This is a genomic window from Acinetobacter sp. V89_4 (genome assembly GCF_029967875.1).
Lineage (GTDB): Bacteria > Pseudomonadota > Gammaproteobacteria > Pseudomonadales > Moraxellaceae > Acinetobacter > Acinetobacter oleivorans.
Window position 1 is genome coordinate 57672 of the sequence record NZ_JASCAI010000022.1, and the last position, 51916, is coordinate 109587.

Genomic DNA, 51916 nt, shown 5'->3' on the forward strand with positions numbered 1-51916 from the left:
TGGTAAGCTAATTCAGAAATATAGCGTGTACCATGAACAACAATTACTTTTTCAAAACGTTCGTAAGTTTCAGGGTCACGAATAATTGATAAGAATGGTGCAAGGCCAGTACCAGAAGATAAAAGGTACAAGTTTTTACCCGGTAAAAGGTCATCATGAACCAAAGTACCTGTCGGTTTTTTAGAAATTAAGATTTCATCGCCAACTTGTACTTTTTGCAAAATTGAAGTTAAAGGACCGTCTTGTACTTTAATTGAGAAAAATTCTAACTCTTCTTCGTAGTTTGCACTTGCAATCGAATACGCACGCATTAACGGTTTGCCATTCACTTCTAGTCCGATCATTACGAACTGACCATTTTTAAAACGTAAGCTAGTATCGCGTGTAGTTTTAAAACTGAAAAGTGTGTCATTCCAGTGGTGAACATGAGTAATGCGTTCGACGTTAAAAGCAGCCATTAAAGGTCTCGATCACGATTAAAAGAAAACAGATAGCTATTCTAATCTAATTTCATTCCCGATAAACTGAATATATTTAATTGTGTTTATAAGAAAAAGTGATGAACAATTCTGTCACCTTCCCAATAATTGGCCACATGTGTTCCCCATATCGCGAAAAATTTGGTATTCCACGCCAGCCTAATTTGGTAAATATCGAGTCTTATATCGATATGGTAGAACCTTATAATGACTTATTGGCATTTGAGGGAATTGAGCAGTTCAGTCATCTCTGGCTAGTTTGGCAGTTTCATGACAACAAAAATCAGGGGAGTGCCGATAAATTCCGTCCACAGGTTCGTCCACCACGTTTAGGTGGTAATGAGAAAATTGGGGTGTTTGCTACACGTAGCATGTATCGACCATCTCCAATCGGGCTTTCAGTTGTAAAACTGAATAAAGTGGAAAAAGTCGGTAAGTCTGTTCGGGTCTATATCACAGGAAGTGATTTATTAAATGGCACTCCAATTTTAGATATCAAACCTTATATTCAATATTCTGATGCAATTATTGATGCAGAAAGTGGTTATGCACATGCAGAACCTGAACGGAAGTCAGTCGTTTGGTCAGAAGCTGCGTTAACAGCGCAAAAATATTTTCTGCAAAATAATGAAATGAATTCACAGCACATTGATGAGCTTGAGCAAGTCTTATCTTTAGATCCTCGGCCTGCCTATCAAGAAGACGCTGAACGAATCTATAAAATGAAATTTTCAGATTTTGATATTCATTTTAAAGTTGATCAATTTGTAGTTACGGTCATTGATGTGGTGAAGACTTCTTAGCTTGCACAGTAGAAATCTTTTAAAACCAATGGATGTTGAGCCAAAGTAAACTAATAAATATAGCCATATGAATGAGTTGGGCGGGAACAAAAGCAAGGGCATAGCGTAGCCCGCCCGAAATAGCAGAGTTCACACTTTTGGCAAGCGCATGAACCGCAAAGCCTCCTAAAAATGCAATTAATAAAGGCGTCATATGGGTGCTATCAGGTTCACCTTGCACAATGACTGCCGCAATAGCTGCATGTATTTCAAATAAAGATGCGAGCAGAGTACCTGCGATTAATCCAGCATCGCCTAAAGAGATACTTAAGCCATAAACACCTGCCTGAATGAGGGTGAGTGTGCCTGCAATAATAATGGCTTCTTTTAGGCTGAACATTCTTGAGTCGAGTTCGGGCGAAGTTGTACTGGGCTCTGCTTTACGTAATAAAATGAAAGCCCAGATTGCTAAAACTGCCAATGCAATAAGCGTAGGAAATATAATCAGCTTAAACCAAGCAAAGCTAATCCCAATCACAATAATTAAAGTTTGAATCAGTGTTGAAACACATGACATTAATGCAGCGCCTGCATTTGTAGTTGCATTGGCCCTGCCAGAGCGTACTTCTAAACCTAAACTGGCAATAGTCGCTGTACTGGAAACAAATCCCGAAGCTAAAGAAGAGAGTAATAAAGCGTTTTTAGATGAGAGTAACCGCTTCGCAGTATGGGCGAGTGCCTGTACAAATAAGATCAAAGTGAGTAATTTTAAAATCACATGCGGATTTAAAACTGGACCCCAAAAGGGTTTATTGGGTACTAAAGGCAGTGCTATTAAAAGTAAGGCAAGTAGAAAAATACCATCACGCAATTCCGATTCAGTAATCCACTGACTGGCAATGCCATGCATAGACTGCTTTGCCAATAAAATAATGGTCATGATTACGGCGAGCCCAGCAGCCAATGATATATTCCAAATACAAAGTGCCCCAATAAAGTAAGTCATAATAAAGGCAAGTTCGGTAGTCACACCGGGGTCATTGGGCTGATTTTTAAGAGATACAATACTAATTGCCCCAATGAGAAGGGCACCTACAATTCCAATTTCAGTACCGAATAAAAAACAGATGGCGCCTAATAATGAACTAATTGCAAAAGAACGAAATCCGGCAAACGTTTTGTATTCATGTTTAAGCTTACTTCGCTCACGTTCTAAACCAATTAATAAGCCACAACCGAGCGCCGCAGCAATGACGGTAATGAATTCTTCAAATGAAGTTGTTTGTAATGACATTGTCATTGGAAGCTCCATATTACTTCCTCTTTGGTTTATTGTTATAAGTAGATTTGAATCGTTTTAAAAATCATATATTCACGTTCAGTTTATGCTTTTTATTATAGTGAGCATAGTGTCTTTTTTAGACAAAGCCACAGACACAGTATTTTTATGAATATGAACTATGCCGCAAAAAAATATTAAGTTGAGAATTGGTTTAATTATTTGAAGTTAAAGAATATTTAAAATTTAGTTTTAGCAAATTTGTGACGAGCTAAATCAAAAATATCTCTGCTATATTATAAAAATATATTGGGGATAACGCATGAATGCACATGTACAAATAGATACATATTGGTGTCTAGAACAACTATTACAAGAAGGCCGGATTACAGAACGAGATAAATTACTGGTACAGTCAAGCCACCGCCAAAAAGACCAGTTAAAGTGGCATCCATTACAGTGGATTGCACATTTTAATTTAAAAGATCAGCAGTACACACACGCTCATTTAAGTTTAAACCGCTTGTGTTTATGGTTTGCAGATCGGGTTCAACTTCCTTTATTTGTGATAGATCCTTTAAAGGCAGATGTTAGTGCTTTAACGCAAGTAATGTCACAAGAGTTTGCTATTCGCAATCATATTTTAGCTGTTGAAATTCATGCCGACCGAATTGTGATTGGAACAGATCAACCATTTCAAATGGATTGGCTAAACAATTTAGAGCGGAGTCTAGCGCCTAAAAAAATTGAACGAGTATTACTTAATCCTGAACAGTTACAGCGTTATTTGCGCGAATATTATCAGGTTAGTCGTGCGGTAAACTCTGCTCAAAAAGATGCAGCTCATGAACGTGACACTAAAAATGTTGAAGCGCTTTTGCAGCTTGGCGATAGTCAGAATCCAGATGCGAATGATCAGCATATTGTGAAATTGGTTGACTGGATTTTACAGTTTGCATTCGAGCAGAGTGCCAGTGATATTCACATGGAACCGCGTAAAGACAATGGTAAAGTCAGGTTCCGTATTGATGGTGTGTTGCATACCATTTATAACATGCCATCAAATACACTGACCGCCGTGATTTCCCGGATTAAAATTTTAGGGCGTTTAAATGTAGCGGAAAAACGTAAACCGCAAGATGGTCGATTAAAAACACGGACACCTAAAGGTCAAGAAACTGAACTCCGTTTATCAACCCTACCAACAGCGTTTGGTGAGAAACTGGTCATGCGTATTTTTGATCCCGATGTGTTGGTACGTTCTTTTCATCAGCTTGGTTTTGAAGAGAGTTTATTACAACAGTGGCAGCAATTAACAAAAAATAGCCATGGGATTATTTTAGTCACTGGCCCCACAGGTTCCGGTAAAACCACAACGTTATATTCTTCTTTAAAGCAGCTCGCAACAGATCAGGTTAATGTCTGTACCATTGAAGATCCGATTGAAATGTTAGAGCCTAGTTTTAACCAAATGCAGGTCAATAACGCAATTGAATTAGGCTTTGCAGATGGTGTTCGAGCACTTATGCGTCAAGACCCAGACATTATTATGATTGGGGAAATTCGCGATCAAGATACAGCAAATATGGCCATTCAGGCGGCACTTACAGGTCATTTGGTATTATCAACTTTACACACCAATGATGCGCCGTCCAGTTTGACTCGCTTGCATGATTTAGGTGTGCAACCATTTTTAACAGCAGCAACTATTTTAGGTGTATTGGCACAGCGTTTAGTGCGACAACTTTGTCCGCACTGCAAGCAACAAACTCATATTAATGAGGATGAATGGCAACATTTAACCTTCGACTACATTATGGACATGCCAGAAAAAGTTTATCAGGCAGTTGGGTGTGAACAATGTCGTCATACAGGCTATAAAGGGCGAGTCGGTATTTATGAATTTATGCCAGTCAGTCTTGAGCTTAAGCATCTTATTAGTAGCCATATGAACTTAAATGATTTAAGAACGCAAACTAAAAAAGAAGGTATAGAACCCTTAAGAATTGCAGGTGCTCGTAAAGTGATTGATGGTCTTACAACATTAGAAGAGGTATTGCGGGTTGTGCCATTAAATTAACTTTTTCTTAAGATTCACCTCATCTATGCCTGTTGTACTTACGCTATTCCAAGATGTGGTTAAAAAGGTGATCTTATGAAAATGCTTAAAGCGATACTAATGACTACGGGTCTAACTGTTACTGGCGTAGCCATGGCAAATACACCTGTGAATCAGGCAGCAATTGCTCCAGCAACTCTGACAACTGTTAAGCACGCATTAACGGCAAAAGATAATACACCAGTCAAATTACATGGGCAGGTTGTAAAATCTTTAGGCGATGAAAAATATCAATTTCGTGACAAGACAGGTAGCATTACAGTTGATGTAGATGATGAGCTTTGGCAGGGTCGTCCTATTTCAGCAAATACAAATGTCACTCTAATTGGTGAAGTAGACATCGACTATAAACCTTTAAAACGTGTAGAAATTGAGGTCGATCAAGTTCAGTTCTAATTTATTGATCTCTGAATCTACTACTTTTAGCCGCATTTAAATGATGCGGCTTTGCTTTTTTTATAAAGGCTTGGCAAGATTAAAACAGCATATAACAGGAAAAATAGATGAGAATTTTGCTTGCAGAAGATGATCGCTCTCAAGCTGAAAGTATTCAATCATGGTTAGAGTTAGATGGTTATCAGGTCGATTGGGTGGAAAGAGGTGATTATGCGCTTACGGCAATCGAACAGCATGACTATGACTGTATTTTACTTGATCGGGGACTGCCACAATTAGCGGGTGAGAAAGTTCTAACAACGATCCGTTATAAACAAAAAAATGTTCCTGTTATTTTTATTACCGCACGTGACAGCATTCATGATCGCGTAGAAGGACTAGATTTAGGCGCAAATGATTATTTGGTTAAGCCTTTTAGTTTAGAAGAGCTCTCTGCCCGAATTCGCGCTCAATTGCGTAAACAAACGTTAAGTCAACAATCGATTTTAACGTGGGGTGATTTGCAACTTGATACACAAGCGAAAGTTGTATTAAGCGCTGGCAAGTCTATTGATTTAACGGCAAAAGAATTCCAAATATTACGTAAGCTGATGGTTCATCCTGAGCATATTATTACCCGTGATCAATTAGAAGAAGCACTCTATGCATGGGGTGAGGAAATTGAAAGTAACGCCATCGAAGTATTTATTTATCAGCTTCGAAAAAAAATTGGAAGTAGCTGCATTAAAACCATACGGGGGCTAGGTTACCGTATGGGAGATTTAAAATGAAATCGAATCGCTCCTCTTTGCAGTCACAACTGGTTAAAACCACCATGTGGAGTAGTGTGGTGGTGGGCTTGGTGGCTTTAAGCTTACTTACCATATTTTCTGTTTATCACAACATGTCAGTGCAAGACGAAATCATGGATGAAATTTCAGATACTTTGCTGGTTTCTGACCTTTCTAAACATTCTATGAAACAGTTTGATCAACTCAGTGATGAATTTGATATTCAGTATGAGTTATTAAGCTCTGGGCAATTACTTACTCATTCTCATAGTTATCAACATGAACTTTTTGAACAAGGAAAGTTCTCTGAAGGTTTTTCATATTTTTGGTTTGATGGTCAATTATGGCGTAGTCTGGCTGCACAACAAGAAGACTCTCAACTAAAAGTTGAAGTCTTTCAGCCAATGAGTACACGTATTGAAGAAGTACTCAAAGCACTTGCAGGCTATAGCGGTCTTATGGTGTTGTTCTGGTTGCTGCAATGGGTCATTGTAAGTTGGCGTACAGAGCAACAATTGGCTGCGCTAAATTTACTTTCTAGACGTATTGCCCAAAAAACAGCTTCAAATTTAGAACCAATTCAAGATCCAGATGTCATTACCGAAATTCAGCCTGTGATTGATGCTTTAAACCAATTACTTGCAAGATTGCAAAGAGCATTAGTGGCTGAGCAACGTTTTACAGCGGATGCTTCCCATGAGTTACGTTCTCCGTTGTCTGCCATACAAATGCGTCTTCAAGTTTTACAGCGTAAATATCAACATGTTCCAGAACTTCATCAAGACTTTGAGCGCATACAAGAGGACGTTTCAAGAAGTACAAAAGTACTTGAAAACTTGCTGCTTCTGGCTCGCCTAGAACCCAATGAAGCAGAGCAGCCACAACTTCCTAAAACAGTTATCGATTTAAATTATTTATTGGCTAGAGTCATTGAAACTGTAACTTTAGATGCGAATGCTAAACAGATGTTGATAGAGACAAATACCTTATCGACAGAAACTAAAACCTTTGTGAATGAAGAATTACTGTTTATTGCTTTTAGAAATTTATTTGATAATGCCATTCGTTATAGCCCGAATTTAGGTTCTATTCATGTTGAAATTAGTCAGGATGAACAGCAAATTAAGGTTGCTATAGAAGATACAGGAAATGGTGTAGATGATGAGGTATTGCAACGCTTAGGACAGCGTTTTTTTCGAGTATTAGGTACTCAGCAGCAAGGTTCAGGATTGGGAATTTCAATTACACGAAAAATTATTGAATTGCATAATGGTGAATTGCATTTTATGCATGCTGAACAGGGTGGTTTGAGGGTGGAGGTTAATCTTCCATTATAAAAAATAGCATGGTTACCCATGCTATCCATTTTTTGTTTTCCCACGAATATTATTGAAACGCGAGTGTATTTTTTATTTAGTTAAAATTAGACGATTGTTGCGAGTGAGGCGTAAACGATATTCCTCACCAGCATGCATAATGCGGATTTCACGGCCTAATGCAAAGAGGTTGTTAGAATGTAACATTGGTAAGGCATGAGCTGTTTCATTGTTACGAGTAAATAAGCTAAAAGGTGCGTTCATTTGTTGTGCTCCGTGGTATGTTCTTGAACGATTTAAATGATAATCATTATCGAATAGATCTGTCAATGAGATTTTTAAGATTTTATAAAATGATAAAATTTGCTTACACTTGAGAAAAGTTTTAGAGAGTAAAAAAATGCCCAAACCAATCGTCGATGTCGCTATAGCAATCTTGATCCATCGCGGAAAAATACTAGTTGGATGGCGCGAAGAGCAGCAGCATCAAGGTGGAAAGCATGAGTTTCCTGGAGGGAAAGTTGAGCAGGGGGAAACACCCGAAGAAGCCTGTCGCCGTGAAATCTATGAAGAAGTGGGTATTGGTTTAAAAGATTGGCATCAATTTGATTATATTCATCATGAATATGACGACATTATTGTCAATTTACATTTATTCCATAGTTATGTGCCTGATGAACTATTAAATCTTATTCATCAACCATGGGCATGGTACACACGTGAACAATTACTTCACTTGAACTTTCCAAAAGCGAATAAAGACATCATAAAAAGATTGTATTGGCCGCATTTTATTAAAATTAGCCCTACGCTGACACCAGTCGAAAATGATGACACTTTAGTGTATTTACGTAGTGAAAAAGATAGTTTTGATCAGGCAGATCTAGAAAAGTTAGCTCTTTTAGATACCGATCAGCTTTCAAAATTAATCGTGAATGTCGATGCTTGGCACAAGCTAAAACCTGAGTTAAAAACTCATATAAAAACAGTGCATCTTAAGCAATCCCAATTAATGAGTTTGCATAAAGGCGACTTGGAAGTGGGAGTGCGTTTTATTGCTGCTTGCCACGATGCAGTTTCTTTACAGCATGCTCAGCAAATTGGCTGTGATGCTGTTTTTGTAAGTCCTGTCAAAGTAACAGAGACCCATCCATATGCGAGCGCATTAGGGTGGGATCGTTTAACTGACTTGATTGAGAAATGCCAGATTCCCGTATTCGCTTTGGGAGGCATGAGTCCTGATGATTTAGCCACAGCACAACAACATGGTGCGTATGGTTTGGCGGGTATCCGTAATTTTTAATAAAACACAAAAGCGTTAAAAGTTAGAGGGCTTTTAATGCTTGTTGCGCTTCTTGAACAGTTTTTGGATTATTACGTTGTTGCCCAGCTTTTAAAATAGTTAGCCAAAGCTGTTTTTTCATTGCTTGGCTCTGAGCAAAGCTTAAACCACGTCGTGCTAAAGACTCAGCATTAGAATATTGCTGTTTATGATTTGCAGTAAGTGCAAGAAATAAATAGGTCTCAGCTGCTTGAGGTGCTAAACGCTGTGCCTGAAGAGCATAGCGTTCAGCTTCTGACCATTGCTGGTTTTTATAAGCCTGCTGTGTTTTTTGCATTAAAACTTTAAATGCAGGTAACTGGCTGCCATCATCACTAAAATGTTGAGGCTTTTTCTGTTGAGGAACGATCACCTGTAAATTTTTGCGTTGAATTTCCGGATGATCATAAGGTGTAATTTTTACACCCGATGGAGTTTCCGTCTTTTTGACTGGAGGAGTAGGTGTTTTCTCTTTGGAGTCAGAATGATCAGGCAAAGTTGTACAGCCGACCATAAGAACAGCACCAATATAAAAAACACCTTTCTTCAACATATCCTAATTTCCTGTTTACGCTTAGTTGTTATAACTACCACTTGAAATTACACGTGAGTTATTTGACAGATCTTGTTGCATCTGACTTTCACTTTCACGAATATAACTGTCGGTATTATCATCCTGAGAGTCAGGCGTTGTGTTATCACTTTGTGGCGTATATGTTGGATCAACTTGATAATAAGGTGCTCCACATGGCGTAGCACGGTGCGGAACCGTATGCGTTAGCATCGGAATATACATAGCGCCATCACAAGCCTGCGCAGATAAATCACCCGTTGCACGATCAATCCACTGCCACTGTACAGTGTCTGGTTGACGTATATTCACAGGAGTTTGACGTAACTGTTTCATCACGTTAGTCCATACTGGCAATGCACCAGATGAACCAGTTAAACCTGTTACTTTGTTGTCATCTAAACCTAACCATACTACAGCGACATGGTTACCCGAATAACCAGCAAACCATGAGTCACGTGTATCGTTAGTCGTACCTGATTTACCCGCCAATTTTAAAGCTGGAGATAAGCTACTATAGGCTGAACGACCAGTACCCGAAGACATGACCTGTTGTAAACCATAATTCATGATATAGCCAACAGCCGGATCAATCGTTTGTTGTACATTGAGGCCATAACGGTCAAGTAAACGACCATTCGCATCTACCACAGAGCGAATTGCACGAGTTGGATATTTAAAGCCGCCTGTAGCGAAGTTCTCATAGATTCCGAGTACTTCCATTGGTGACATATTGACTGCCCCAAGGAAAATAGAAGGGTAGGCAGGAATCGTTGACTCAACACCAAACTTTCTTAGATTATTGGTAAATGTTGATAAACCAAACTCTTGACCTAAACGTACAGCAGAAAGGTTATATGAGTTTGCTAATGCTTCGCTCAGACTTACTACACCATGTCCACCACCACTATAGTTTTTAGGTGTCCAGCTTTTACCGCCGTCTACAGGAACACTGATTGGAGCATCTTCAATTTGGCTTGCCCAGTTATAACGTCCAGATTCAATCGCACTTAAATAAATGACAGGTTTCAATAAAGAACCGACTTGACGTTTTGCATCTAAAGCACGGTTAAAACCAGTAAAGTCTTGTGTAGAGCCAACTGCTGCAACAAGCTCACCATTTTCAGGATGGGCAATTAGTACAGCACCTTGTAGGTTTTTCAAACGTGCTGGGTTGCTGTTAGCTAAGCGATCTACTGAAGCTTTAAACGCATTTTGAACTTGTGTTTGAGTAATTGGGTCTAAGGTCGTAAAAATACGTAAGCCCTGATTGGTTAAATCACTTTCTTGATATTCTGTACGCAACTGACGACGCACAATATCTAAAAAGTCTGGGAATTTTGCAGGGCCTAAACTTGGTTTACTTAATACATTTAAAGGACGTGCAATTTCATCTTCATATTCGGCTTGAGTTAAATAACCCATCACACGCATGTTATTTAACACAGTGTCGCGGCGTTTTTTTGCACCTTCAGGGTTTTTCCAAGGATTATATAAAGAAGGGCCTTGTACCAAACCTACTAGATAAGCTTGTTGTGCAACGCTAAGTTCACGTAATGGTAAACCAAAATAAAATTGTGAAGCCAAACCATAGCCATTAATTGAGTAGCTACCGTTTTGGCCCAGATTCACTTCATTTAAATAGGCTTCTAAAATTTCATCTTTGCTGTAATGCAGCTCGATAAGCAAAGCCATTAAAGCTTCATTAACTTTACGTTTTAATGTGCGCTCAGGTGTGAGATAGAAGTTTTTAACTAATTGTTGAGTCAGGGTTGAACCACCTTGACGCTTTCCACCCGTGATATTACTCACTAGTGCACGAGCCGTACCGCGAATTGAAATACCATGATGATGATAAAAATTGCGGTCTTCTGTAGAAATTAAAGCTTCAATAAGTGGTTTAGGGACATTATTCAGTTTAATGAGTACACGGTCTTCATTGTGTTGAGGATAAATTCCTCCAATGAGTAACGGTTCTAAGCGTGCAACGCCTGTTGAAGAGGGTTTAGTACTTCGAACTTCAACAACTTGATCATTTGCAAAACTTAACTCTAATACTTGTTCAGGTTCAACACTGTCGCCGTAGTCAAAACCACGTGTGTGAATATACATGTTGCTGCCTTGAGCAACATAACTTCCCGATTTGTCATAATTACTTGAAGTTTTGTAACCCAGTAGCTTTAATTCTTGAGTGAAATTTGCTTGGGAAATAGGTGCGTTGTTATAAATTTCCAGAGGTCGTGCAAACACTTTGGCAGGAATATCCCACCGTTGTCCTTCAAATTTTTCACGGATAATATTATCTAAACGAATCAGATAGATACTAAGAGCAATAAAAGCACCAATGACCAAAATGGAAAAGATTAGTGCAAAGAAACCGATACCACGTTCAAACTTCATAAAAATGAGATAAAACCCTAACAATGCCTGTAATGATGCGATAGCTTGTCATCAATTTGCAATGATAAAACTGTGAATAATTGGAAAACTTAGATTGAATTTTACAGCATCTTGTAGTTATGTTTTTTTAAATTAATCAGGTTAATGTTATTATAGGCAAGTATCGCAGCGGAGCTTACTCATTCGTGCAAATTTCACATAAGTCCTTCAGAAACGTCGGGTTAATCGGTCGACCAGATAAATCATCAGTTGTAGAAACACTATGTTTAATTCATGATCATTTATTGAACCTAGGTTTAAACCCCATTTTTGATCAGGAAACTGCTGAATTAGTGCCTTATGATCATGCACAGGTAGTAAGTCGTCATTTATTAGGTGAAGTTGCTGATTTAGTTATTGTAGTTGGCGGGGACGGTTCTTTACTCCACGCGGCAAGAGCTTTGGTTCGTTACAATACACCTGTTATTGGTATCAACCGTGGGCGATTAGGTTTTTTAACTGATATCAAACCGTCAGAAGCGATTTTTAAACTTGACCAAGTGCTTCAAGGGCATTTTCAACTCGATCGCCGTTTCTTACTTGAAATGGAAGTGCGAACAAATGGCGAAGTCATTTATGATGCCATTGCTTTAAATGATGTCGTTTTGCATTCGGGTAAGTCGGTCCACATGATTGACTTTGAACTCAACATTGATGGCCAATATGTTTATCGCCAGCATAGTGATGGTTTAATTGTTTCGACTCCAACTGGATCAACGGCTTATGCGTTGTCAGGTGGTGGACCAATTTTACATCCAAGTATGGATGCGATTGCATTAGTTCCAATGCATCCCCACACATTGTCATCACGTCCTATCGTAGTCGGTGGACAAAGCGAAATTAAGATTGTTATTCGCGAAAATCGGGTGTTACCGATGGTGAGTGCAGATGGTCAACATAGCATATCGCTCAATGTTGGAGATAGTTTACACATCCGCAAACATCCATTTAAACTAAGTTTATTGCATCCACCAGGTTATGATTTTTATATGGCCTGCCGTACCAAACTTGGTTGGAACCAAGATTTTGAATCTTTCCAAAGAGATGAATCATGAATATTGAACAAATGCTATCTATTTTAAACCCTGAGATTGTAGAGCGTTTAAAAACAGCAGTAGAAATTGGTAAATGGCCAAATGGCGTTGTTTTAACAAAAGAGCAGCGTGAAACTTGTATGCAAGCTGTAATTGCTTGGGAGTTAAAGAACTTACCAGAAGAGCAGCGTAGTGGTTATATTGACCGCGGTACAAAAGAAGAAGGTGAGGTATGTGAAGATGATCATCACAAACATGAGCCAGAATTTAAACCAATTCGTTTTGTTTAAAATTTTATAAGACAGAAAACTTATTTTTTGTTATTCCATATAGCCTTGAATACCATGTTTTTCATGAGTTATAGCATATAGGCTTTTATTACTTTTGAAGGATCAAAAGTAACCAAAAATCCTTTGTATCACTGACGATACTTCCATGTATCGCAGTGATACGTTCGACATCCATGTCGACCTTCACGATAGCATTTGTTAACTACGAATTAAGATTGCTTAAATTTCGTGTTTCCCATAATACTTTTGCTTTTTGCATTGCCTCATCAAAACTAGCAACAACTCCCATGGTATATAGTGCAATTCCCATTGTTTCAGTTACTGCCATTTCACCGTATTCATGGTGCTGCTGACCAAGCCATACTGCTTTGAAAGTTGCTAAATCTAATTCTTCTTCAGTTGGACTACGTTCAGGCGTGAGTTTTGGTAACTCGTGTTCATAAAGCTCACCATTTTTAATGCCACAAATGAGTGTTTTTGCATCTGGATTTCGCTCAAATTCACCGCCTTCGCCTTTAATAACTGCACTATTTTGATAGCCTAAGCGCAGTGCACTATGTTGATGAGAGGTTCTATACGCTGGATGGAATATAGCTTGTAAGGTAGCTTTAGCATTAAAAGGATTGATTAAGCGGGCTAAAGTATGAATAGGTGAGCGTAGGCCCATCACATTTCTTAAAGAAATTAGTTCACTTAAAATTGGTGAAATCACATCTAAAGGTAAGTAGGCAAAATTTTGCTCTGCTAGTTGTGTTCGTACTTCTTGTTCAGAGTGACAAATTTGATAACCCAGATATTCTAAAACTTGCTCGGTATAGACACGGTTAAGCGTGTGACCTGATGCACCATGCATAACAATCTTATAGCCATGTTGGGCAAGCGTAAGAGCTGCTAACAAAAACCAAGGGTAATGTTTACGTTTACCCGCATAAGATGACCAGTCTAAATCAACGTCTAAAGGTTGAAAATTGAGTTGATCTCTAGTGGCTTGAACAAATCCCGCGAGTTCATCAATAGATTCTTCTTTAACACGAAGTAGCATTAAAAAAGCACCTAACTGCACATCAAGCACTTCACCTTTTAAAATCATGCTAAATGCTTGATAAGCTTCTTCATAGCTTAAAGAGCGTGAACCACTTTTTCCCTTACCTAAAATACGGACATATTGAGCGAATGGGTGTTCTGCATCTTTATAGATATTACGTTTAGTATTCATCGTGGTTCAAAAACAATAAAAATGATGGGATGTAGGCAGCTCAAAATGAAATGTCCACAAGTATTTAATCAATATGACATAAAAAACTGTCGAAAAAATATCAAAAGTGTTTCTTATACTAAAGTCTTAAGGCTGCATGAGTGTTTTTTGCGCGTATTAGCTAAAAATTTAACCGAATCATTATTTAATTCGAGTACACTTTCTCGTGCTTTTTTGAGCACTCATATCATAATTTTCTGTGATTCTCCTATATCTTCAGCTTTTTATTGAAAAAGTAAGAGGTTATTTCTAACTACTCAAAGTGGTTAGAAACTTCAGGTATTCTCCTGTTTTAGAAAACAACTTTTTTTGTTTTCATTGAGGTAGTAGGAAGGTTTTTTGTTTACAAAGAACCGTTTCCCTTTTGCGGTGTTCATGTGAAAGGTTAGGGCTGTGTATTCGTAAAGAATAGACGTTTCATTTTGGTATTTCCAACGGACTTGGAAATATAGATTGAAGTAAAGTTATGGCTAAAAAACCGATTTATAAATCACTTTATTTTCAGGTGATTATTGCGATTATTGCGGGTGTTTTGGTAGGGCATTTTTCCCCAAGCTCAACGCAAATTGTCAATGGTGTTGAACAGCATATCCCAGGTTTAGGTGAGAAACTCAAGCCATTAGGTGATGCCTTTATTCGTTTGATCAAGATGATCATCGCTCCAGTTATTTTCTGTACCGTGGTCAGCGGTATTGCTGGCATGGAAAGCATGAAGTCAGTCGGAAAAACTGGCGGCGTCGCGTTGTTATATTTTGAAGTTGTTTCAACAATTGCACTTCTGATTGGCCTTGTTGTAATTAACATTGCTAAACCGGGTGTAGGGATGAATATTGACCCTACAACTCTAGACACCTCGGGCATTCAAAAATACGTCAGTTCTGGTGAGTCACAATCTACCATTGATTTCTTAATGCACATCATTCCAGATACGGTTGTTGGCGCATTTGCAAATGGTGAAATCTTACAAGTCCTTCTTTTTGCAATTCTCTTTGGTTTTGCTTTACATAAGTTAGGTGATGCAGGACGTCCAGTTTTAAAATTTATTGATCAAGTTGCACATGTGTTCTTTAACATTGTAAACATGATTATGAAACTGGCTCCGATTGGTGCATTCGGTGCAATGGCATTCACCATTGGTAAATATGGCGTTGGTTCACTTGTACAATTAGGGCAATTAATTCTCTGCTTCTATGTTACGTGTCTACTCTTTATCTTCTTGATTTTGGGTACAATCAGCCGTATGAGTGGATTCAGTATCCTCAAAATGATTCGCATGATTCGTGAAGAGTTATTAATTGTACTTGGTACATCTTCTTCTGAATCTGTTTTACCTCGCATGTTGCGTAAACTCGAAATTGCAGGTTGTGAAAAGTCTGTAGTTGGTTTGGTTATTCCAACAGGTTATTCATTTAACCTAGATGGAACGTCAATTTATTTGACTATGGCAGCAATCTTTATTGCTCAGGCAACGAACACTCAGCTTGATATTCAACATCAGATTACTTTGTTATTAGTACTCTTAATCTCATCTAAGGGTGCGGCGGGTGTAACTGGCTCTGGTTTTATTGTTATGGCGGCAACTTTGTCTGCTGTAGGACATATTCCAGTTGCAGGTTTGGCATTGATTTTAGGTATTGACCGTTTCATGTCAGAAGCACGTGCTTTAACTAACCTTGTTGGTAACTCTTTAGCGACGATTGTTGTTGCTAAATGGGTTGGTGCTTTAGATAAAGATAAGCTCAATGATGCCTTAAATAATCCAGATGAAGTCGACAGAAAAATGATGGAACCAAAAAGTCCTCAAGTCGCTGAAGGTCTAGATTAATTCAAAGAAACCTATATTAAAAAGGAAGCTAAAGCTTCCTTTTTTATTGGCTGACTGAAAAGTACAGTTTTAATGAGCAGCTATGCCATGACAGTTGCTAAAAAAATGATTAGCATGCACAGCAATGAGATTCGATAAAACAATAAAGCTGAAGGAAAATATTATGTTGGCATACGATGCAGATTTAGAATTATTCCGTGATAATTTTAAACGTTTTATGAGTGAGCATATTGCGCCTCACTACGACCAATGGGAACGCGAAGGAATCATGCCTCGTTCAGTTTGGAATCAACTGGGTGAAAATGGCTATTTATGTGTAGATGTTCCAGAAGAATATGGTGGTTATGGGGTTCCAACCTATTACTCATTAATGTTAGTTGAAGAATCTGCACGTGCTGGCTTTTGTGCATTATCAACAGCTATTTCTTGTCACTCTGAAATTGCTGCACCGTATATTTTACATATCGGGACAGAAGAGCAAAAACAATATTGGTTACCGAAAATGGTAACAGGTGAAGTTGTTGGTGCAATTGGTATGACTGAACCTGGAGCAGGCTCGGATTTACAATCAATGCGTACCAGTGCCATCTTGCAAGACGATCACTATTTATTAAATGGTTCAAAAACCTTTATTTCAAATGGACAGCATGCTGATCTTGTTGTGCTCGCAGTAAAAACAGATCCTCAAGCCCGTGCGAAAGGTGTGTCATTGTTATTGGCAGATACACATCTGGAAGGCTTTAAAAAAGGCACAAATTTAGACAAAATCGGCCTACATTCTCAAGATACATCTGAGTTGTTTTTTGACAATGTGAAAGTACCTAAAAACCAATTACTTGGCCAAGCTGGGCAAGGTTTTGCTTATTTAATGCAAGAGTTACCTCGTGAACGTACTGCAATTGCATCTACTGCAATTGGGGCAATTCGCGGTGCGATTGATTTGGCAACAGCTTATGTAAAAGAGCGTCAAGCATTTGGTCAACCTATTTCACAGTTCCAAAATACACGTTTTGTTTTAGCACAAGCAAAAATTGATGAGCTTGCTACAGCAGCTTTTTATGAAAGAAACGTTGCCTTATATCAAGAAGGCAAACTAGATGTAGAAACAGCTGCAGCATTGAAAAGTTTCAGTAGTGATATGCAAATGAAGGTTGCAGACAACTTACTCCAACTTTTTGGTGGTTATGGTTATATGACTGAATATCCAATTTCACGTTTCTTTGTAGATGCCCGTATCCAACGTATTTACGGTGGTACAAATGAAATTATGAAAGAAATCGTAGCCCGTGGATTAATTGGCAAAGCCTAATTAAGCAGAGAAAAAACAGCCTGTCTTAGAACAGGCTGTTTTGTTTTTAACTATTTGGTCTTCTGTTGAATGGCAGGATAGTCTTGTTGTTTCGGTAATTGCTGTAATGCATGATTCATCTTTCTTAAAAACTCATCGGCTTCATCTTGATGAAATGAATCTTCGGTGTATTCACTACGTTCTTGAAAGACGACACCACAACCAGTTATTTTCATATTTTCAGGATTAAATGACCAGTCATTTGGATTCTTTAAGTTAATGTTTAAATCACTTTCACAGCTTTTCCATAAACGTAAAAACTCATTTGATAATTCTGCTTTAAATCCTCGTGCTGGATAGACCGAGAAGCCTTTCATTTCGGGATTAGAAAACTGTATAAACATGTCTACTGGCATACCGCCCCAAATGATTGCTGTATTTTCTGGTAAAGCAATGCCTGATAAATTTTTCTCTTTTAAGGCATGTGTTTGCTGAAATTCCTGCCTAAAATGTTGTGACTTGTAAGTGAGTTTAGTCTGGGCTGGCACGGGAATACCACGAACTTGATTGCTGGCAGTCGTCATATAGTACGGGGACGGATCAGTACCATTGCACCCCGCGATGAGGGGGCAGCCACCACAAGCCGTTAGACTGACACTAATAAAACTCAGTAGACCTAAAACAAGAATTTTATTCATTCTATTTTACTGTTGTTATGACATCTTCAGACAGTATAACTAATTCTCTCGATTAAGAGCTTTGTCTTTAAGAGGAGTGGAATGCTCCTCTTTTAATTTAAATGGGTTTTATTTAGTTGTTTGCTCTGTAGGCTCATCAAATAAAGATTTGCAGTTTTCTAAGTTTTGGCATGCAGCAAACATAAGTGCTTTCGGCAAACTCGCATACAAATTGGTAATATGTTGTTCAGCAGGATTATAAAAATGCCAATAAGAAAATTCGGCTGAGCGGCGATTTTCCAAAGCTTTAAAGAAATCTTTTTCATTAAAGTTATGAGCAGATTGAGTACGAGGTCCGCCTTGTTCATGGGTGCCGACTGTGGTCAAAAGCATCGAAGAATTGCTTTGTTTTTGACTCTGCCAATAGTTTAATTTTTGAAATAGCATGCCTTGATCAAACCAGAGGGAAGGGCTGGCTGCGATGTAACGTTGAAATGCTTCAGGTTTTTGAAAAAAATGATAAAGCACAAATAACCCTCCAAATGAGTGGCCATAAATACTTTGCTGTTGGTTATTAATTGGAAACTGTTTGGCGATTTCCGGTTTGAGTTCATCATTTAAAAATGTAATGAACTGGTCCGCACCACCATACTTATATCTGCCTTGCTTTTGAAATTCAGCAGAAGGTTTAGGGGTGTAGTCATAAGCACGTTTTTGTACATCAAAAGTTTTTTGTTTAGGGTAACCGACTGCAACGATCATGAGCGGGTCTAGGCCTAATTTTGTAGAACCTGCCCCAATAGATTGAGCGATATTGACTGCACTTGGAAAGGTTGCATTGCCATCTAATATATAAAGTACGGGATAACCATGTTGTGGTGGGGCAACAGGTGGTTTATATACTTGAATCAAATACTCATGGCCGGTGTTTTTAGATTTGAGTTGAAATTGGGCTTGGTCATTATGTAAGACTATTTTTGATGGATTTTGTATAGGAGTTTGAGCCAAAGCAGAACAAGTTATTAAAGAGCTCAGAAGAAAACTGCAAGATAAAAAGAAAAATGAGTTATGCATAATAAACAAGAATAAAATTTATTATGCAAATGATAAATGAAAATCATTATCAAATAAAGCGATCTGAGGAATCCGACCAAGATGGTTTAATGAAAAAAGCCAATACAGCCATATTGCCTAACAAATCAAAGCAGACTATTGTTATACTCTCGTTTAAAAGATGATTTTGCTGAGGCTGCATTCCAATGATCAACGATGATCAAAACAAAACGACTTCTCTTAGTTTAGAACAAATTCGCGAAGATATTGATAGCGTGGATCAACAGATTCAAGAATTATTAAATCGACGCGCAAGCCTTGCTGAAGCAGTTGCGAAAGCTAAATTTGCTTCCGAAGAGAATCCTTTGTTTTATCGTCCTGAACGTGAAGCGCAGGTCTTACGTAAAGTTATGGAGCGTAACCAAGGTCCTTTGTCTGATGTAACCATGGCGCGTTTGTTCCGTGAAATTATGTCTGCTTGCCTTGCTTTGGAAGCGCCGCAAAGTATTGCATTTTTAGGGCCAGAAGGTACTTTTACTCAATCTGCTGTGCTTAAGCATTTTGGTAAAGATGCAGTTGTACGCCCACTTCCAACGATTGATGAAGTCTTCCGTGAAGTGGAAGCAGGTAGTGCACATTACGGTGTAGTTCCAGTTGAGAACTCATCTGAAGGTGTTGTAAACCATACTTTAGATTGCTTTAAAACATCGAATTTAAATGTGATTGGTGAAGTTGAATTACGTATTCATCATCAATTTCTTGTTTCTGAAAATACACGTAAAGATAGTATTAAGCAGATTTATGCTCATCAGCAAACTTTGGCACAATGTCGTCAGTGGTTAGATGCGCATTATCCGGGTGTTGAACGTGTTGCTTTAAACTCAAATGCAGAAGCTGCACGCCGTATTCGCAATGAATGGCATTCGGCAGCGATTGCATCTGATATTGCAGCAGGCATGTATAACCTTGAAATCTTACATAGCAATATTGAAGATAATCCGGAAAATACCACGCGTTTCTTAGTGATTGGTCGTGAAAAAATTCCACAAAGCGGTAATGACAAAACTTCATTATTGATTTCAGCACATGACCGAGCGGGTGCTTTATTAGAAATTTTAGCGCCATTTGCAAAACATAATATTAGCTTAACCAGTATTGAAACTCGTCCAGCATTACCTGAAAAGTGGGCATATGTATTCTTTATCGATTTAGAAGGTCATATCGAACAAGAGAATGTTGCTGCTGCGATTAATGATATTCGCCCAATGGTGAAAGAGATTCGTATTTTAGGTTCTTATCCTGCCGCTGTTCTGTAATCACTTATGTTGGAATAATGACATGCATCAAGATAAGCATGTCATTATGCTTAAAAACAAATTGCTCAAAGGTTTAAATAACTTTGAGCAAAAGCAAAGTTGAAGTTATGTCACAACCCCTATTTAAAAAAGTTGCATTTATTGGTTTAGGACTCATCGGGTCGAGTTTAGCTCGTGTTATTGTTGCAGAAAAGTTGGCCACAACAGTTGTTGCATCTACACGCTCACAGAAAACTTTAGAAGATGCAAAATCACTTGGCTTAATACAAGAAGGATTTTCTGATCCTGTTGAAGCTGTGAAAGGGGCAGATTTAGTCGTTTTAGCCTTGCCAGTACGTGCTACGCAAAAAGTGCTTGAGCAAATTAAACCTTATTTGTCAGAAACCACGATTGTAACTGATGTGGGAAGTACAAAAGGTAATGTCGTTGATGCAGCAAAAGCTGTATATGGTGAAAATTTACCAGCAGGTTTTGTACCGGGACACCCTATTGCAGGTAGTGAACACACGGGTGTTCATGCAGGTAAGGTTGACCTATTTGCAAATCACAAAGTAATTTTAACGCCGTTACCGACAAGTGCAGAATGGGCTGTTGATAAACTGATTCAACTTTGGTCAGCTGCTAAAGCTGAAGTCATTTGTATGGATGTTGCCAAGCATGATGAAGTGCTTGCGCATACGAGTCATCTACCACATTTAATGGCATTTAATCTGGTCGAGCAACTTGCAAACCGTGAAGATAATCTTGATATTTTCCGTTATGCAGCAGGTGGTTTTCGTGATTTCTCACGGATTGCGGCTAGTGATCCCCAAATGTGGCATGACATTTTCTTTGCCAATAAAACAGCGATATTAAATGCGGTAGATGGCTTTGAAAAGCAACTTACCGTACTTAGAAAATTGATTGAAAACGAAGATTCTCATGCATTAATGGGTTTACTCGGCCATGCTCAGGCAGCACGTCAGCATTTCAATCATATGTTAGCCAAAAAACCTTTAATGGAGAAAAATAAGGTGACACAGCAATTCAGTATCTTACCGGGAAATAAGGCTTTTAAAGGTAAATTTACCGTACCGGGTGACAAATCTGTGTCACATCGCTCCATTATGTTTGGTGCTATTGCCGAAGGCACTACCCATGTCACTGGCTTCCTCGAAGGTGAAGATGCTTTAGCAACTTTACAAGCTTTCCGTGATATGGGGGTAAGCATTGAAGGCCCTAAAAATGGTGAAGTGACCATTCATGGCGTGGGCATGCATGGCTTAAAAGCGCCAGCAAGTGCATTGTATATGGGTAATTCTGGTACAAGCATGCGTTTGCTTTCAGGCATGTTATCTGCACAAAAGTTTGATTCAGTAATGACTGGTGATGCTTCACTTTCTAAACGTCCAATGGAGCGTATTGCTAAGCCATTACGTTTAATGGGTGCGCAAATTCAGACTACGGGTGAGAAAGGTACACCACCTGTAAGCATTACTGGTGGTCAACAGTTAAAAGCGATTCAATACGATTTACCTATGGCATCTGCTCAAGTGAAGTCTGGTATTTTACTTGCGGGCCTATGGGCTGAAGGTGAAATCTCTGTTACAGAACCAGAGCCAACTCGTGACCATACAGAGCGCATGCTTCGTGCATTTGGCTATGATGTTAAAACCGAAGGCAATAAGATTTCACTCGTTGGCGGCGGAAAATTAGTGGGTACTGATATTCAAGTACCATCAGACATTTCATCAGCTGCTTTCTTTATGGTGGGTGCTGCAATTACTGAGGGTTCCGATGTTGTTCTGGAAGCTGTAGGTATTAACCCAACACGTACTGGCGTAATTGAAATTTTAAAACAGATGGGTGCTGATCTAACTGTTGAAAATGAACGTATTGCTGGTGGTGAACCTATTGCTGATATTCATATTAAAGGTTCACGCACGCTTAAAGGCATTCATATGCCAGAAGACCAAGTACCTTTAGCAATTGATGAATTCCCAGCTTTATTTATTGCAGCAGCTTGTGCCGAAGGCCAAACGGTACTAACCGGTGCGGCAGAACTTCGTGTGAAAGAATCTGACCGTATTCAGGTTATGGCAGATGGCTTAAAAATCATGGGTATTGACTGCACACCAACTGATGATGGCATCATTATTGAAGGTAAAGGCAAATCTGGCGATTGGTCACCAATCTTTGCTGGTGGTGAAATTGAATCACATCATGACCACCGTATTGCTATGAGTTTTAGTATGGCAGGCCTTCGTAATTCTGGTCCGATTACAATTCAGGGTACTGAAACTGTGGCGACAAGCTTCCCAACTTTCACTGAGTTGGCGAATCGTGCAGGCTTAACAATCGAAGTTAGCCAATAACTTTTGACCTAACACATTTTATAATTGCTAACACAATAGCAACGGCAGCAGCGGGCTAAAGGCTTGGCTGCTGTTTGTTTATTGCTTATGCTAAGCGCAGATAATGATAAAAGTGTTAGGACAAAGGATGAAAAAATTACAATTTATTGCCAGTTGCCCACAACATGGGGTGCTTGATCATCCACCAAATGAATGCCATATCACTCAAGAATATGTAGCGGCTTTACTGTTTAAACAATTGGGGCATTATGGCTTTGATGCACAGCACATTGTGCATGAGCATGAAAAGGTAGAAGTCAGTATAGATAATCATCTTTTACCTTTGTCGATTACTTGTCAGAAAACAGACCATGAAGGGCATTTGATGTGTGAAATCTCTGCCAATCCTGATGAAGAACAAGACTGGTTTGAGAAAATCGAAACACAAAGCATTATTCGTCAGCTTGCACAGGCAGTTGAAAATAGTTTGAAAGCTGATCATAGCTTTTCAGCATTTGAATGGAAAAACTAAGCAGGCGACTGTTAAGAGTTATTCATGAAGTGCGACTTTTTAGAAAAGTCGTACAATTTCTTTAGATTAAAGATAAAAATACAAAATCTTTCCTGAAATTCCTACCTATCTTTAATGCATTGTGTATATTGAAATTATTAAGATATTTACATAATTAGAGTGTGGTTTTCATGACACAAGTTAATATTGCAGCTTTATCTCCTCAAGTGGTTTGGCAGCATTTTCAAACACTTTGCACTATTCCTCGTCCCTCAAAGCATGAACAGCAGCTTCGTGAGTTTTTAAAAAACTGGGCTGAAAGTCGGAATTTAGAAACATACGTAGATGAAGTGGGGAATTTGATTATCCGTAAGAATGCGACTGCGGGTAAAGAACATGTGTCTGGAGTCATTCTGCAAGGCCATTTAGATATGGTCACACAAGCCAACACTGGCACAGTACACGACTTCTTTAAAGACGCGATTCGTCCAGTCCTTGAAGATGGCTGGTTAATTGCTAAAGACACTACCTTAGGTGCAGACAATGGCATCGGGGTAGCCTTAGCTTTGGCAGTATTAGATTCAAATGATATTGCTCATGGATCAATTGAAGTTCTTTTAACTGTTGATGAAGAAGCAGGCATGAGTGGTGCGCGGCTTTTAGAGGCTGGTGTACTAAAAGGAAAATGGTTATTTAATATTGATACAGAAGAGTGGGGTGAGTTATATCTCGGATGTGCTGGCAGTATTGATGTTGAAGTAGAACAGCCACTCATTTATGAACCAATTCCTGAAAACTTGATAGTTGTAAATATTCAGGTTGCTGGTCTTAAAGGTGGTCACTCTGGAGTAGATATTCATTTAGGACGTGGCAATGCCAATGTTATTTTAGCCCGCTTTTTAAATGAGTATTTAGCAAAGCTTGGTGGGCACCTTGTTGAATTTACAGGTGGTACAGCTCGTAATGCTTTACCTCGAGAAGCAGTGGCAACCATTGTAATTTCGTCTAACCAATTACCCGAATTAGAAAAATTACTTGCTGAATATCAAAAGACATGGAAAAACCAATTACAAGGTATTGATGACAACTTACAATTAACTATTCAGCCCAATAGTTCTGAAGTGGCGGGAGTGATTGCTCAACAGCAGCAAAACGAGTGGTTACAAGCTTTGGCAACAAGTCCTTATGGCGTTGCAAGTATGAGTCAAGCTTTACCAGATGTAGTTGAAACTTCAAATAACATTGGAGTGGTAAAACTAAATCGAGATGGTGGAAAAGCTGTTTTAATGGTTCGCTCAATGGTGAACCAAGAAGCTCAAGATTTTGCAGAAAAAATTCAGGCACATTTTAGTCAATTTAATATAACCTCAGCACTCACACCCTTGGTTTCGGGTTGGACACCAAATCCTGATTCCGCTGCTTTAAAGTGCTTACAGCAGGCCTATCAAAAGGCATTTAACATTGAGCCGAATCTAAAAGTGATTCATGCGGGTTTAGAGTGTGGGATTATTGCCGAGCATTATCCAGATTTACAGATGGTTTCGTTTGGACCAGATATTCAAGGTGCACACGCACCGGGTGAACGAGTTAAGGTTGATACCGTAGAGAAGTGCTGGAAGCTACTAGTAACCGCTTTAGCATCTGTAGAGTAATTTTTTAAGAGATAAGAAGCTCAGTTATGAGCTTCTTAAACTTTTACATGGAAATGATGTGTAGTTAATTCGATCTCTCAATAAATATAATTTTTTACTCGATTTTTAAAAGTTGTCCTGTTTCACTTAAAGTAAACTCATCAAAATCATTCGCTAAATAAAAATGACCTTTATAAAACTGGCGAACTTCTTCTGCAATAGCTTGCTGCCCAGCTTTATCTTGATGTCTAGGGCTAAAGTGCGTCAGAATTAAATTATCCAAAGATTGCTGTTCTGCAAATTCAGCCACCATTTTCGCTGAGCTATGCATTGGACCTTTGCCGACTTTATCTAAAACCGTTTGCAAGTAAGTTGATTCGTGAATAAGGAGTTGAGCATCTTTGCAAGCATCAGCTAATAGTTCAGGTTGGTCATTATCACCGCCTATAATTGCATGAACTTGTTGATTTTGAATTTTAATAAAGTCTTGAGCTTTTAAAGTTTGCCCTTCAAACTCAACATCGTAGCCTCGTTTTAAATGCCCCCATATATCGCCTTTAGGTACGCCAAGCTGAGTTAAAGTTTGGATATCTAACTTCTTCTGAATAGATTTTATATAAATACTAAAAGCAAAACTTAGAACACGATGGCTTAGTGGATGTGCTTGAACAATGAATTCATCGGTGATCTGTTGTGGTTGTGTTGCTTCATTCACATCAATAAATTGCAGTGAATAGGGCAAGTGTAAATCTGTAAGTTGGGCAGTGATTTCAAACCATTGTTGAATTTCTTTCGGTGCAATCACGATTAATGGTTTGCTGCGGGCATTCATGCCTGCACTTGCCAATAAACCAATTAGACCGTAACAATGGTCGCCGTGAACGTGTGTAATACAAATGGCAACTAGGTTTTGTAGAGAAAGTCTGGCTTGTTGAATGCGGTGCTGTGTCCCTTCACCAGCATCAACTAAAATCCAGTCCTTATTTTTACTATCACGAACTGCTAATCCTGAAACATTACGTGTCAGGGTAGGTACACCTGAAGAAGTGCCTAAAAAAGTAAAATGAAGCATATTGTTGGAATTTTTTAGTCAAATGCGTAAAGGTATTATAGACACTTATGAAAATTTTATAAGAACAATGGAGAACGATAGCGACCGAGTGAAAAAATGTTTAGCCCGTTTTGGATTAAGCTGGAATAATTTTTAGAAGTTACGGCACTTATGAGATGATGGACATAGATCGAATCTATGTCCATCAAATACACTTTATTTCATAATAATGAAGCGTGTAATGATTTGACGAAGCTGTTTTAAATAGCCTGTAAAGAAGTGGTTGGCGCCCGGTAAAATCGTAATTGGATGCTTTTGTGGTTTTGCCCATGCAATTGCATCTGAAAGTAAGGTAATGTCATCTTGCTCACCATGAATGAGTAGGATATCACCTTGAATTTCAGGAGTTTTATAGTGGCGTAAACCTACTACAGTAGCCGTTGGTAAACCGCATAAAATTAACTGTATAGGTCGTAATTCAGGATTAAGCTGTGCAAAGCATTTTGCCAGAACATGTGAGCCGAAGCTGAAACCGCCAGCATAAAATGGTAGGCCTTCATGAAGCTTACGAACATGTTCAATGACAGCTAAGATATCTTCAGTTTCACCATGGCCTTCATCATGAACACCTTCACTACCACCTAGGCCACGGAAGCTCGGGCGATAAACAATGCAACCATATTCATTAAAGATTTGGGTTAAAAGGGCAGGGACTTTATGTTGAGGGGTTCCACCTTGCAATGGGTGCGGATGACAAACAACCGCAAAGCCTTTGATTTCACCTTCAGGGCGGTCAACGAAAAGTTCAATTTTACCTACTGGACCCTGGATGAAAGTTTGCTCAGACATATAAGAACCGCTAAATAACAATACGTGATGCTATTTTACCGATAGTCGCCATTGAAAACACGAGTTAGCATTAAAAAATATCTACTGTTATAGTTGGTATTAAGAATAATTTTTTCAGGTTATGTATGCTTGCTTTAATTTCTCCTGCAAAAACTTTGGATTATGAAACAGCGTTACCTACAGATGAGTTTACTCAGCCTCGCTTGTTAGAACATTCAGAACAATTAATTGATGTTAGCCGTAAACTTTCTGCTTCGGAAATTGCGAGTTTAATGAGTGTTAGTGAAAAAATTGCCACATTGAATGCAGACCGATTTAGAGATTGGAAGCCCGAATTTAATTTTTCAAATGCTCGTCAGGCAATTTATGCATTTAAAGGTGACGTATATACGGGTTTAGATGCGTACCATTTAAAAGATAAAGATATTGATTTTGCACAGCAGCATTTGCGTATGCTCTCTGGTCTATATGGTTTATTACGTCCTTTAGATTTAATGATGCCTTATCGTCTTGAGATGGGCACTAAATTAAAAAATACGCGTGGTCATAATTTATATGAGTTCTGGGGTGAAATTATCACAAACCAGATTAATGAAGATTTGGCAGCAATAAATTCTGAATTACTTGTAAACTTAGCTTCAGATGAGTATTACAAGTCTGTCAATGAAAAGAAAATTAAGGCTGAAATTGTGAAGCCAGTTTTTCTAGATCAGAAAAATGGTAATTATAAAGTCATTAGTTTCTATGCGAAAAAAGCACGCGGTTTAATGGCTCGTTTTATGATTGAAAACCAATTAAATAAAGCGGAAGACATCAAAGAGTTTAATACTGATGGATACTACTTTGATGCGGAGAATTCATCAGCAAAAGAGTTGGTATTTAAACGCGATGAGCAAGTGGCTTAGCCTTACTAAAGTTAAACTCTAGTAAGCGGTAACTATCGTGAGGTGGCATAGATGCCACCGTTTCGCTGTATTACATGGATGTAATATCAGCGAAACAAAAGATTTTTGTTACTTTTCATCTTTGAAAAGTAAAATGCCTATATAAGTTGCACTAAAGTTACAATGGTAATTAAAGGCTGTGTTCTTGCAAGAAATAGATTATTTAAAGAAATAACCTGTTTCTGGTGAGCTTGCATTTGCCATACGTTTACGTGGCATACGACCTGCTAAAAATGCTTCACGACCTGCTTCAACAGCTTTTTTCATTGCAGAAGCCATCAAAATAGGGTTTTGAGCAGCTGCAATTGCTGTATTCATCAGTACGCCGTCACAACCAAGTTCCATTGCAATAGCAGCGTCACTTGCTGTACCAACGCCTGCATCTACCAAAACGGGTACTTTTGCATTTTCTTTAATAATTGAAATAGTGTGCGGATTTAAGATACCTAAACCTGAACCAATTAGACTACCTAAAGGCATGATCGCGACACAGCCCATACTTTCAAGCTCTTGCGCAATGATTGGGTCATCAGAGGTATAGACCATAATCTCAAAACCGTCATCAATCAAAGTTCGAGCTGCTTTTAAAGTTTCGGTTACATTTGGATATAACGTCTTTTCATCGCCTAGAACTTCAAGTTTTACTAGGTTATGACCATCGAGTAGCTCACGTGCTAGCATACAAGTACGAACTGCGCTATCAGCATCAAAACAACCTGCGGTATTTGGCAAAATTGTATATTTTTCTGGTGGAATGACAGACAGTAAATTTGGTTGATCTGGATTTTGTCCAATATTCACACGGCGGATTGCGACAGTTACGATTTCTGCACCACTGGCTTGAATAGCTAAATCCGTTTCATTTAAGTCTTTATATTTGCCAGTTCCTACCAATAAACGAGATTGAAAAGAACGTGAACCAATAATGAGAGGGGTGTCTTGCATGGATAACTCCGACTTAGCCGCCGCCAACAGCGTGAATAATTTCGATACGGTCATGTTGAGCAATAGTGATTTGCTCTAATTTGCTTTTAGAAACGATTTGCTGATTGTGCTCAACAGCAAAGCGTTTTCCTTCAAGTGCCATTTCCTGAATGAGTTGCAACAGGTTTTGACAAGGCGTGTCCGTTAATTCGCCATTTAAATAAATTTGCATGATCACATTCCAATTATTTTGCGTATTTGAGGGCATTCCAAGCCAAAACGAGCCATCCAGCTATCATAAATGCTCCACCAATTGGGGTAATTGCCCCTAAAATTCTCGGTAATCCAAGTGCCATGATATAGAGTGAACCACAGAAAAATAAAATACCAATCTGAATCAATATGAATGGCAACTTAATAGGGAACGTCAGGATGACTTTGCTTAAAATACCAAGTGCTAATAAGCCTAAAGCATGGTAGAAAAAGTAGTCGGTTGCAGTATGCCACCAAACAAGTTGCTCTGGACTCGCATGAGCTTTAAGACCATGTGCTCCAAAAGCACCCAACATGACTGCAAAGGCAAGATTAAGGGCTGAAATGGCAATCCACATAACAAAAAACGCAAATGAATAATGAAGGGCAACGTTATCATAGATTGGGTTGGCTAAACATAGCCAGATAAAACAAAAGGGCTAAACGCCCTTTTATTTTTAAACTTATTTTTTAGCTTGCAGACATAGCAATTTTAATTTTTTCCATTGCATTCTTTTCAAGCTGACGAATACGCTCTGCTGATACATTATATTCGGCTGCTAACTCGTGGAGAGTAGATTTATCATCATCTAACCAACGACGTTGTAAAATATTACGCGAACGATCATCTAACTGATCCATTGCATCATGTAAGGCAGATGTACTTTGCTCTTCCCAGTCTTCATTTTCAACTAAACGAGCTGGATCATAGCGATTATCTTCAAGATATAATGCCGGTGCAGTATGCGGAGTGTCATCGTCGTCGTCGCCTTGAGCTTCGAAAGCAGCATCATAAGCGGTTAAACGACCTTCCATCTCCAGAACTTGTTCTGCAGTAACATTTAAGTCATTCGCAATCGATTGAGCTTCTTCGAGCGTTAATTTTTTACTCGATTTTTTTAAACTACGTAAATTGAAAAATAATTTACGCTGTGCTTTGGTCGTTGCAATTTTGACAATACGCCAGTTACGAATAACGTATTCGTGAATTTCTGCTTTAATCCAATGGACGGCAAAAGATACAAGACGCACGCCCATATTTGGGTCGAAACGCTTCACGGCTTTCATTAAGCCTAAATTACCTTCTTGAATAAGGTCGCCTTGTGGTAGGCCATAACCTGCATAGCTGCGCGCAATGTGAACGACGAAACGTAAATGCGACATTACCAGCATTTTTGCGGCATCAAGATCTTGGTCATAATAATAACGTTCAGCAAGTTCTTTTTCTTGCTCGGCCGTTAAAATAGGAATCTGATTGACAGTACTGATATATGCACCAAGGTTTACACCGGGCGCAGACAATGACAGGGGCATCAATTGATTGCTGCTGTCACTCATGATTTCTCCTTGTAGGATCGGATGGGATAACCAATAAATTCATCTTAATTTGAATCAGCTTCATAATTAAGGAAAATTGGGTAGAGAAATGTAAAATTTTATGCAATTTCTAATCTTTTAGTTTATCAAAGAATCATTGAGTTTCAATTAAATAGTGAAATTCTCTTTCGGATATATGTGTTGTCTGACACATAAAATGATGTAAACCACAGTAACGAGTTACATCTATTTCACTGTGAGGGTCAGAAGATTTTAATAAGAATAGCTGTTTACCCGATACTTTTTTGAGTTCGCGTTTTAGCATTAATAAAGGCATCGGACAGGGTTGGCCTAAAGCATTAATTTCAATGGGTGCTGTAGTAGAAGAAGTGTTGGTCATTCATCATCAAAACAACTAAAAAAATTATTCTAACAAATTTTTTTATAAATGCTGCACATTTTATAAAAGAAGAAACAAGCAATTACCTATAAAAAATATTGTAATAAGCTGTTTAAAAAAACGACTAAAAATACGGGGAATAATTGAAAAAAATTCTATTAATTGTCATAAACCCGTGGTAAGCTCGAACCGTTTTAAGATTTACCACACACTTAAATTGGTTTAAAAATCTTATAACAAATGGATGTAACCGGAAATTGTTGATAGTTTTACAGAATGATTACAAGCTTTAAGATTATAAATATTTTAAACACTTGTTTGCTCTGCTGTTTGCAACACCGGAAGGTCCTTTTTTCAACATCTGAGGATTGACTTATGACAGCTCGCGAACAAGGCGTAGTAAAGTGGTTTAACGACACTAAAGGTTTTGGCTTTATTCAACGTAACGGTGGTGATGACGTATTTGTTCATTTCCGCGCAATCGTTGGTGACGGTCACCGTTCTTTACGTGACGGCCAACGCGTAGAATTTAGTGTAGTACAAGGTCAAAAAGGTTTTCAAGCTGAAAACGTTCAGCCTTTAGACTAATTCATCTTTTTGATGAATCATGGACGCTCCAATTTTTGAATTGGGGCGTTTTTGTTTATAATGATCTTCTCATTAGAGAGATTGTTTGTTAGAGCACGTATTTATGACATCTGGTTTTGAAACCTTGAATTTACATCCGCAACTTAAAAAGGCGATTGATGCTTTAGGGTTTAAGCAAATGACCCCGATTCAGCAAAAGGTTTTAAAATATACGTTGGGCGGGCATGATGCGATTGGTAGAGCGCAAACAGGAACAGGTAAAACTGCTGCTTTCCTTATTAGTGTAATTAATGACTTGTTACATAACCCGATTCAAGAGCAGCGTTTTCGTGGTGAGCCACGTGCCTTGATTTTGGCGCCTACGCGTGAATTGGCACTGCAAATCGAAAGTGATGCAAAGTTACTCACAAAATTTTCAGATTTACACATCGTGACACTGTTGGGTGGCGTAGATTTCGATAAGCAAAAGAAACAGTTAGATGCTAATTTTGTCGACATCATCGTTGCCACTCCTGGGCGTCTAATTGATTTTGTAGAACAAAAAGAAGTTTGGCTCGATCAAATTGAATTTTTAGTCATCGATGAAGCTGACCGCTTATTGGACATGGGTTTTATTCCTTCTGTAAAACGTATTGTGCGTTATTCCCCACGTAAGGAACAACGTCAAACGCTCATGTTCTCGGCTACTTTTAGTTATGATGTGCTTAACTTGGCAAGACAATGGTTGTTTGAACCAATCACTGTTGAGATTGAGCCTGAGCAAAAAACTAACAACGATGTTGAGCAGCGCGTTTATGTAGTCGCTAAACAAGATAAATATCGTTTACTACAAGATATTTTGCGTGAAGAGCCTATCGATAAAGTTATGATTTTTGCGAATCGACGTGATCAAGTGCGCCGTCTTTATGATCATTTAAAGAGAGATGGATATCGGGTCGGTATGCTTTCAGGTGAAATTGCTCAAGATAAACGTTTAAAAATGTTAGAGCAGTTTAAGCAGGGTAAAAATAACGTCATGATTGCAACTGATGTTGCAGGCCGTGGTATTCATGTTGATGGCGTATCTCATGTGATCAACTATACTTTGCCTGAGCAATCAGATGATTATGTACATCGCATTGGACGTACAGGTCGTGCTGGGTCACAAGGTGTAAGTATTAGTTTCTTATCTGAAGATGATGCTTTTTACTTGCCGGAAATTGAAAAAGCAATTGGTAAGAAATTGCCATTAACCCGTCTAGACGGTTATTGCTAATAAAAAAATCCCAATCAACTGATTGGGATTTTTTTTGATTAATTAATTTTACAATAGAAGGTAAGGGTTGTTTGATAATCATCATCTTTTGCAAGTGATGCATTTTTGCCAGTTAAGGTGCCAATTACACCAGCCGCTGCTTCAACCATTTGGCCAGTTTTTTCGCTTACAACATCTTTTAATACACCGTTGTATGTTGTTTTTTCATCTATTACAACAGGACTCGTGCTTTTTGAACAAGTTTTTTGAGCGGCAGTAATCGCATTATTTTTTGCAATTAGATTCGTTTTACCAATACCCGTGACTTCAAATTGATTATTTTCTTTTTGAACTGCCAGAGTGTTCTTAGGCGTAGTGGCACAAGCACCTAGTAATAAAACAACACTACTCAACGCACTCGCTAAAATTATTTTTTTCATGTTTCACCTAATATCGCTAATCGTCAAAAGATCTCACTATTTGAACACAAGTTTTCTAATTGATTTTGAAGACGTTGTATAAGTTTTGATGTTTTGTCTTAAAAAAATGTCAAAGCACGAACTCGTTATTTTTATGTTCTAGATACAATGGTGGATTATCTGTAGATTATGCTAATCTATTTTGAATTTTTTGAGTTAGATCAATATTAATGACGGATTCAGCAATACAGATAATTCATCAGAATATTCACCAACGTCAATCTATTGGTCAATTGATTGAGCCTGCTCCAAATGCAGATCAATTAGAGTTGGCTTTTCAAGCTGCGTTAACTGCTCCTGACCACCATAGACTTAAACCAACACGTTTTGTCGTTATCGAGGCTGAGCAACGTGGTGCCTTTGGTGAGGTTTTAGCAAAAGCTTTGGCTGATTTAGGTGAAACCGACTCAGCACAGCTTGAGCGAGTGAAGCAACATCCTTTCCGCGCACCTTTACTCATTTTAGCGCTTACGCAACTTCAAGATCATCCTAAAGTTCCACATTTTGAACAGATTTTAAGTACTGGGGCTGCCGTACAAAACCTTTTATTGTCTTTACAAGTTCAAGGTTTTTCTACCATGTGGCGTAGTGGCGCTGTTGTCGAATCAAACTGGTTAAAACAACATTTAGGATTGCAACCACACGATTTAATCTCAGGTATTATTTATGTGGGTACGGCAGCTAAAGCGATTGCGCCGCGTGCAGATATTGAAAGTAAAGAATTCGTAAAAGTTTGGCAGGCATGAAAGTCTGTAGAAGTAAGAAATAGGATAATAAAGCATGACTGAATTTAAGTTTACAGATTTAGTGGAACCTGTTGCGGTCGATAAAAAAACAGCATTACGTATTACTGTTTTAGGTGGAGGCAGTTTTGGTACGGCTATGGCGAATTTAGCTGCACGTAATGGCTGCGATACCATGATCTGGATTCGTGATGCTGATACAGCTGAAGAAATCAATAAAACCCATATTAATAAACGTTATTTGCCAGACTTTGTTTTAGAGTCCTCATTGCGTGCTGTGTCTGACCTTGAACAAGCAGTATGTGATCGAGATATTATTTTAGTGGCCATTCCTAGCCATTCATTTCGTGATGTCTTAAAACAAATTGCTCCTTTTATTACAGCACAAGCGATTGTCTCTCTAACCAAGGGTGTGGAGGCTAAAACTTTTAGCTTCATGAGCGATATTATTCGCGAAGAATTGCCAGAAGTTCCTTATGGGGTATTGTCTGGACCAAACCTCGCTAAAGAGATTATGGCGGGAATGCCATCTGGTACCGTTATTGCCAGTGATTCTGAACTTGTTCGTTATGCTGTACAGCATGCTCTGCATAGTGCGTTATTCCGAGTTTTTGGTAGTGATGATGTGCATGGTGTTGAACTGGGTGGAGCACTTAAAAATATTTATGCCGTTGCAATGGGAATTGGCGCAGCTTACAAAATTGGTGAAAACACCAAGAGTATGATTTTAACGCGTGCTTTGGCCGAGATGAGCCGTTTTGCAGTTAAACAGGGTGCAAATCCATTAACGTTCTTAGGTTTATCTGGCGTTGGTGATTTATTTGCAACCTGTAATAGTCCATTAAGCCGTAATTATCAAATTGGTTATGCTTTGGGTTCAGGTAAAACACTTGACCAAGCGAGTAAAGAATTGGGGCAAACCGCTGAAGGAATTAATACGATTGTTCAGGTACGCGGTAAAGCAGAAGAACTTGACGTATATATGCCTATTACCAACGCTTTATATGAGGTTATTTTCGAAGGTGCACCGCCTTTAAATATTGCCTTATCTCTTATGAAAAATGGGCACCGTAGTGATGTTGAGTTTGTTTTACCTCATCATGAAGTCTGAAGAAGAAATGTCATAAATTACGGTTATAATGCAAGAATTATTAACAAGGAATATTTATGCAACTGACATTAGTTCGTCATGGGGAAGCTGCTCCTCCAGTAAATGGTAATGATACTAAACGTCCACTTACTGCTCGTGGGCATGCTCAAGCTGAACAAACAGCAACATTTTTAAAAGATATTGTTAAGCCAGATATTTTCGTAGTGAGTCCATTATTGCGTGCTCAAGAAACATTAGCGCATATTCAAACTTATTTTAAAGATGTTCCCGTGCTGTTATGCGATAAAATTAAACCGGACGATAATGCGAAAGAAGCGGTTGAGTGGTTGTCTCAGGTTCCGTATGAGTCAATTGTAGTCGTGTGTCATATGAATGTAGTAGGGCATATTGCTGAACTATTGACACATGAAAACTTTAATCCATTTGCACTTGCCGAAGCTCGAATTTATGATCAGGCTGTGATTGCTACTGGTTTATCAACACAAAAAAATAGTTTTGTACCCACAATATAATTAAAAAGGTCATTTAGCCCATTATGCTGTATTTATGGATGCCTGAAACCAATGGAATATGGCATTGGTCTAACGGAGAAAACTGGTTGCAGGCAGCAAGTCTTGATCAATTAATACAAGATCTGCAACTACATCAAGGAAAAGAAGCTGTCATCTTTTTCCCTAGTCGCCATGCTCAGGTGCTCCAGCAGCACATGGCAAAGTCTCATTACAAGCAACTCGGGGCAGACGGTGTTAAATATTTGCTTGAAGAATTTGTGACTTTGCCGATTGATCATATGAAAGTGGTTCATCATTTTCATGCTGATCAATTAACCGTATTGGGGGTGGCAAAAACAACAGTAGAAACATGGCAACATGCAATGGCTTTGCTGCCTATTAAGCTCGTTGCTTTATTGCCAGACTTTTTAATTTTACCGGAACCTCAAGATCAGCAAGTAGTCTTATGTAATATTGACCAGAAATTACTTGTGCGTGAAAGTAAATGGGTTGGTAATTCGCTAGATGATCTGGGATTGTTTTTAGAGTTCCAGCCAGTTGAAACCCATTATCAATATAGTGGTTTGACATCAGAGCAATTAGAAAGCTTGATGGCAGCATCAAGTGATGAGCAGCGTTCAGAATTTATTTATCAATTTCAGGCTTTAGATAAACCTAAACAGCATCCTTTTAATGTTTTACCTAAAGCTAAAGGGCAAGAGCAAACTGTTTCGGGTTATTGGAAAGCATGTGCTGCTGTTATTTTAGCAATTATAGTGGTTCAGTTTAGCTATGACTTGTTGCGCTGGGTAAAGTTAAAAAGTGTGGCTAATCAAACCGCTGAGCAGACGATAGAGCAATATAAATATTGGTTTGGTTCTTCTAGTCGTGTGAATGAGCAGAACATAAAAAGTCAATTTGAAAGTCATTTACGCATGAGTAAGCAAGGTGATACACAAGCACTTTCTTTATTGAGTCGTGTTGGGCCTATTTTAATGCAAAGACAAATTTTAGCTCAGCAGTTAAATTATGATGCGTCAATATTAACAATGGCATTAAAAGCAAAGTCGGCAGATGATTTGCAAGCTTTAACTCAGCAACTTAACCAGCAGGGATTCAAAGCAGAGCTCGGTAATGTTCAAGCCGATGGTGGTGGGGCAATCGGGGTGGTGAAAATACAATAATGGAAATGATAACTCAATTGCAAAACCGCTTTGATCAGTGGGTTGAACAGATCGTTCAATATTTGGATCGCTTAACTGTACGTGAACGTATTATGGTGGTCTTTACTACAATCTTTGTTGTCGTGGCTATTGTAGGAGCTTCACTTTGGAAAATGCATTCTTTGGCAGAGCAACAACAACAACGGTTAAATGATTTAAAAGATTTGATGGTATGGATGCAGAGCAATGCGGTTACCATGAAACCCGCAAATGAACTTGAGTTGGGTCAATCGGAAAAAATACAGCGTGTAGCTCAGCAACAAGGCTTAACAGTTACTTCTCAACAAAATGGTGAGCAGTTACAAATTATTGTTACTCATCAGAATTATGCAATTTTAGCGAACTTTTTAACCCAGCTTGCACAAATGGGCTTAAGTATTCAAAAAATGGAAATGGTTTCAAGTGACGGACAGATTAAATTAACAGCGACGGTTCAATAACATATTAAAATATGGTGTTCTTAAGCATGGTGTTTTGTGCTGCCTGTGCCTATAATATGCCTACCTAAAATCAGTAGACTGTGATTGGTATGTTATATTCACTTGCTCGCCCGATGTTGTTTAGTTTAGCACCAGAGCGTGCCCATGAATTAACATTATCTATGCTTGATAAAGCACATAAGTTCGGCCTACTACGCCAAAGCGTAGAATCAAAACCAACAACCTGTATGGGAATTGAATTTCCAAATCCGGTAGGTTTGGCGGCTGGACTTGATAAGAATGGTGCACATATTGATTCTTTAGCCGGGCTGGGTTTCGGTTTTATTGAAATTGGAACAATTACACCGCGTCCTCAGTCGGGTAATCCACAACCGCGATTGTTCCGTATTCCTGAAGCTAAAGCCATTATTAACCGCATGGGTTTCAATAATGATGGTGTTGATAAGCTTGTTGAGAATGTCAAAGCTTCAAAATTTAAAGGAATTCTAGGCATTAACATTGGTAAGAATGCAGATACGCCTGTAGAAAAGGCTGTTGATGATTACCTGATTTGTCTTGAGAAAGTTTATAACTACGCCTCTTATATTACTGTTAATATCTCATCTCCAAATACTAAGAACTTAAGAAGTTTACAAAGTGGCGATGCATTAACTGAATTATTGCAAACATTAAAAGAAAGACAACTTGAGCTTGCCGAGCAATATAATCATTATGTTCCTTTGGTTTTAAAAGTTGCACCTGATTTAACAGCTGAAGATGTTGAGTTTATTGCAGCACAATTATTGCAATTTAAGATTGATGGTTTAATCGTTACCAATACGACTTTATCTAGAGACGGTGTAGAAAACCTTCCTAATGGTAACGAATCGGGTGGATTATCAGGTGCGCCTGTTTTTGAAAAAAGTACCGAATGCTTACGTTTATTTGCCCAAACGTTAAAAGGACAAATCCCGTTGATTGGCGTGGGTGGAATTTTGTCAGGTGAACAAGCAGCAGTCAAACAGCAAGCTGGAGCAACATTAGTACAAATCTATAGCGGATTGATTTACACCGGTCCTATATTAGTAAAACAATGTGTTGCAGCCATGACTTAAGTGAATATGAACACAATTGATATCATTATTCTGATACTTTTGCTCATTGGGGGGCTAAACGGTTTGCGACAAGGATTTATCAAAGCCTTTGCGAACTTGGTAGGATGGATCATTGCATTAATTATGGGTGCAAAATATGCTGTCCTTCTTGCGCCGTCCATGTCTGGTTTGAGTCATGATCCGGTTGTTCAAAAAATTGCAGCTTTTGCATTTATAGCACTTCTGATCATTGTTTTAACATGGATCGTCACTGCATTTTTAAATGGCCTCTTGAAAAGTCTGAAATTGGGGCCATTAAATCGTTTAGCAGGTGGTGCTTTTGGTTCCTTAAAGGGCTTGTTGGTTGTGTTGATTACAATGCAAGGCGTTGGGCCTTGGGTTGAAAGTTCACCAAATTGGAAACAGTCCGTACTTATACAATTTTTACTGCCTTATGCACCTTTAGCGACCGAATTATCTAAAGATGCTGCAAGTGAGGCATTTCATCAAATAACATCTGGAGGTAGTGCATCAAGCACCCCTTCAAAACCAATGGACGAATCGGAAGATTTAGAAAACCGATCCGACCATTCGACAAAGAATCCTTTTTATTAATTCCTAGCTTGTCTGCGAGGTTGCTATGTGTGGAGTTGTTGGTATAGCCGGTAAATCGCCAGTGAACCAAATGTTGTTTGATGCTTTAACGATGTTGCAACATCGTGGGCAAGATGCAGCTGGAATAGTAACCTGCCATGAAGGCCGTCTTTTCCTTCGTAAGGATAACGGTATGGTGCGTGATGTTTTTCATACTCGTCATATGAGAGCATTACTTGGTAATTATGGTATTGGCCATGTACGTTACCCAACTGCTGGTTCTGCTAGCAGTGCTGAAGCACAACCATTTTATGTGAACTCACCTTACGGTATTACGCTTGCACATAATGGTAACTTAACCAATGCCGAAGATATTCATGATGACCTGTTTAAAACAGATTTACGTCATATGAATACAGATTCTGACTCAGAAGTTCTTTTGAACGTATTCGCGCATGAGTTGCAAAAGAACGGTACTTTAAATCCTACACCAGATGATATCTTTCACACAGTTTCTCGTGTACACGAGCGCTGTCTAGGTGCATATGGCGTAGTGGCAATGATTACTGGTCATGGTTTGGTTGGTTTCCGTGATCCAAATGGTATTCGTCCACTGATTTATGGTTCACGTATGACTGAAAAAGGCGAGATGGAATACATCATCGCTTCTGAATCAGTTGCTATTACAGCACTTGGTTTCAAAATTGAGCGTGATATTGAACCGGGTGAGGCAATTTTCATCAATTCAGATGGTGAATTGTTCTCAAGACAATGTGCAGCTAATCCAAAATACCGTCCATGTATTTTTGAATATGTTTATTTTGCACGTCCTGATGCCATTATTGACGGAATTTCAGTTTATAAAGCTCGTTTAAAAATGGGTGAAAAACTTGCCCATAAAATTTTACGTGACTGGGGTGAGGACCATGATATTGATGTGGTTATTCCAATTCCGGATACGAGCCGTACTTCAGCATTAGAGCTGGCAAATATTCTAGGTGTGAAGTTCCGTGAAGGTTTTATGAAAAACCGTTATATCGGTCGTACCTTCATTATGCCAGGTCAGCAACAACGAAAAAAATCAGTACGCCAGAAATTAAACCCTGTAGAACTTGAGTTTAAAGGTAAGAATGTTTTACTGGTTGATGACTCAATTGTACGCGGTACAACCTGTAACGAAATTATCCAGATGGCACGTGATTCTGGTGCAAAAAAAGTATACTTTGCGTCAGCAGCACCAAAAGTGATGTATCCAAACGTTTATGGTATTGATATGCCTGCTAAAGCTGAGCTTATTGCTTCAGAACGCAGTGTAGAAGAAATCCAGGAAATTATTGGTGCTGATCGTTTAGTTTTCCAAGAATTGGAAGACTTGAAAAATGCTGTACGTACTAGCAAAGTACCCGATCTAACTGAGTTTGATTGCTCTGTGTTTGATGGCGTTTATGTAACAGGCGATATTGATGGTGCTTATCTAAATAATTTGGAGCAGAAGCGTAATGATTCTGCTAAAAAGAAAAAAGATGGCTACATTGATGTGAATGTTGACGCTGCTTCTGTAGATTTAACAGGCATTAAAGAAGAATAGAAATAGCTGAAAAAAGCGGGTGTTTCCCGCTTTTTTCTTTTATGATGAAAACTAACAATGTAATTGGGAATATTTACATTGAAAGAAGTAAGCCACTATCTAATCGAAAATAAGAATATGGCATGGTCCATCACTATGTGTTTGGTTGCTGTGCTGCTTACTATTTTTATCTTAAATTTAATTTTAGGTTTACTCGTCCATTTTTTTGATTATAGTCAGCCCATTTGGTGGCATACCTTAAGTCCTTATTTCGTCGCGCTATTGCTTTTTATTATGGTTTGGTCGGTAGTTACTGAACTTTATATCTTGCGTAAAGGTGGACATTCTTTAGCAAAACAACTGAAAGCGCGTCGTTTAATAAAAGAAGAAAGTACACCAGAAGAGCTTGAAGCATTAAAAATTACTGAATATTTGGCGCAAAATTTTTCACTTAAAGTTCCAACCTTATATGTTTTACCTGATGAAGTAGGCGTAAATGCGCTTACCGCAGGTTTTCACCCTAAAGATATTGTGATCATTTTGACATGGGGAGCTTTGCAAAATCTGGATAAACTTGAACTATATGGTTTGTTGGGTCATGAGTTTAATCAGATTTTATCAGGTGAAGCTGTTGAAAATACTAAATTAAAGATTTTATATAGTGGATTAACGACATTTAGTCAGTGGGGCAGTAAATTAGCAAAACAAGGCTTTAAACGCTACAGCCCAGGTTATAAACATAAATTTGAAACTGTATTTGTTGCAGTGGGTGGTGTCATTTGGCTAGCTGGAAGCCTAGGCGTATTAATTACCCGATTTATTAAATATTTAACTTTGAGTGGACGCACATTTCGTAATGACCAAAAAACGGTACGATTATTAAAAAATAGTGCTAATACGCAGACTTTGTTGCGTATTTATGTTCACCATTCTGGCTCACAAATTCATAGTGCCTATTCTGAATCAATCGCGCATATGTGTTTTGCTAACTCACTGAGTCCGCAAAGTTGGATGAATATTCACCCAAGTATTCGTGAACGTATCTATGAGTTAAATCCGACTTTGCTACAAGATTTACAATTAGAAAATTTAAAAAAGCTTCGCAATCGTCCGTTATTTAGTTTATTTCATTTTTTAGAAGAGTCTGAAAAAGAAATTTATGTTCCTTGGTCATCTCCACAGCCTTTGCCTTTATTAAGGTTGTCACCCATTAGTTTTGCATTAAATGATGCCATTAAGCCTCTTAGTAGTGATGTACGTCGCAATAAAAAGCGTCCTGAGCTCATTCAGCGTGCACTACAAACTGCTACGGGTTCACGTGAGGTGATGGTTGCTATTTTGATGATTCGCCAATATCGAGAATTCATCCCTAAAGATGCGCCAGTTAGCCATGCCATTATTGATGCCTTATTAAACCTTGATGGGCGTATCCATATTCAGATATTTCATGATGCTTGTAAAAACATTGGGCATATGCCAGCAAGCATTGCGCGACAATTTCTAACAAAACTAGCGCTCATTATTCAAGAAGATGGCGAAATTGGCTTGCTAGATGCGCTTTTGCTGGAGCGGGTTAAATATGAGTTGAATTTAATGCCGTTACATTTGCCAACAGCATTTGAAGAAGTAAAACCTCAAATTGTTCGTTTAATTGATGCCTTGCTTCATGTCCAGCAAATTAATAGTCCAAATCAGTTAGAAGTACGTGAACGTATTTTGCGTTCGCTACTTAATCCAGATGAAATGTATGTCTATGATGAGATTTCAGACGAGCCTTTAGATTTGGCTGAAATTTTAAATGACATTGCAGGTTTATTATTGCGTGACCGTCTTAGTATTCTTGCGATTGCAGAAATGTGCTTGTGGAGTGATCGTATTATCACACAAGACGAATTAGATGTACTTGAATTACTTTATTGGCGATTTGGCTTTGAGACAGAAGAAATTGTTGAGCAAATGCAAAAAAGAAATAGTGTTATGATTATTTAAAAGACATCTACGATTATAAAAACAGCTGAACGAAATAAAACACTGAAAAAAAAACTCAAGCCCGTTAGAATGTAGCTTAAGTAGAGGTATTGATTCAAACATGATTGGGCAGCAAAGAAATATATTGGCGACTTTAGGGATTGATGTATGGATTCCTAAGACACAGGTGTGCCAAAAAAATAATGCTCAAAGCCTTTGGCGAGATCATGTCGTAGAAGAACCAGAACCGATCATACTACCCTCTGTAGAACCCATGGTTCTTGAGCAGCCAGCAAAGCCAAAAATTAACGATATTCCAAAAATTGAGCCTGAAATTGTAGCGCCAGTTTCAATACAGGCTCAACCTGTTATAGAACCTCGCAATCAAGTGCAAGCACCTGCCATTAAAATTGCATCATTTGAGTTGCAGGCTTTTTCTCTTGAAAAATGTGTTATTTTTTTAGATGTTACTAATTTAGCTGAAGAAGAAAAACAGCTCTGGAATAACATACAAAAAGCGAAAATAGGGCAGTATGCTGAACTAAAATGGCCTTTTCCTTTAGCTGCGTATCAAGATCAGCGGGGCGCTGGTTCATATATACAAGGCTTTTTAGATGCTGTTGCAGCAGATAAAAAGATCTTATGTCTTGGTGAATGTTCTTATATTCAACATGCCAATATTATCCATTTGGCAAGTTTAAAAGAAATGCTGGAGAAACCACTCCTTAAAAAAAGGTTATGGAAATTAATGCAAGATAACAACGAGTAGTAGGGATTTACATGAAAAAAGTTGTAGTTTTTAGCCAAATTGATGAAGAAATTTTGTCTCGATTACAACAGGATTATCATGTTGTGGTTCTTAACCCAAAACTGGGTGATATTAATGAACAAATAAGACAGCACGTTGTCGATGCTGATGGGATGATTGGTGCAGGACGAGTACTGAATGAAAAGAACCTTGCGCCTGCCCAAAAACTAAAAATTATTTCATCTGTAACAGTAGGCTATGACAATTATGATGTGGCTTATTTAAACCAAAGAAAAATCTGGTTAGCAAATACACCCCATGTTTTAACTGAAACAACAGCTGATCTTGCTTTTACATTATTACTAAGTGCTGCTAGAAAAGTACCTTTTCTGGATCATTGGACTAAACAAGGTGAATGGAAAAGAACGGTAGGGCCTCAGCAGTTCGGTTTAGATGTTTTTGGAAAGACATTAGGTATTATTGGACTTGGCAATATTGGTGCTGCAATTGCACGTCGTGGTTTTTATGGATTTAACATGAATATTGTTTACCATAATCGTCGTGAAAAGCCTGAATTGGCTGAACCATTAAATGCAGAATATCTTGGTCTGGATCAATTGTTAAAGCAGTCTGATTTTGTAGTCACTGCAGTTGATTTAAATAATGAATCGAAAGCCTTAATGGGAAAAGCGCAGTTTGAGCTTATGCAAAAACACGCTATTTTTATTAATATTGCCCGTGGTTCAGTAGTTGATGAGCAAGCTTTAATTGAAGCTTTACAGCAAAATCAGATCTTTGGTGCTGGCTTAGATGTGTATGAAAAAGAACCTTTACAAGATTCGGGTCTTTTTAAATTGCCGAATGTAGTGACTTTGCCTCATGTGGGATCGGCTACTGCTGAAACCCGTAAAAAAATGGCAAATCTGGCCTATAAAAATTTGGTTGAAGCTTTAGAGGATAAAACACCTAGATATCTGGTAAACCAAAACTTTATATAAGTGATTAATAACACTTCATTGCAAAACTAGTCGATTTCGAGTGATATAGTAAAAGTCTGTTGATTGAAAACCAATTTTTGTGGTTTACATCAATAGGCTTTTTTTATGGTTTAATTTTAATAGAGAAAAACTTTTGAGATTTTTGCCAGTTATTTTAAGTGCGACTTTTATAGCAAATGCTTCGTATGCACAGTCTTTCGACCCACAGCCATCTGCGAATCAGGTGGAAATTCCGAATATTGGAAGTGGAATAGGTTTGCTTGATCAACAAAAAGAAAAATTTATTGGTGAAAAAGTTTTCCGTGAAGTTCATAAACAAATGCCCGTTATCCAAGATATCTGGCTCGAAGACCAATTTTTTCAAGTATTTTCAAATATTTTAAGTGAGACTCAACTTGGTCAGCCTATTGGTCTAGTTGTTATTAAAGATCCACAAATCAATGCATTTGCTGTTCCGGGTGGTCTATTTGCGCTTAATACAGGACTTATTGCTTCAGCTCGCAATATTGATGAAATTGCTGGGGTGATGGCGCATGAAATTGCACACGTATCACAAAGACATTTTAGTCGTTCAGAGGAAGCCTTTAAGGGGCAAACGTTATTAAGTTTAGCTGGGCTTTTAGCAGGTGTAGCCATAGCTGCACAGGGTGGTGGAGATGCAGGAGCAGCAGTGATGTTAGGAACGCAGGCTGCATTAATGGATAGCCAGTTAACATATAGTCGAAATCAGGAGCGTGAAGCGGACCGTATTGGCATGCAATATATGTATGCAGCGGGTTATAACCCGCAAAGTATGGCAGACTATTTTGAGACAATGCATCGCGCGACTAGTCGGGTAAGTTTTTTACCAGATTTCTGGCTGACCCATCCACTGACGACCGAACGCATGAGTGAAGCTCGACTTCGTGCGAACCAGATGCCTAAAGTCAAAAATCGCATATATGATGCTGATTTTGAAATTTTAAAATGGTACACAATGGTAGTTTCAAATCAGGCTACCGAAAACCAACTACAGAGTTTAGCCTCACAAAAAAATATTGCGGGTCTTATTGCTTTGGCAGCTTTTTATGTAAAACAAGGTGATTATGCACAGGCGCAATCTACTTTAGATCAAGTCAAATCTAGTGGAAAGCCTCTTGTTACACTCTTGCAGACTGATATTTATCTGGGGCAAAACAAGTTGGATCAAGCCTATACTTCAATTGCTTCTACACAAATGACTATGCCTGAAAATAGAGCTTTCAGTTATAAGTTGGCTGAAGTGTTGCTGCGCCAAGGAAAATTTTCACAGGTTCAAACTCTTGTTCAACGGTTTATCAATAAAAACCCAAGAGATATCCAAGGTTGGCAATTTTTGCAGCAGGCTGCTAATTTGGACAAGACAGGACCGTTGAGAGCAGTCAATGTTTTACGCTATCGAGCAGAAGCTGAATATTGGTCGGGGAGTGAAGAGAATGCGATTAAATCGATGTTGCATGCTCAGCGATTAGCAAAAGACAATCAAGCAATGTTGGCTAGAATAGACAGTAGATTGAAACAAATGCAAGATGAGCGAAGAATGAAAATTTGAAAATTTAGCTTTCAAAAAATTCAGATATATAAACACGCCCAAACTAAAAGGAATTTTGGTTTGAGGGGATATAGAATTTAAGAGAAGAGATTAAGCTAATTTAGCTTTAATTTTTGCTGAAACTACAGAAGGATCGGCACGCCCGGCTATGATCGGACGTAGAGAATTCATCACCTTACCCATATCTTTCATGCTAGTTGCTTCTTGAGCAGAAATCGTTTGCTCAATGAGAGAATCAAGCTCTTCCTCAGTCATAGCTTCTGGTAGAAACTGAGATAAAATCTCAGCTTCGGCTTGTTCTTTACTAGCTAAATCATCACGACCAGCACCTTCAAAGGCTTTGATCGATTCTTTACGTTGTTTAATTTGCTTTTCAATGACCGCAAGAACCTGAGCGTCGCCAAGCTCTATGCGCTCATCGACTTCGATTTGCTTAATTGCTGCTTGTAGACTACGCAAAACCGTCACTGTTGCCATATCTTTGGCACGCATAGAAGTTTTTAATGCATCAGTAATTTGGTTTTTTAAAGTAGTCATAATTCAGCAGTCAATCACAAATTAATTAGTAAAGGCGAGTAGTACGTACAGATTCGCGAGCCAATTTCTTTTGGTAGCGTTTAACTGCAGCAGCTTTTTTGCGCTTACGTTCTTGAGTTGGTTTTTCGTAGAATTCACGTTTACGAACGTCAGCTAAAACACCAGCTTTTTCGCATGAACGTTTGAAACGACGGATAGCTACGTCAACTGGTTCGCCTTCTTTCAACTTAACTTGTGGCATGTAAAATCCTCTAGATTATGGATAAGATCAAGCACACTATTGTGCCGGATCACAAGTGAAGGTCAGTATTTTACTCATTTACAACTCATATCACAAGTCTATAATAGCGATTGCAATATTTTGACTCATATAAAAGGCAGTTTTGATGATTGTTTTAGGCTTGGAAACTTCTTGTGATGAAACAGGGTTGGCACTTTATGATAGCGAACTCGGCTTGCGGGGACAGGTTCTTTATAGCCAGATTAAACTTCATGCCGAATATGGTGGAGTAGTACCTGAACTTGCTTCTCGAGACCATGTTCGAAAATTAATTCCTTTAATGAATCAATTACTTGATCAAAGTGGTGTAACGAAACAAGAGATTGATGCTGTTGCTTATACACGTGGTCCTGGCTTAATGGGAGCCTTAATGACAGGGGCTTTATTTGGAAGAACTTTAGCTTTTTCTTTAAATAAACCTGCCATTGGTGTTCACCATATGGAAGGGCATATGTTGGCACCTTTACTCTCAAGTCAACCGCCTGAATTTCCATTTGTTGCTTTATTGGTTTCAGGTGGGCATACACAATTAATGGCAGCTCACGGTATTGGTCAATATGAACTTTTGGGTGAATCTATTGATGATGCAGCTGGGGAAGCCTTTGATAAAGTTGCAAAAATGATGAGTTTACCATACCCGGGTGGTCCTAATATTGCGAAATTGGCTTTAAGTGGTAATCCATTAGCGTTTGAATTTCCACGACCAATGCTTCACCAAGGTCTAGATTTTTCTTTTAGTGGTTTAAAAACAGCTGTTTCTGTGCAATTGAAAAAATTGAATGGTGAAAACAGAGATGCTGACATTGCTGCGTCATTCCAAGAAGCAATTGTAGATACCTTGGTAAAAAAATCAGTAAAAGCCTTAAAGCAAACTGGACTTAAGCGTCTAGTTATTGCAGGTGGAGTAAGCGCTAATTTACGATTACGTGAACAGTTGGAAACTTCATTGGCTAAAATTAAGGCACAAGTTTATTACGCAGAACCTGCTCTTTGTACTGATAATGGGGCAATGATTGCTTTTGCAGGTTATCAACGCTTAAAAGCAGGCCAACATGATGGTTTAGCTGTAACCACAACACCACGTTGGCCAATGACTGAGTTGTCTATTCCTGAGTAAAACTATTCATCTTCAAAGGCTTGTTGGTTTTCAATATCTATATATTCGATATAACCACGGCCTTGAACTTCATTACCGAAATAATTACCGGTAAATATATAGCTACTTGCATAACCTCGCCCATGACCATAGCGGAGTGGGCAGTCAATTTCTGCCTGAATATTTAAAATAATTTGTTTAGCTTCATTTCGAGCAATCCACGAAAAGAATTTAGGAAGTCGCATCTTTTGTCCAGTCGGTGAGATGTAATCATCAACTTGGTGAGAAATAATATCAAAACTGACATCTGTATAAACTTCTGCAGGTCGATCAAGATATCTAATATGCAAAGTATAAGCTGCTGTCTGACCTGCAATATCTGCTTTGGTAAGAAGAAGTTGAGTGGTCTCATTTAAATTGATAATTTGATAAGTAAAAAAATCAAGCGGCAGTTTATAGGCTTCAGGAATAAGTTTATTTGCGATGGAATGAGCTCCAACTGCTCGAGCATATTCATAAGTACAGAGTCCCTCACTTTCAATACGTTCTGCTTGATAGCTTAAGAAACCTTTAAACTTTGCTAACAAGCTAAAATGATCATAAATCGGTGTTTTTATAAACCATGAAACATGTGAGGTAACATTAATATCAAAGTCGAAATCAAGACCCTCGTAGTGTCCATTAATATGAATTTTTGGGAATTTTCCTTGAATTGAAATTTCTTGACCTAGTTCGATTAAGCTCCCATCTTTATTAATTTTTGTATCTTTAGGAATGATATAAGCCTTAAGCAAAGCTTTCTCTACCGCGGCTGTACTTGAAAAGAAAGTCGCTGTTTTTCGAGGATTTCCATGAATTATGTCATCATGATCAAATGCAAGAGCACCAGGTGTGCCTAATAAAATCATAATATTTAAATAGCGATGTGGCTCTGGCAAAAGTGGGAAAAAGATACCGTAATGAGTCCAGCTATAATATTTTTCATCAACTCGGGGTTGAATAATGTGAGGCTGAGAAAAAGGAAGAGTTGAATATTTTTCTGCTTTGTCTATAACACTTTGCGCGAGCAATAAGCTTTGACCTAAAAGTTTGCTGCCTATAGAAATTTTGGGCAATTGTTTTTTCATATATAAACCTAAATGAGGATAGGACTATCTTTGTTTTAGGTTATGAAAAACAACTATCAAAACTAAGCGGTTTTCAGGCCAAAGCTAAGGCTTTGCGGGACATTTTGTTTAATTGTTAGACAACTCTTTTAAGCCATTTAAACCAATCCAGTGCTTAGAAAACTGATATGCAGCACGTCCTGAGCGTTGACCACGCATTTGACACCAACGCAAACTTTCAGCGCGAACTTCATCATTAAAAGCCATATTTGCTTTATCAAGATAATGCTCCACAATTTCTAAATATAAATTCTGGTCCATTGGGTAAAAAGATAACCACAAACCAAAACGATCTGACAAAGAGATCTTTTCTTCAATCGCTTCTTGTGGGTGTAACTCAGTATATTGTGGTACATCGACCTTGGTTACAGGTGTATTCTCATGCATAAATTCTGGTAACAAATGACGGCGGTTACTGGTTGCATAAATAATAAAATTACTTGAACCAGACTGTAATGAACCATCCAATACACTTTTTAAACTACGGTAATTTTCATCTTCAGCATTAAACGCTAAGTCATCACAATACACGATGTATTTTTCAGGTCGGTTTTGAATGAGTTTCTGAACTTTAGGTAAATCTGCCAAGTCATCCCGCTCAATTTCAATTAAACGTAATCCTTGCGGGGCATACTCAGTCAATAAAGCACGTACAATAGATGACTTTCCTGTACCGCGAGAGCCAGTTAAAAGCACATCATTTGCGGGTAGACCATTTAAAAACTGCAAAGTATTTTGAATGATTTTCTCTTTCTGACGTTCAATGCCTTTTAGGTCATCCAGATAAATATTTTTGGGTGTATAGATGGCTTTAAGTTGCTGATTTTCCCATCTAAAAGCAGGTGCATTAAAATCTGTTTCTTGTTTAGGTTCAGGTAAGACCTGCTGTAACTGATTTAATACAAGTGATAATGTTTGAACTAAATTATCTGGTAAATCAATGGTAGCCATGGTAAGTCAATCATGTTAAACAGTAATTTACTAGGATACTAACACCGAAATTAACAGGCTGACAAAAAAGTTATTGTCTATACAGTTTATCGGTTTTGCAATTGATTGAAATCTTCAGACCGCGCATAGTGTTGTTATGTCTATTCAGTAAAATCATCTGTGAAGATGAGGACGAAATATGTTTGAAAAAATACGCAGTGATATGAATCCGCATCAGGCCTACCGTATCAAAAAATTACAACGTCAGTTAGACATGGCTGAATCTTATGAAGAGTGGAAGTCTTTTGCATTAAAACTAGATGAAGAAACAGGGGTGCAAGAGTGGAAATTTGATAATAGTTCGCCTTACTTCGATGCAGAGCTCATTTCTTATAGATACACTTTACTGAAAAGATATCGCCAGCAACATCGAACGCTAGATCTTATTTATTTACTCAAAGAAGGCCTAACCTACGATATTGCAAATATTGGTCACCCCATGTTGTTTGCTGCAACGCATGTGGGAACAAAAAAGTTAATTGAAGATTATATTGAAGAAGTTAGCCAAAGCTTGGCCTATATTGCTTCAAGTGAATGCATTACTTTCCAACGAAAAGAAAAAATTGAGTTTTTTGAAAATTGTGAAAAAGCATATGGACAACCAGCCCTTATGTTCTCAGGTGGAGCGACTTTAGGCCTTTTCCACACTGGGGTATGTAAAGCTTTAATTGAACAAGATTTAATGCCTAAAGTGTTGTCTGGCTCAAGTGCAGGGGCAATTATGACGGGCATGCTCGGAACTTCTGCCAGTGAAGATGTTCAAAATTTATTAAATGGAGAACAATTCTTTAGTGATGCTTTTCATTTTAGAAAACTTCGTGAACTCATTAAAGGAAATGGTGGAATTGCCGATGTGCATTATTTGAAAAAGTTCCTTGTCGAAAATCTGGGTGATCTCACGTTTGAAGAGGCTTTCAAAAAATCAGGTTTAAACATTAATGTGGCAGTTGCTCCTTATGATGCAACAGAAAACCCGCGCATCATGAATGCCATTATGACGCCTAATGTTTTAGTGTGGAGTGCTGTGTTGGCTTCATGTGCTGTACCTGTGTTATTTCCACCCGTGCGTTTAACCAGCAAACGTTATGACGGTGAACACACGCCTTACATGGCAAACACAAAATGGGTAGATGGCAGTGTAAGAAATGATTTCCCGCAAGAAAGAATGGCTCGACTTTATAATTTAAATTACACCATCGCCAGTCAGGTGAACCCACATATTGTTCCATTTATGCAAAATGATGCAGACCGCTTTCGTAAAGACGTTTTAAGTTGGCCTGAACGGATTTTAAGACGTCAAGGTAAAGTGTTATCCATGGGACTTATGGATTTTACACGTCAAAGACTCGGTTCTATTTCTCCGATTAGACGATTACTCGATCACGGCTATGGGGTAATGGGGCAGCGTTATTATGGTGATGTGAATATCATTGCTAAATATGGTTTGAGTCACTATACCTATACTTTGCAAAACCCACGACCACATTTGTTTAAACGCTTACAGCGAGAAGGGGAACGTGCGACTTGGCCCAAAATTTCTTCGATTGAGACCCATGCTCGTATTGGCAAGACGATTCAGCATTGTTTAGAAGTTTTGCGTTTTGAAGAAAAGCAACAACAGCCAGAGTCTTACTATGCTGAAGCATGATTTTGCTTCGAATATACAAAACTTAAAAAGTGTGACAAAACCTGCGAGTGCCGCTTTAGGGCGGTATCTATGGACATGCAGCATAGATAACAAAGACTATTGGTTAAAATATCATTTACCTGCAACAGATGTTCAAAGTGAGCAAGATTTCATTCATGAACAATTGTTTTACGAAGAGATTACTCATAAAAACTCCGCGTGGCTTTTACCTCATAACTTAATTGAAGTTGGTGCCATTCCTCAATTAAACCATTTTTTAGGTAAAGTTTTAATTTTACCCAATACTGATTTGTGGTTTGGTTCATTGTCTCATGAAGCAGGTTTAACTGATGTATATCATAAGATTTGGTCCGCACTAGATAAGCTCGCAGAACTCCATGAATTTGGTTGGATTCATGGAGATATTAAGAAAGAACATTTTCGAAAGTTTGAGCAAAATGCTTATTTGATTGATTTTGAGAAAGCCCGACTTATATCAAGCTCGGATTTAAGAATGGATGCTACACCACGATATATGGCTCCAGAGCTGTTTAGAGGCGCTTCTAAGGATATACAAAGCGATTTATACGCATTTGGTATCGTTTTATATGAATGGTTAACTCAAACTCGCTTAGAAGCAGGGAGTTACTATGAGTGGGCAGTATTGCATTGTCAAAATTTAACCATTCAATTACCCGTGAAATTTATGATTTTCTATCCATTACTTTTAGGTTTATTGCAAAAACAACAAAAAAATAGGTTTGCAAACGTGTTTGAAGCGATGAATTGTTTAAAAGCACATTCAAACTTATAAAAATCATTGATCTAGTATCTGTATACAATTTACACGGTCAGTTTTTTTTAGAAAAAAAACACTTGTCACTGTTAGATCTTATCGCTAATATACACAGCCATCGGGGGCGTGGCGAAATTGGTAGACGCACTGGATTTAGGTTCCAGCGCCGCAAGGT

52 protein-coding genes (1 of these 52 running past the window's edge) are annotated in these 51916 nt (G+C 38.4%); 32 read left to right on the forward strand and 20 right to left on the reverse strand.

Annotation, left to right across the window (positions count from 1 at the left end; translation table 11 throughout):
• Positions 1-458: the 5' portion of a ferredoxin--NADP reductase gene (locus QLG01_RS09765; RefSeq protein ID WP_005307052.1), read on the reverse strand. Its footprint begins 322 nt before the window's first position; 458 of the gene's 780 nt are visible here — the first part of the coding sequence; its start codon is at positions 456-458; its stop codon lies off the left edge, out of view.
• A gap of 101 nt (positions 459-559) precedes the next feature.
• Here QLG01_RS09765 and tsaA point away from each other — a divergent pair, with 101 nt between their 5' ends.
• A complete protein-coding gene (tsaA, locus tag QLG01_RS09770; protein ID WP_013197228.1) occupies positions 560-1282 on the forward strand; it encodes a tRNA (N6-threonylcarbamoyladenosine(37)-N6)-methyltransferase TrmO in 723 nt (240 codons plus the stop codon).
• A gap of 19 nt (positions 1283-1301) precedes the next feature.
• Here the strand turns inward: tsaA and QLG01_RS09775 are convergent, their stop codons facing one another.
• A complete protein-coding gene (locus tag QLG01_RS09775; RefSeq protein ID WP_282496349.1) occupies positions 1302-2573 on the reverse strand; it encodes a DUF4010 domain-containing protein in 1272 nt (423 codons plus the stop codon).
• Between the two features lie 289 nt (positions 2574-2862).
• Between QLG01_RS09775 and QLG01_RS09780 the strand changes: the two genes are divergently transcribed.
• From QLG01_RS09780 to QLG01_RS09795, 4 genes are all read left to right on the forward strand, one after another.
• On the forward strand, positions 2863-4620 hold the full coding sequence (locus tag QLG01_RS09780) for a GspE/PulE family protein (RefSeq protein WP_282496350.1): 1758 nt from the start codon (positions 2863-2865) through the stop codon (positions 4618-4620).
• 75 nt (positions 4621-4695) lie between these two features.
• Positions 4696-5055, forward strand: a complete 360-nt coding sequence (locus tag QLG01_RS09785; protein WP_005307042.1) for a NirD/YgiW/YdeI family stress tolerance protein — start codon at positions 4696-4698, stop codon at positions 5053-5055.
• 107 nt (positions 5056-5162) lie between these two features.
• Positions 5163-5825, forward strand: a complete 663-nt coding sequence (locus QLG01_RS09790; protein WP_005307039.1) for a response regulator — start codon at positions 5163-5165, stop codon at positions 5823-5825.
• Positions 5822-7162 carry an ATP-binding protein gene (locus QLG01_RS09795; RefSeq protein ID WP_282496351.1) on the forward strand — a complete coding sequence of 447 codons (1341 nt, stop codon included), beginning with the start codon at positions 5822-5824 and terminating at the stop codon, positions 7160-7162. Before QLG01_RS09790 ends, QLG01_RS09795 begins: the two co-directional genes overlap by 4 nt.
• A gap of 72 nt (positions 7163-7234) precedes the next feature.
• Here QLG01_RS09795 and QLG01_RS09800 read toward each other — a convergent pair whose 3' ends face one another.
• Positions 7235-7405, reverse strand: coding sequence for a hemin uptake protein HemP (locus QLG01_RS09800; RefSeq protein ID WP_004643472.1), 171 nt, complete (start codon positions 7403-7405; stop codon positions 7235-7237).
• Between the two features lie 136 nt (positions 7406-7541).
• On the opposite strand from QLG01_RS09800, the gene QLG01_RS09805 reads away from it, so the two are divergent.
• Positions 7542-8444: an NUDIX domain-containing protein gene (locus QLG01_RS09805; RefSeq protein ID WP_282496352.1), complete on the forward strand. Its 903-nt coding sequence runs from the start codon at positions 7542-7544 to the stop codon at positions 8442-8444.
• 22 nt (positions 8445-8466) lie between these two features.
• Here the strand turns inward: QLG01_RS09805 and QLG01_RS09810 are convergent, their stop codons facing one another.
• Together QLG01_RS09810 and mrcB are read right to left on the reverse strand one after the other, a co-directional pair.
• A complete protein-coding gene (locus QLG01_RS09810; protein WP_005307034.1) occupies positions 8467-9015 on the reverse strand; it encodes a tetratricopeptide repeat protein in 549 nt (182 codons plus the stop codon).
• 21 nt (positions 9016-9036) lie between these two features.
• Positions 9037-11433 carry a penicillin-binding protein 1B gene (gene mrcB / locus QLG01_RS09815; protein WP_005307032.1) on the reverse strand — a complete coding sequence of 799 codons (2397 nt, stop codon included), beginning with the start codon at positions 11431-11433 and terminating at the stop codon, positions 9037-9039.
• A gap of 185 nt (positions 11434-11618) precedes the next feature.
• Between mrcB and QLG01_RS09820 the strand changes: the two genes are divergently transcribed.
• Complete coding sequence (locus QLG01_RS09820) at positions 11619-12527, forward strand: NAD(+) kinase (protein WP_004791221.1); 909 nt, start codon at positions 11619-11621, stop codon at positions 12525-12527.
• Positions 12524-12796: a YeaC family protein gene (locus QLG01_RS09825; RefSeq protein ID WP_004791223.1), complete on the forward strand. Its 273-nt coding sequence runs from the start codon at positions 12524-12526 to the stop codon at positions 12794-12796. The genes QLG01_RS09820 and QLG01_RS09825 overlap by 4 nt, the downstream gene beginning before the upstream one ends.
• Positions 12797-12998: 202 nt before the next feature.
• Here the strand turns inward: QLG01_RS09825 and QLG01_RS09830 are convergent, their stop codons facing one another.
• Positions 12999-14012, reverse strand: a complete 1014-nt coding sequence (locus QLG01_RS09830; protein WP_192454146.1) for a glycosyl transferase family protein — start codon at positions 14010-14012, stop codon at positions 12999-13001.
• A gap of 505 nt (positions 14013-14517) precedes the next feature.
• On the opposite strand from QLG01_RS09830, the gene QLG01_RS09835 reads away from it, so the two are divergent.
• Both QLG01_RS09835 and QLG01_RS09840 read left to right on the forward strand, forming a co-directional pair.
• Positions 14518-15876, forward strand: coding sequence for a dicarboxylate/amino acid:cation symporter (locus QLG01_RS09835; protein ID WP_005307027.1), 1359 nt, complete (start codon positions 14518-14520; stop codon positions 15874-15876).
• A 163-nt stretch (positions 15877-16039) separates the two neighbouring features.
• Entirely contained in the window at positions 16040-17185 is a 1146-nt protein-coding gene (locus QLG01_RS09840; RefSeq protein ID WP_004791229.1) for an acyl-CoA dehydrogenase family protein, read from the forward strand.
• Between the two features lie 50 nt (positions 17186-17235).
• On the opposite strand, the gene QLG01_RS09845 is transcribed toward QLG01_RS09840, so the two are convergent.
• Both QLG01_RS09845 and QLG01_RS09850 read right to left on the reverse strand, forming a co-directional pair.
• The gene (locus tag QLG01_RS09845) at positions 17236-17862 is read right to left on the reverse strand and encodes a hypothetical protein (RefSeq protein WP_282496353.1); all 627 of its coding nucleotides are present in this window, start codon (positions 17860-17862) and stop codon (positions 17236-17238) included.
• 108 nt (positions 17863-17970) lie between these two features.
• Entirely contained in the window at positions 17971-18915 is a 945-nt protein-coding gene (locus tag QLG01_RS09850; protein ID WP_282496354.1) for an alpha/beta hydrolase-fold protein, read from the reverse strand.
• Positions 18916-19100: 185 nt separating this feature from the next.
• Here QLG01_RS09850 and pheA point away from each other — a divergent pair, with 185 nt between their 5' ends.
• The 4 genes from pheA (at position 19101) to QLG01_RS09870 (ending at position 24706) form a co-directional block, all read left to right on the forward strand.
• Positions 19101-20210 carry a prephenate dehydratase gene (pheA, locus tag QLG01_RS09855; RefSeq protein WP_003650703.1) on the forward strand — a complete coding sequence of 370 codons (1110 nt, stop codon included), beginning with the start codon at positions 19101-19103 and terminating at the stop codon, positions 20208-20210.
• Between the two features lie 107 nt (positions 20211-20317).
• Positions 20318-22564: a bifunctional prephenate dehydrogenase/3-phosphoshikimate 1-carboxyvinyltransferase gene (locus tag QLG01_RS09860; RefSeq protein WP_282496355.1), complete on the forward strand. Its 2247-nt coding sequence runs from the start codon at positions 20318-20320 to the stop codon at positions 22562-22564.
• 127 nt (positions 22565-22691) lie between these two features.
• Positions 22692-23075, forward strand: a complete 384-nt coding sequence (locus QLG01_RS09865) for a hypothetical protein (RefSeq protein WP_005068294.1) — start codon at positions 22692-22694, stop codon at positions 23073-23075.
• 170 nt (positions 23076-23245) lie between these two features.
• The gene (locus tag QLG01_RS09870; RefSeq protein ID WP_282496356.1) at positions 23246-24706 is read left to right on the forward strand and encodes an aminoacyl-histidine dipeptidase; all 1461 of its coding nucleotides are present in this window, start codon (positions 23246-23248) and stop codon (positions 24704-24706) included.
• Between the two features lie 94 nt (positions 24707-24800).
• Here QLG01_RS09870 and QLG01_RS09875 read toward each other — a convergent pair whose 3' ends face one another.
• A complete protein-coding gene (locus tag QLG01_RS09875) occupies positions 24801-25757 on the reverse strand; it encodes a ribonuclease Z (RefSeq protein WP_282496357.1) in 957 nt (318 codons plus the stop codon).
• Between the two features lie 195 nt (positions 25758-25952).
• Positions 25953-26585 carry a hydrolase gene (locus QLG01_RS09880; protein WP_013197245.1) on the reverse strand — a complete coding sequence of 211 codons (633 nt, stop codon included), beginning with the start codon at positions 26583-26585 and terminating at the stop codon, positions 25953-25955.
• 125 nt (positions 26586-26710) lie between these two features.
• On the opposite strand from QLG01_RS09880, the gene yaaA reads away from it, so the two are divergent.
• On the forward strand, positions 26711-27490 hold the full coding sequence (gene yaaA, locus QLG01_RS09885) for a peroxide stress protein YaaA (RefSeq protein WP_282496358.1): 780 nt from the start codon (positions 26711-26713) through the stop codon (positions 27488-27490).
• 198 nt (positions 27491-27688) lie between these two features.
• Here yaaA and QLG01_RS09890 read toward each other — a convergent pair whose 3' ends face one another.
• From QLG01_RS09890 to QLG01_RS09910, 5 genes are all read right to left on the reverse strand, one after another.
• A complete protein-coding gene (locus QLG01_RS09890; protein ID WP_001154366.1) occupies positions 27689-28474 on the reverse strand; it encodes a thiazole synthase in 786 nt (261 codons plus the stop codon).
• Between the two features lie 13 nt (positions 28475-28487).
• On the reverse strand, positions 28488-28685 hold the full coding sequence (gene thiS, locus QLG01_RS09895) for a sulfur carrier protein ThiS (protein WP_004791249.1): 198 nt from the start codon (positions 28683-28685) through the stop codon (positions 28488-28490).
• Between the two features lie 13 nt (positions 28686-28698).
• Entirely contained in the window at positions 28699-29064 is a 366-nt protein-coding gene (locus tag QLG01_RS09900) for a DUF423 domain-containing protein (protein WP_004643452.1), read from the reverse strand.
• A gap of 112 nt (positions 29065-29176) precedes the next feature.
• Positions 29177-30043, reverse strand: coding sequence for an RNA polymerase sigma factor RpoH (gene rpoH, locus QLG01_RS09905; protein ID WP_004791254.1), 867 nt, complete (start codon positions 30041-30043; stop codon positions 29177-29179).
• A 133-nt stretch (positions 30044-30176) separates the two neighbouring features.
• Complete coding sequence (locus QLG01_RS09910; protein ID WP_004791256.1) at positions 30177-30422, reverse strand: sulfurtransferase TusA family protein; 246 nt, start codon at positions 30420-30422, stop codon at positions 30177-30179.
• A gap of 375 nt (positions 30423-30797) precedes the next feature.
• On the opposite strand from QLG01_RS09910, the gene QLG01_RS09920 reads away from it, so the two are divergent.
• A complete protein-coding gene (locus tag QLG01_RS09920; RefSeq protein ID WP_000126912.1) occupies positions 30798-31010 on the forward strand; it encodes a cold-shock protein in 213 nt (70 codons plus the stop codon).
• Between the two features lie 103 nt (positions 31011-31113).
• On the forward strand, positions 31114-32265 hold the full coding sequence (gene rhlB / locus QLG01_RS09925; RefSeq protein ID WP_004791258.1) for an ATP-dependent RNA helicase RhlB: 1152 nt from the start codon (positions 31114-31116) through the stop codon (positions 32263-32265).
• A gap of 38 nt (positions 32266-32303) precedes the next feature.
• On the opposite strand, the gene QLG01_RS09930 is transcribed toward rhlB, so the two are convergent.
• Positions 32304-32684 (reverse strand): hypothetical protein, encoded by a 381-nt coding sequence (locus tag QLG01_RS09930; protein WP_282496359.1) that lies wholly within the window; start codon positions 32682-32684, stop codon positions 32304-32306.
• 209 nt (positions 32685-32893) lie between these two features.
• On the opposite strand from QLG01_RS09930, the gene QLG01_RS09935 reads away from it, so the two are divergent.
• From QLG01_RS09935 to QLG01_RS09990, 12 genes are all read left to right on the forward strand, one after another.
• Positions 32894-33469 (forward strand): nitroreductase, encoded by a 576-nt coding sequence (locus QLG01_RS09935; protein ID WP_049837086.1) that lies wholly within the window; start codon positions 32894-32896, stop codon positions 33467-33469.
• A gap of 34 nt (positions 33470-33503) precedes the next feature.
• Positions 33504-34577 (forward strand): NAD(P)H-dependent glycerol-3-phosphate dehydrogenase, encoded by a 1074-nt coding sequence (locus tag QLG01_RS09940; RefSeq protein WP_005306983.1) that lies wholly within the window; start codon positions 33504-33506, stop codon positions 34575-34577.
• 56 nt (positions 34578-34633) lie between these two features.
• Positions 34634-35089 carry a phosphoglycerate mutase family protein gene (locus QLG01_RS09945; protein ID WP_004791265.1) on the forward strand — a complete coding sequence of 152 codons (456 nt, stop codon included), beginning with the start codon at positions 34634-34636 and terminating at the stop codon, positions 35087-35089.
• 23 nt (positions 35090-35112) lie between these two features.
• On the forward strand, positions 35113-36252 hold the full coding sequence (gspL, locus tag QLG01_RS09950; RefSeq protein ID WP_282496360.1) for a type II secretion system protein GspL: 1140 nt from the start codon (positions 35113-35115) through the stop codon (positions 36250-36252).
• On the forward strand, positions 36252-36731 hold the full coding sequence (gene gspM / locus QLG01_RS09955) for a type II secretion system protein GspM (RefSeq protein ID WP_282496361.1): 480 nt from the start codon (positions 36252-36254) through the stop codon (positions 36729-36731). Before gspL ends, gspM begins: the two co-directional genes overlap by 1 nt.
• A gap of 89 nt (positions 36732-36820) precedes the next feature.
• Positions 36821-37825 carry a quinone-dependent dihydroorotate dehydrogenase gene (locus QLG01_RS09960; RefSeq protein ID WP_004791270.1) on the forward strand — a complete coding sequence of 335 codons (1005 nt, stop codon included), beginning with the start codon at positions 36821-36823 and terminating at the stop codon, positions 37823-37825.
• 6 nt (positions 37826-37831) lie between these two features.
• Positions 37832-38419: a CvpA family protein gene (locus QLG01_RS09965; protein ID WP_049837082.1), complete on the forward strand. Its 588-nt coding sequence runs from the start codon at positions 37832-37834 to the stop codon at positions 38417-38419.
• A 25-nt stretch (positions 38420-38444) separates the two neighbouring features.
• The gene (gene purF / locus QLG01_RS09970) at positions 38445-39986 is read left to right on the forward strand and encodes an amidophosphoribosyltransferase (protein WP_005306965.1); all 1542 of its coding nucleotides are present in this window, start codon (positions 38445-38447) and stop codon (positions 39984-39986) included.
• A 78-nt stretch (positions 39987-40064) separates the two neighbouring features.
• Positions 40065-41954, forward strand: a complete 1890-nt coding sequence (locus tag QLG01_RS09975; RefSeq protein WP_151988483.1) for a M48 family metalloprotease — start codon at positions 40065-40067, stop codon at positions 41952-41954.
• A gap of 100 nt (positions 41955-42054) precedes the next feature.
• A complete protein-coding gene (locus tag QLG01_RS09980) occupies positions 42055-42702 on the forward strand; it encodes a hypothetical protein (protein ID WP_191899964.1) in 648 nt (215 codons plus the stop codon).
• An 11-nt stretch (positions 42703-42713) separates the two neighbouring features.
• Positions 42714-43679: a D-glycerate dehydrogenase gene (locus QLG01_RS09985; RefSeq protein ID WP_282496362.1), complete on the forward strand. Its 966-nt coding sequence runs from the start codon at positions 42714-42716 to the stop codon at positions 43677-43679.
• A gap of 142 nt (positions 43680-43821) precedes the next feature.
• Positions 43822-45249, forward strand: a complete 1428-nt coding sequence (locus tag QLG01_RS09990) for a M48 family metalloprotease (protein WP_282496365.1) — start codon at positions 43822-43824, stop codon at positions 45247-45249.
• Positions 45250-45339: 90 nt separating this feature from the next.
• On the opposite strand, the gene QLG01_RS09995 is transcribed toward QLG01_RS09990, so the two are convergent.
• Entirely contained in the window at positions 45340-45786 is a 447-nt protein-coding gene (locus QLG01_RS09995; protein ID WP_004791284.1) for a GatB/YqeY domain-containing protein, read from the reverse strand.
• Positions 45787-45811: 25 nt separating this feature from the next.
• A complete protein-coding gene (gene rpsU / locus QLG01_RS10000; RefSeq protein ID WP_001136722.1) occupies positions 45812-46027 on the reverse strand; it encodes a 30S ribosomal protein S21 in 216 nt (71 codons plus the stop codon).
• A 145-nt stretch (positions 46028-46172) separates the two neighbouring features.
• On the opposite strand from rpsU, the gene tsaD reads away from it, so the two are divergent.
• Positions 46173-47183, forward strand: a complete 1011-nt coding sequence (gene tsaD / locus QLG01_RS10005) for a tRNA (adenosine(37)-N6)-threonylcarbamoyltransferase complex transferase subunit TsaD (RefSeq protein WP_199986751.1) — start codon at positions 46173-46175, stop codon at positions 47181-47183.
• Positions 47184-47185: 2 nt separating this feature from the next.
• On the opposite strand, the gene QLG01_RS10010 is transcribed toward tsaD, so the two are convergent.
• A complete protein-coding gene (locus QLG01_RS10010; RefSeq protein WP_282496363.1) occupies positions 47186-48289 on the reverse strand; it encodes a DUF6670 family protein in 1104 nt (367 codons plus the stop codon).
• Between the two features lie 108 nt (positions 48290-48397).
• Positions 48398-49279, reverse strand: a complete 882-nt coding sequence (locus QLG01_RS10015; RefSeq protein ID WP_005306947.1) for an ATP-binding protein — start codon at positions 49277-49279, stop codon at positions 48398-48400.
• A 178-nt stretch (positions 49280-49457) separates the two neighbouring features.
• Here QLG01_RS10015 and QLG01_RS10020 point away from each other — a divergent pair, with 178 nt between their 5' ends.
• Entirely contained in the window at positions 49458-50966 is a 1509-nt protein-coding gene (locus QLG01_RS10020) for a DUF3336 domain-containing protein (RefSeq protein WP_005306944.1), read from the forward strand.
• On the forward strand, positions 50953-51759 hold the full coding sequence (locus QLG01_RS10025; RefSeq protein WP_282496364.1) for a serine/threonine-protein kinase: 807 nt from the start codon (positions 50953-50955) through the stop codon (positions 51757-51759). Before QLG01_RS10020 ends, QLG01_RS10025 begins: the two co-directional genes overlap by 14 nt.
• Positions 51760-51916: the final 157 nt, after the last annotated feature.

Bases quoted from the DNA above. Each gene is read 5' to 3' on its own strand.
- QLG01_RS09890 (WP_001154366.1), bottom strand. From the start codon at position 28,474: ATGCAAGACACCCCTCTCATTATTGGTTCACGTTCTTTTCAATCTCGT.
- QLG01_RS09940 (WP_005306983.1), top strand. From the start codon at position 33,504: ATGACTGAATTTAAGTTTACAGATTTAGTGGAACCTGTTGCGGTCGAT.
- rpsU (WP_001136722.1), bottom strand. From the start codon at position 46,027: ATGCCACAAGTTAAGTTGAAAGAAGGCGAACCAGTTGACGTAGCTATC.
- QLG01_RS09870 (WP_282496356.1), top strand. From the start codon at position 23,246: ATGACACAAGTTAATATTGCAGCTTTATCTCCTCAAGTGGTTTGGCAG.
- QLG01_RS10020 (WP_005306944.1), top strand. From the start codon at position 49,458: ATGTTTGAAAAAATACGCAGTGATATGAATCCGCATCAGGCCTACCGT.
- QLG01_RS09845 (WP_282496353.1), bottom strand. From the start codon at position 17,862: ATGAATAAAATTCTTGTTTTAGGTCTACTGAGTTTTATTAGTGTCAGT.
- QLG01_RS09875 (WP_282496357.1), bottom strand. From the start codon at position 25,757: ATGCTTCATTTTACTTTTTTAGGCACTTCTTCAGGTGTACCTACCCTG.
- QLG01_RS09920 (WP_000126912.1), top strand. From the start codon at position 30,798: ATGACAGCTCGCGAACAAGGCGTAGTAAAGTGGTTTAACGACACTAAA.
- gspL (WP_282496360.1), top strand. From the start codon at position 35,113: ATGCTGTATTTATGGATGCCTGAAACCAATGGAATATGGCATTGGTCT.
- QLG01_RS09840 (WP_004791229.1), top strand. From the start codon at position 16,040: ATGTTGGCATACGATGCAGATTTAGAATTATTCCGTGATAATTTTAAA.
- QLG01_RS09930 (WP_282496359.1), bottom strand. From the start codon at position 32,684: ATGAAAAAAATAATTTTAGCGAGTGCGTTGAGTAGTGTTGTTTTATTA.
- QLG01_RS09810 (WP_005307034.1), bottom strand. From the start codon at position 9,015: ATGTTGAAGAAAGGTGTTTTTTATATTGGTGCTGTTCTTATGGTCGGC.
- yaaA (WP_282496358.1), top strand. From the start codon at position 26,711: ATGCTTGCTTTAATTTCTCCTGCAAAAACTTTGGATTATGAAACAGCG.
- purF (WP_005306965.1), top strand. From the start codon at position 38,445: ATGTGTGGAGTTGTTGGTATAGCCGGTAAATCGCCAGTGAACCAAATG.
- QLG01_RS09790 (WP_005307039.1), top strand. From the start codon at position 5,163: ATGAGAATTTTGCTTGCAGAAGATGATCGCTCTCAAGCTGAAAGTATT.
- QLG01_RS09830 (WP_192454146.1), bottom strand. From the start codon at position 14,012: ATGAATACTAAACGTAATATCTATAAAGATGCAGAACACCCATTCGCT.
- QLG01_RS09860 (WP_282496355.1), top strand. From the start codon at position 20,318: ATGTCACAACCCCTATTTAAAAAAGTTGCATTTATTGGTTTAGGACTC.
- QLG01_RS09775 (WP_282496349.1), bottom strand. From the start codon at position 2,573: ATGGAGCTTCCAATGACAATGTCATTACAAACAACTTCATTTGAAGAA.
- QLG01_RS09965 (WP_049837082.1), top strand. From the start codon at position 37,832: ATGAACACAATTGATATCATTATTCTGATACTTTTGCTCATTGGGGGG.
- QLG01_RS09835 (WP_005307027.1), top strand. From the start codon at position 14,518: ATGGCTAAAAAACCGATTTATAAATCACTTTATTTTCAGGTGATTATT.
- thiS (WP_004791249.1), bottom strand. From the start codon at position 28,685: ATGCAAATTTATTTAAATGGCGAATTAACGGACACGCCTTGTCAAAAC.
- gspM (WP_282496361.1), top strand. From the start codon at position 36,252: ATGGAAATGATAACTCAATTGCAAAACCGCTTTGATCAGTGGGTTGAA.
- QLG01_RS09785 (WP_005307042.1), top strand. From the start codon at position 4,696: ATGAAAATGCTTAAAGCGATACTAATGACTACGGGTCTAACTGTTACT.
- tsaD (WP_199986751.1), top strand. From the start codon at position 46,173: ATGATTGTTTTAGGCTTGGAAACTTCTTGTGATGAAACAGGGTTGGCA.
- QLG01_RS09850 (WP_282496354.1), bottom strand. From the start codon at position 18,915: ATGCATAACTCATTTTTCTTTTTATCTTGCAGTTTTCTTCTGAGCTCT.
- QLG01_RS09945 (WP_004791265.1), top strand. From the start codon at position 34,634: ATGCAACTGACATTAGTTCGTCATGGGGAAGCTGCTCCTCCAGTAAAT.
- pheA (WP_003650703.1), top strand. From the start codon at position 19,101: ATGATCAACGATGATCAAAACAAAACGACTTCTCTTAGTTTAGAACAA.
- QLG01_RS10025 (WP_282496364.1), top strand. From the start codon at position 50,953: ATGCTGAAGCATGATTTTGCTTCGAATATACAAAACTTAAAAAGTGTG.
- QLG01_RS09980 (WP_191899964.1), top strand. From the start codon at position 42,055: ATGATTGGGCAGCAAAGAAATATATTGGCGACTTTAGGGATTGATGTA.
- QLG01_RS09910 (WP_004791256.1), bottom strand. From the start codon at position 30,422: ATGACCAACACTTCTTCTACTACAGCACCCATTGAAATTAATGCTTTA.
- tsaA (WP_013197228.1), top strand. From the start codon at position 560: ATGAACAATTCTGTCACCTTCCCAATAATTGGCCACATGTGTTCCCCA.
- QLG01_RS09865 (WP_005068294.1), top strand. From the start codon at position 22,692: ATGAAAAAATTACAATTTATTGCCAGTTGCCCACAACATGGGGTGCTT.
- QLG01_RS09935 (WP_049837086.1), top strand. From the start codon at position 32,894: ATGACGGATTCAGCAATACAGATAATTCATCAGAATATTCACCAACGT.
- QLG01_RS09960 (WP_004791270.1), top strand. From the start codon at position 36,821: ATGTTATATTCACTTGCTCGCCCGATGTTGTTTAGTTTAGCACCAGAG.
- QLG01_RS09880 (WP_013197245.1), bottom strand. From the start codon at position 26,585: ATGTCTGAGCAAACTTTCATCCAGGGTCCAGTAGGTAAAATTGAACTT.
- QLG01_RS10015 (WP_005306947.1), bottom strand. From the start codon at position 49,279: ATGGCTACCATTGATTTACCAGATAATTTAGTTCAAACATTATCACTT.
- QLG01_RS10010 (WP_282496363.1), bottom strand. From the start codon at position 48,289: ATGAAAAAACAATTGCCCAAAATTTCTATAGGCAGCAAACTTTTAGGT.
- QLG01_RS09900 (WP_004643452.1), bottom strand. From the start codon at position 29,064: ATGTGGATTGCCATTTCAGCCCTTAATCTTGCCTTTGCAGTCATGTTG.
- QLG01_RS09795 (WP_282496351.1), top strand. From the start codon at position 5,822: ATGAAATCGAATCGCTCCTCTTTGCAGTCACAACTGGTTAAAACCACC.
- QLG01_RS09805 (WP_282496352.1), top strand. From the start codon at position 7,542: ATGCCCAAACCAATCGTCGATGTCGCTATAGCAATCTTGATCCATCGC.
- rpoH (WP_004791254.1), bottom strand. From the start codon at position 30,043: ATGAGTGACAGCAGCAATCAATTGATGCCCCTGTCATTGTCTGCGCCC.
- QLG01_RS09780 (WP_282496350.1), top strand. From the start codon at position 2,863: ATGAATGCACATGTACAAATAGATACATATTGGTGTCTAGAACAACTA.
- rhlB (WP_004791258.1), top strand. From the start codon at position 31,114: ATGACATCTGGTTTTGAAACCTTGAATTTACATCCGCAACTTAAAAAG.
- QLG01_RS09985 (WP_282496362.1), top strand. From the start codon at position 42,714: ATGAAAAAAGTTGTAGTTTTTAGCCAAATTGATGAAGAAATTTTGTCT.
- QLG01_RS09995 (WP_004791284.1), bottom strand. From the start codon at position 45,786: ATGACTACTTTAAAAAACCAAATTACTGATGCATTAAAAACTTCTATG.
- mrcB (WP_005307032.1), bottom strand. From the start codon at position 11,433: ATGAAGTTTGAACGTGGTATCGGTTTCTTTGCACTAATCTTTTCCATT.
- QLG01_RS09825 (WP_004791223.1), top strand. From the start codon at position 12,524: ATGAATATTGAACAAATGCTATCTATTTTAAACCCTGAGATTGTAGAG.
- QLG01_RS09800 (WP_004643472.1), bottom strand. From the start codon at position 7,405: ATGAACGCACCTTTTAGCTTATTTACTCGTAACAATGAAACAGCTCAT.